Annotated in this window: 53 protein-coding genes and 1 tRNA gene (1 of these 54 running past the window's edge); 31 read left to right on the top strand and 23 right to left on the bottom strand. The window is 63.7% G+C overall.

Features of this window, described 5'->3' with window-relative positions; translation table 11 throughout:
• Positions 1-247: the 3' portion of a DUF4149 domain-containing protein gene (locus tag U5782_RS22805; RefSeq protein WP_322046266.1), read on the top strand. It extends 212 nt beyond the left edge of the window; the window shows 247 of its 459 coding nt (coding positions 213-459); its start codon lies off the left edge, out of view; its stop codon occupies positions 245-247.
• A gap of 79 nt (positions 248-326) precedes the next feature.
• Here the strand turns inward: U5782_RS22805 and yhbY are convergent, their stop codons facing one another.
• On the bottom strand, positions 327-866 hold the full coding sequence (gene yhbY, locus U5782_RS22800) for a ribosome assembly RNA-binding protein YhbY (protein WP_322046153.1): 540 nt from the start codon (positions 864-866) through the stop codon (positions 327-329).
• A gap of 260 nt (positions 867-1,126) precedes the next feature.
• On the opposite strand from yhbY, the gene U5782_RS22795 reads away from it, so the two are divergent.
• The 11 genes from U5782_RS22795 to phoR all read left to right on the top strand — a co-directional run bounded on the left by U5782_RS22795 (position 1,127) and on the right by phoR (position 13,888).
• Positions 1,127-1,789: an RlmE family RNA methyltransferase gene (locus U5782_RS22795; protein ID WP_322046152.1), complete on the top strand. Its 663-nt coding sequence runs from the start codon at positions 1,127-1,129 to the stop codon at positions 1,787-1,789.
• Positions 1,790-2,009: 220 nt separating this feature from the next.
• Positions 2,010-3,902 carry an ATP-dependent zinc metalloprotease FtsH gene (ftsH, locus tag U5782_RS22790; RefSeq protein ID WP_322046151.1) on the top strand — a complete coding sequence of 631 codons (1,893 nt, stop codon included), beginning with the start codon at positions 2,010-2,012 and terminating at the stop codon, positions 3,900-3,902.
• Positions 3,903-4,157: 255 nt separating this feature from the next.
• A complete protein-coding gene (folP, locus tag U5782_RS22785; protein ID WP_322046265.1) occupies positions 4,158-4,973 on the top strand; it encodes a dihydropteroate synthase in 816 nt (271 codons plus the stop codon).
• A 90-nt stretch (positions 4,974-5,063) separates the two neighbouring features.
• A complete protein-coding gene (gene glmM, locus U5782_RS22780; RefSeq protein ID WP_322046150.1) occupies positions 5,064-6,416 on the top strand; it encodes a phosphoglucosamine mutase in 1,353 nt (450 codons plus the stop codon).
• Between the two features lie 402 nt (positions 6,417-6,818).
• A complete protein-coding gene (gene pstS, locus U5782_RS22775) occupies positions 6,819-7,850 on the top strand; it encodes a phosphate ABC transporter substrate-binding protein PstS (protein WP_322046149.1) in 1,032 nt (343 codons plus the stop codon).
• Positions 7,851-8,137: 287 nt separating this feature from the next.
• Positions 8,138-9,121: a phosphate ABC transporter permease PstC gene (gene pstC, locus U5782_RS22770; RefSeq protein WP_322046148.1), complete on the top strand. Its 984-nt coding sequence runs from the start codon at positions 8,138-8,140 to the stop codon at positions 9,119-9,121.
• An 8-nt stretch (positions 9,122-9,129) separates the two neighbouring features.
• Positions 9,130-10,014: a phosphate ABC transporter permease PstA gene (gene pstA, locus U5782_RS22765; protein ID WP_415914383.1), complete on the top strand. Its 885-nt coding sequence runs from the start codon at positions 9,130-9,132 to the stop codon at positions 10,012-10,014.
• A 15-nt stretch (positions 10,015-10,029) separates the two neighbouring features.
• Positions 10,030-10,866 (top strand): phosphate ABC transporter ATP-binding protein PstB, encoded by an 837-nt coding sequence (gene pstB / locus U5782_RS22760; RefSeq protein WP_415914382.1) that lies wholly within the window; start codon positions 10,030-10,032, stop codon positions 10,864-10,866.
• Positions 10,867-10,907: 41 nt separating this feature from the next.
• Complete coding sequence (gene phoU, locus U5782_RS22755) at positions 10,908-11,612, top strand: phosphate signaling complex protein PhoU (RefSeq protein ID WP_027817259.1); 705 nt, start codon at positions 10,908-10,910, stop codon at positions 11,610-11,612.
• A 121-nt stretch (positions 11,613-11,733) separates the two neighbouring features.
• Positions 11,734-12,435, top strand: coding sequence for a phosphate regulon transcriptional regulator PhoB (phoB, locus tag U5782_RS22750; protein ID WP_027817258.1), 702 nt, complete (start codon positions 11,734-11,736; stop codon positions 12,433-12,435).
• A 139-nt stretch (positions 12,436-12,574) separates the two neighbouring features.
• Positions 12,575-13,888: a phosphate regulon sensor histidine kinase PhoR gene (gene phoR / locus U5782_RS22745; RefSeq protein WP_322046146.1), complete on the top strand. Its 1,314-nt coding sequence runs from the start codon at positions 12,575-12,577 to the stop codon at positions 13,886-13,888.
• Between the two features lie 132 nt (positions 13,889-14,020).
• Here the strand turns inward: phoR and ppk1 are convergent, their stop codons facing one another.
• Positions 14,021-16,084, bottom strand: a complete 2,064-nt coding sequence (ppk1, locus tag U5782_RS22740) for a polyphosphate kinase 1 (protein ID WP_322046145.1) — start codon at positions 16,082-16,084, stop codon at positions 14,021-14,023.
• Between the two features lie 238 nt (positions 16,085-16,322).
• Between ppk1 and ppx the strand changes: the two genes are divergently transcribed.
• Positions 16,323-17,912 (top strand): exopolyphosphatase, encoded by a 1,590-nt coding sequence (ppx, locus tag U5782_RS22735; protein WP_415914381.1) that lies wholly within the window; start codon positions 16,323-16,325, stop codon positions 17,910-17,912.
• 108 nt (positions 17,913-18,020) lie between these two features.
• Here the strand turns inward: ppx and U5782_RS22730 are convergent, their stop codons facing one another.
• Both U5782_RS22730 and sixA read right to left on the bottom strand, forming a co-directional pair.
• Positions 18,021-18,839: a GNAT family N-acetyltransferase gene (locus tag U5782_RS22730; RefSeq protein WP_322046143.1), complete on the bottom strand. Its 819-nt coding sequence runs from the start codon at positions 18,837-18,839 to the stop codon at positions 18,021-18,023.
• 246 nt (positions 18,840-19,085) lie between these two features.
• The gene (gene sixA, locus U5782_RS22725) at positions 19,086-19,550 is read right to left on the bottom strand and encodes a phosphohistidine phosphatase SixA (protein WP_322046142.1); all 465 of its coding nucleotides are present in this window, start codon (positions 19,548-19,550) and stop codon (positions 19,086-19,088) included.
• A gap of 277 nt (positions 19,551-19,827) precedes the next feature.
• Here sixA and U5782_RS22720 point away from each other — a divergent pair, with 277 nt between their 5' ends.
• From U5782_RS22720 to U5782_RS22710, 3 genes are read left to right on the top strand one after another with little or no spacing between them, the layout of a single operon-like run.
• Positions 19,828-20,301 carry a type VI secretion system tube protein Hcp gene (locus tag U5782_RS22720; RefSeq protein ID WP_322046141.1) on the top strand — a complete coding sequence of 158 codons (474 nt, stop codon included), beginning with the start codon at positions 19,828-19,830 and terminating at the stop codon, positions 20,299-20,301.
• Positions 20,302-20,952, top strand: coding sequence for a hypothetical protein (locus U5782_RS22715; RefSeq protein ID WP_322046140.1), 651 nt, complete (start codon positions 20,302-20,304; stop codon positions 20,950-20,952).
• Positions 20,949-21,521 carry a hypothetical protein gene (locus U5782_RS22710; protein ID WP_322046139.1) on the top strand — a complete coding sequence of 191 codons (573 nt, stop codon included), beginning with the start codon at positions 20,949-20,951 and terminating at the stop codon, positions 21,519-21,521. Before U5782_RS22715 ends, U5782_RS22710 begins: the two co-directional genes overlap by 4 nt.
• 180 nt (positions 21,522-21,701) lie before the next feature.
• On the opposite strand, the gene U5782_RS22705 is transcribed toward U5782_RS22710, so the two are convergent.
• Positions 21,702-21,778: transfer RNA gene (locus tag U5782_RS22705), tRNA-Pro, on the bottom strand.
• A gap of 258 nt (positions 21,779-22,036) precedes the next feature.
• On the opposite strand from U5782_RS22705, the gene imuA reads away from it, so the two are divergent.
• Genes imuA through U5782_RS22690 form a run of 3 tightly spaced genes read left to right on the top strand, consistent with a single transcriptional unit; the run spans position 22,037 to position 27,912 of the window.
• The gene (gene imuA / locus U5782_RS22700; RefSeq protein ID WP_322046138.1) at positions 22,037-22,861 is read left to right on the top strand and encodes a translesion DNA synthesis-associated protein ImuA; all 825 of its coding nucleotides are present in this window, start codon (positions 22,037-22,039) and stop codon (positions 22,859-22,861) included.
• Positions 22,782-24,392 (top strand): DNA polymerase Y family protein, encoded by a 1,611-nt coding sequence (locus U5782_RS22695; protein ID WP_322046137.1) that lies wholly within the window; start codon positions 22,782-22,784, stop codon positions 24,390-24,392. Before imuA ends, U5782_RS22695 begins: the two co-directional genes overlap by 80 nt.
• A gap of 46 nt (positions 24,393-24,438) precedes the next feature.
• Positions 24,439-27,912 (top strand): error-prone DNA polymerase, encoded by a 3,474-nt coding sequence (locus tag U5782_RS22690; protein ID WP_322046136.1) that lies wholly within the window; start codon positions 24,439-24,441, stop codon positions 27,910-27,912.
• Positions 27,913-27,967: 55 nt separating this feature from the next.
• Here the strand turns inward: U5782_RS22690 and U5782_RS22685 are convergent, their stop codons facing one another.
• Positions 27,968-28,885 (bottom strand): SDR family oxidoreductase, encoded by a 918-nt coding sequence (locus U5782_RS22685; RefSeq protein WP_322046135.1) that lies wholly within the window; start codon positions 28,883-28,885, stop codon positions 27,968-27,970.
• Positions 28,886-28,896: 11 nt separating this feature from the next.
• Entirely contained in the window at positions 28,897-29,103 is a 207-nt protein-coding gene (locus U5782_RS22680; protein WP_322046134.1) for a heavy-metal-associated domain-containing protein, read from the bottom strand.
• 131 nt (positions 29,104-29,234) lie between these two features.
• Here U5782_RS22680 and cueR point away from each other — a divergent pair, with 131 nt between their 5' ends.
• From cueR to U5782_RS22665, 3 genes are all read left to right on the top strand, one after another.
• Positions 29,235-29,651, top strand: coding sequence for a Cu(I)-responsive transcriptional regulator (gene cueR, locus U5782_RS22675; RefSeq protein WP_322046133.1), 417 nt, complete (start codon positions 29,235-29,237; stop codon positions 29,649-29,651).
• Positions 29,652-29,962: 311 nt separating this feature from the next.
• Complete coding sequence (locus U5782_RS22670) at positions 29,963-30,109, top strand: DUF3563 family protein (protein WP_322046132.1); 147 nt, start codon at positions 29,963-29,965, stop codon at positions 30,107-30,109.
• Between the two features lie 266 nt (positions 30,110-30,375).
• Complete coding sequence (locus U5782_RS22665; protein WP_322046131.1) at positions 30,376-30,720, top strand: hypothetical protein; 345 nt, start codon at positions 30,376-30,378, stop codon at positions 30,718-30,720.
• A 54-nt stretch (positions 30,721-30,774) separates the two neighbouring features.
• On the opposite strand, the gene U5782_RS22660 is transcribed toward U5782_RS22665, so the two are convergent.
• Positions 30,775-31,620, bottom strand: a complete 846-nt coding sequence (locus U5782_RS22660; RefSeq protein ID WP_322046130.1) for a 23S rRNA (adenine(2030)-N(6))-methyltransferase RlmJ — start codon at positions 31,618-31,620, stop codon at positions 30,775-30,777.
• A 164-nt stretch (positions 31,621-31,784) separates the two neighbouring features.
• Entirely contained in the window at positions 31,785-32,756 is a 972-nt protein-coding gene (locus tag U5782_RS22655) for an aldo/keto reductase (RefSeq protein WP_322046129.1), read from the bottom strand.
• A 273-nt stretch (positions 32,757-33,029) separates the two neighbouring features.
• On the opposite strand from U5782_RS22655, the gene U5782_RS22650 reads away from it, so the two are divergent.
• Positions 33,030-33,833 carry a 3-hydroxybutyrate dehydrogenase gene (locus U5782_RS22650; protein ID WP_322046128.1) on the top strand — a complete coding sequence of 268 codons (804 nt, stop codon included), beginning with the start codon at positions 33,030-33,032 and terminating at the stop codon, positions 33,831-33,833.
• 15 nt (positions 33,834-33,848) lie between these two features.
• Positions 33,849-35,171, top strand: a complete 1,323-nt coding sequence (locus U5782_RS22645) for a patatin-like phospholipase family protein (RefSeq protein ID WP_322046127.1) — start codon at positions 33,849-33,851, stop codon at positions 35,169-35,171.
• A gap of 97 nt (positions 35,172-35,268) precedes the next feature.
• On the opposite strand, the gene U5782_RS22640 is transcribed toward U5782_RS22645, so the two are convergent.
• A complete protein-coding gene (locus U5782_RS22640) occupies positions 35,269-36,468 on the bottom strand; it encodes an amino acid aminotransferase (protein ID WP_322046126.1) in 1,200 nt (399 codons plus the stop codon).
• A 423-nt stretch (positions 36,469-36,891) separates the two neighbouring features.
• Here U5782_RS22640 and uvrB point away from each other — a divergent pair, with 423 nt between their 5' ends.
• The 6 genes from uvrB (at position 36,892) to U5782_RS22610 (ending at position 43,240) form a co-directional block, all read left to right on the top strand.
• Entirely contained in the window at positions 36,892-38,973 is a 2,082-nt protein-coding gene (gene uvrB / locus U5782_RS22635) for an excinuclease ABC subunit UvrB (protein ID WP_322046125.1), read from the top strand.
• 307 nt (positions 38,974-39,280) lie between these two features.
• A complete protein-coding gene (locus U5782_RS22630; RefSeq protein WP_322046124.1) occupies positions 39,281-39,829 on the top strand; it encodes an iron transporter in 549 nt (182 codons plus the stop codon).
• Positions 39,830-39,972: 143 nt separating this feature from the next.
• The gene (locus U5782_RS22625) at positions 39,973-40,317 is read left to right on the top strand and encodes a cupredoxin domain-containing protein (RefSeq protein WP_415914391.1); all 345 of its coding nucleotides are present in this window, start codon (positions 39,973-39,975) and stop codon (positions 40,315-40,317) included.
• A gap of 82 nt (positions 40,318-40,399) precedes the next feature.
• The gene (locus U5782_RS22620; RefSeq protein ID WP_322046122.1) at positions 40,400-41,245 is read left to right on the top strand and encodes an FTR1 family iron permease; all 846 of its coding nucleotides are present in this window, start codon (positions 40,400-40,402) and stop codon (positions 41,243-41,245) included.
• Entirely contained in the window at positions 41,242-42,678 is a 1,437-nt protein-coding gene (locus tag U5782_RS22615; RefSeq protein WP_415914380.1) for a 4Fe-4S binding protein, read from the top strand. The genes U5782_RS22620 and U5782_RS22615 overlap by 4 nt, the downstream gene beginning before the upstream one ends.
• A 154-nt stretch (positions 42,679-42,832) precedes the next feature.
• On the top strand, positions 42,833-43,240 hold the full coding sequence (locus U5782_RS22610) for a GlcG/HbpS family heme-binding protein (RefSeq protein ID WP_322046121.1): 408 nt from the start codon (positions 42,833-42,835) through the stop codon (positions 43,238-43,240).
• A gap of 442 nt (positions 43,241-43,682) precedes the next feature.
• Here U5782_RS22610 and hemP read toward each other — a convergent pair whose 3' ends face one another.
• From hemP to U5782_RS22590, 4 genes are all read right to left on the bottom strand, one after another.
• Entirely contained in the window at positions 43,683-43,943 is a 261-nt protein-coding gene (hemP, locus tag U5782_RS22605; RefSeq protein ID WP_322046120.1) for a hemin uptake protein HemP, read from the bottom strand.
• A 182-nt stretch (positions 43,944-44,125) separates the two neighbouring features.
• A complete protein-coding gene (locus tag U5782_RS22600; RefSeq protein WP_322046119.1) occupies positions 44,126-44,611 on the bottom strand; it encodes an SRPBCC family protein in 486 nt (161 codons plus the stop codon).
• Between the two features lie 31 nt (positions 44,612-44,642).
• Complete coding sequence (locus U5782_RS22595) at positions 44,643-45,041, bottom strand: OsmC family protein (RefSeq protein WP_322046118.1); 399 nt, start codon at positions 45,039-45,041, stop codon at positions 44,643-44,645.
• Positions 45,042-45,176: 135 nt separating this feature from the next.
• Positions 45,177-46,058 (bottom strand): pirin family protein, encoded by an 882-nt coding sequence (locus U5782_RS22590; RefSeq protein WP_322046117.1) that lies wholly within the window; start codon positions 46,056-46,058, stop codon positions 45,177-45,179.
• 122 nt (positions 46,059-46,180) lie between these two features.
• On the opposite strand from U5782_RS22590, the gene U5782_RS22585 reads away from it, so the two are divergent.
• A complete protein-coding gene (locus U5782_RS22585; protein WP_322046116.1) occupies positions 46,181-47,224 on the top strand; it encodes a LysR family transcriptional regulator in 1,044 nt (347 codons plus the stop codon).
• 499 nt (positions 47,225-47,723) lie between these two features.
• Here U5782_RS22585 and U5782_RS22580 read toward each other — a convergent pair whose 3' ends face one another.
• The 9 genes from U5782_RS22580 to U5782_RS22540 form a co-directional block, all read right to left on the bottom strand.
• Positions 47,724-48,143: a biopolymer transporter ExbD gene (locus tag U5782_RS22580; RefSeq protein WP_322046115.1), complete on the bottom strand. Its 420-nt coding sequence runs from the start codon at positions 48,141-48,143 to the stop codon at positions 47,724-47,726.
• Between the two features lie 18 nt (positions 48,144-48,161).
• Positions 48,162-48,896, bottom strand: coding sequence for a MotA/TolQ/ExbB proton channel family protein (locus U5782_RS22575; protein WP_322046114.1), 735 nt, complete (start codon positions 48,894-48,896; stop codon positions 48,162-48,164).
• Positions 48,897-48,982: 86 nt separating this feature from the next.
• Entirely contained in the window at positions 48,983-49,714 is a 732-nt protein-coding gene (locus U5782_RS22570) for an energy transducer TonB (RefSeq protein WP_322046113.1), read from the bottom strand.
• A gap of 262 nt (positions 49,715-49,976) precedes the next feature.
• The gene (locus U5782_RS22565) at positions 49,977-50,237 is read right to left on the bottom strand and encodes a bacterioferritin-associated ferredoxin (RefSeq protein ID WP_322046112.1); all 261 of its coding nucleotides are present in this window, start codon (positions 50,235-50,237) and stop codon (positions 49,977-49,979) included.
• A gap of 242 nt (positions 50,238-50,479) precedes the next feature.
• Positions 50,480-51,352 (bottom strand): glutamate racemase, encoded by an 873-nt coding sequence (gene murI, locus U5782_RS22560; protein ID WP_322046111.1) that lies wholly within the window; start codon positions 51,350-51,352, stop codon positions 50,480-50,482.
• 102 nt (positions 51,353-51,454) lie between these two features.
• Positions 51,455-51,934 carry a bacterioferritin gene (bfr, locus tag U5782_RS22555; RefSeq protein ID WP_322046110.1) on the bottom strand — a complete coding sequence of 160 codons (480 nt, stop codon included), beginning with the start codon at positions 51,932-51,934 and terminating at the stop codon, positions 51,455-51,457.
• A gap of 253 nt (positions 51,935-52,187) precedes the next feature.
• Positions 52,188-53,711, bottom strand: coding sequence for a fumarate hydratase (locus U5782_RS22550; protein WP_322046109.1), 1,524 nt, complete (start codon positions 53,709-53,711; stop codon positions 52,188-52,190).
• A 67-nt stretch (positions 53,712-53,778) separates the two neighbouring features.
• A complete protein-coding gene (locus U5782_RS22545; RefSeq protein WP_322046108.1) occupies positions 53,779-54,387 on the bottom strand; it encodes a TIGR00645 family protein in 609 nt (202 codons plus the stop codon).
• 209 nt (positions 54,388-54,596) lie between these two features.
• On the bottom strand, positions 54,597-55,490 hold the full coding sequence (locus U5782_RS22540) for a DMT family transporter (RefSeq protein ID WP_322046107.1): 894 nt from the start codon (positions 55,488-55,490) through the stop codon (positions 54,597-54,599).
• Positions 55,491-55,949 lie beyond the last annotated feature (459 nt).

The following is a 55,949-nucleotide window of genomic DNA, read 5'->3' as shown; positions in this document are numbered from 1 at the left end:
GGTGGGGTATCGCCGCCTGCGCTGGCTGTTGGTGGGTATGCTGCTGTGCGTGGTGGTCGGCTATTACGCGTTGCAGCCGTTCATGAACGCGATGCGCATGAATGCGATGCAGGCGGGCGTGGATATCGCGCACTCGGCCTATGCGAGCCGCTTTGGCATGCTGCACGGCATCTCGAGCCTGTTCTATCTGGTCGAGAGCCTGCTGGGTGCGTGGCTGGTCTGGCTGCTGCCGTCGACGCGGCGCTAAGCCTGGCAGCCTGGCGTCAGGCGCGAGGCAAAAAAAAGCGCGGCACACGGGCCGCGCTTTGTTATTTCAAGGCTGCGATTTATTTCGAGCCTTGATGCACGCGCTTCGAGCTGGTCTGGCGCTTCTTGGCGCGCTTGATGTTGCCGCCTTGCGTGACGCGTTCGTTGCCCTTGACGGTGACCTTCGTCGCCTTCGGCTTGCGCATCGGGTTGTCGCTCGGCTTGACGACCTTCACGACGCGCGGGGCGCGCTTGCCGGCTTCGCGTGCGCTCGGCACGTCGCCAGCGGGGCGCGTCACGGTGCCACGGGCGCCGGCGCGGGCCGTGGTGGTCTTCGGCTTGGCTTCTTCGGGCTTGTAGATCACGAGCAGCTTGCCGATATGCTGAACCGGCGCCGCGTTCAGGCGGTCGCAGATTTCTTCGTAGATCGCGAGGCGCTCTTCGCGCTCGTCACCGAACACGCGCACCTTGATGAGTTGGTGCGCGCCAAGGTGGACCTTGATTTCCTTGATGACGGCGTCGGTCAATCCCTCGGAGCCGATGAGCACGACCGGTTTGAGGGCGTGAGCCTGGGAACGCAGTTCGGAGCGCAGTTCGGCAGTAAGAGTGAGGGCGGGCATGGGATGTGGCAGACTCGACTAAAATGACGGCGCTCGCCGGGCAACCTGACCGACCTCATGACGAGGGACAGGCGCGCAGGAAGGCGAAAGGCGCGTCGGAAACAACGGAAAACCGTGGAGAACGGCGTGGCGCGGGCTGGTGCCGGCAGGCGTGGCGGTAAGAACACGCCGACAAAACCGGACGGGCCGCGACGGCCGCACGAATTAAACGCGTATTATCCGCTAAAAGCGCGATATCACGCAGCAAGAGTTCATCTTTAATGGCAAAAAACCGCTTCAACACGTCGTGGCTGCACGACCATATCAACGATCCGTACGTGAAGCTGGCGCAGCGGGAGGGCTATCGCGCCCGCGCCGCGTACAAGCTCAAGGAAATCGACGAGCAGGACAAGCTGATCCGCCCCGGCATGGTCATCGTCGACCTGGGCGCGGCGCCCGGCAGCTGGAGCCAGTACGCGCGCAACAAGCTCGCGCAAAGCTCGAAGCGCGACGAACAGCGCCAGGGCGGCATCGACGGCACAATCATTGCGCTCGACATCCTGCCGATGGAGCCCATTTCCGACGTGCACTTCCTGCAAGGCGACTTCCGCGAAGACAGTGTGCTCGCGCAACTGGAAGAAGCGGTGGGTGGACGTCCGGTCGATCTTGTAATTTCGGATATGGCGCCCAATCTGTCGGGAGTGGCGCTGGCGGATGCCGCGCGTATCGAACACGTCTGCGATCTCGCGCTCGAGTTTTCGCAGAATCATCTGAAACCCGATGGCGCCCTTTTAGTAAAATGCTTTCACGGCAGTGGTTACAGCCAGATCGTCGAGAAATTCAAGCATCAGTTCAAGGTCGTGGCCGCGCGCAAGCCGAAGGCTTCGCGCGATAAATCGTCCGAAACGTTTATATTGGGTAAACATCTGAAGCGACCCCGTTAACCTCGGGCATTACGCAAGGATCGGTTCCAGCGCGTCAGGCGCCTTGGCAGGACTCGATAGATTGACCCGAATAAGCTTCGGGAGGTCGTCCAGACAAGGCGCGCCGGCTATTTATGCCTTAGCGAAACGTTATGGCGAGGCCCTGCGTACTGGATTAGAATGCTTTGGTGGTGTCGCAAGGCAAATGTAGGCGCCCGTCTATGAGTGAAGGAGTGGTGCTTTGAACAACAACATGTTTTCGAAAGCAGCAGTGTGGCTGGTGATCGCACTGGTGCTGTTTACGGTGTTCAAGCAGTTCGACAAGCCCCGTGTCCAGGAAGGCGTTTCCTATTCGCAGTTCATGGACGACGCGAAGAATGGCAAGGTCAAGAACGTCGTGGTGCAGGGGCGGAACCTCACGGTCACTCCGGCCGACGGCCAGAAGTACCAGATCGTCTCCCCGGGCGACATCTGGATGGTTGGCGACCTGATGAAATACAACGTGCAGGTGAGCGGCAAGGCTGACGAAGAGCCCAATGCCCTCGTCTCGGCGTTGTACTACCTCGGGCCAACGATCCTGATCATCGTGTTCTGGTTCTACATGATGAGGCAGATGCAGGGGGGCGGCAAAGGCGGGGCGTTTTCGTTCGGTAAATCGCGCGCCCGTCTGATCGACGAGAACAACAATGCGGTCAACTTCTCCGACGTCGCGGGCTGCGACGAAGCCAAGGAAGAAGTGTCCGAGCTCGTCGACTTCCTGCGCGATCCGCAAAAATTCCAGAAGCTGGGTGGGCGTATCCCGCGCGGCGTGCTGCTGGTCGGCCCTCCGGGTACCGGTAAGACGCTGCTGGCGCGCGCTATCGCCGGCGAAGCGAAGGTGCCGTTCTTCAGCATCTCGGGTTCGGACTTCGTCGAAATGTTCGTCGGCGTGGGCGCGGCCCGTGTGCGCGACATGTTCGAGCAGGCCAAGAAGCACGCGCCCTGCATCGTGTTCATCGACGAAATCGACGCGGTCGGTCGTCATCGCGGCGCCGGCATGGGCGGCGGCAACGACGAACGCGAACAGACGCTGAACCAGATGCTGGTCGAGATGGACGGCTTCGAGGCGAACTCGGGCGTGATCGTGATCGCGGCAACCAACCGTTCGGACGTGCTGGACAAGGCGCTGCTGCGTCCGGGCCGTTTCGACCGCCAGGTGTATGTCGGCCTGCCGGATATCCGCGGTCGCGAACAGATCATGAAGGTCCACCTGCGCAAGGTGCCGATCGCCAACGACGTCGACGCAGCGGTTATCGCACGCGGCACGCCGGGCTTCTCGGGTGCTGACCTCGCGAACCTCGTGAACGAAGCGGCTCTGTTCGCGGCACGTCGCGGCAAGCGCATCGTCGAGATGCAGGATTTCGAGGACGCCAAGGACAAGATCTTCATGGGTCCGGAGCGCAAGTCGGCCGTGATTCGCGAAGAAGCGAAGCGCGCCACGGCGTACCACGAGTCGGGCCATGCGGTCGTCGCCAAGCTGTTGCCGAAGGCCGATCCGGTGCACAAGGTCACGATCATTCCGCGCGGCCGCGCGCTGGGCGTGACGTGGCAATTGCCGGAGCACGACAACGAGACGTATTCGAAGGACTATCTGCTGGATCGTCTGGCCATTCTGTTCGGTGGCCGCGTAGCGGAAGAGCTGTTCATGAACCTGATCAGCACGGGCGCTTCGGACGACTTCAACAAGGCGACGCAGACGGCGCGCGCAATGGTCACCCGCTTCGGCATGACCGACGCGCTCGGACCGATGGTCTACGCCGACGACGAGAACGAGGGTGGTCCGTTCGGCAAGGGCTTCACGCGTGCGATCTCGGAAGCGACGCAGCAGAAGGTCGACGCGGAAATCCGCCGCGTGCTGGACGAGCAATACGGTCTGGCCAAGCGTCTGCTCGACGAAAACCGCGACAAGGTCGAAGCCATGACCGCGGCCCTGATGGAGTGGGAAACGATCGACGCCGATCAGATCAACGACATCATGGCTGGCCGTCCGCCGCGCTCGCCGAAGAGCACGCCGTCAGCAGGTGATGCGTCGTCCTCGGGCGGCAGCACGGGCACCGAAGTCAAGCCGGGCAGCAGCGCGACCGCGCCGGCCTGAGCCACTACGGTTCGCCTGATCGAGTAAAGTTGCGGGCCGGTGTGATCTTCACACCGGCCCGTTTGCATTTCTGGCCGCGGCCGTGATCCAGACTCGTCGCCGCGTGTTGCCGTGGCGCTAGTCCTGTCACGCCCGCGGCTGCATTTCGTTACACATCTGACGTTTCTTGACGTGTCCAATCTCACATCGCAGGGTAATCTGCCCGAACCGCTGATCTGCGGTCGTTTCACGCTGACCTTCGAGCGTCCGCTCGTCATGGGCATTCTCAACGCGACGCCGGATTCGTTTTCCGACGGCGGCCGCTATGTGGCCTTCGACGATGCGCTGCGCCGCGCCGAGCAGATGCTGCTCGATGGCGTCGACATCATCGACATCGGCGGCGAGTCGACGCGCCCGGGCGCGCCGCCCGTGCCACTCGATGAAGAGCTCGAACGGGTGATTCCGCTGGTCGAGCGGCTCAAGGGCGCGAACGTGCCCTTGTCGATCGACACCTACAAGCCGGAAGTCATGCGTCATGCGCTGGCAGCCGGTGCGGACCTGATCAACGACATCTGGGGTTTTCGCATGCCGGGCGCAGTCGACGCGGTGCGCGAGAGCCAGTGCGGCCTGTGCGTGATGCACATGCTGGGCGAGCCGCAAACGATGCAGATCGGCGAGCCCGATTACGTCGATGTCGTGCGCGAGGTGCGCGAGTTTCTGGAGGCGCGTTGCGCCGAACTCGAAGGTGCTGGCGTTGCGCGTGCGCGCATCAGCGTCGATCCGGGTTTTGGCTTCGGCAAGTCGGTGGTCGAGCATAATTACGCACTGCTCGCGCGGATGCCCGAAACGGCGCCGCAGGTGCCGGCGGGTGTTGCGCCGTATCCGATACTCGCGGGCATGTCCCGCAAGTCGATGCTCGGTGCGCTCGTGAACCGGCCGGCGCCCGAGCGCATCTCGGCCAGCGTGGCGGCGGCGGTGTGCGCAGCCCAGAAGGGCGCGGCGATCATCCGCGTGCACGATGTCGCGCCGACCGTGGATGCCCTGAAAGTCTGGGGCGCCATGCGTGAGGCCGAGCGCCATCAGGCAACTTGAGCAGGTAGCAGGACGTTGAAAGAACACGGCGCGACTGGGCATAAACAAGCCTTCGGGCGCCATACAACAGAGTCAATGAGAGGTTGAGGTATGGGACGTCGTTATTTCGGAACCGATGGGATTCGCGGCAAGGTCGGCGTGGCGCCGATCACGCCGGATTTCGTGCTGCGTCTTGGCTACGCGGCGGGCAAGGTGCTCGCGGGGGCCGCGCCGGCCTCGGGACCGCGCCCGGCTGTGCTGATCGGCAAGGACACGCGTATTTCGGGTTATATGCTCGAGGCGTCGCTGGAAGCCGGGCTGTCCGCCGCTGGCATCGACGTGATGCTCGCGGGGCCGATGACGACGCCCGGCGTCGCCTATCTCACGCGCGCGCTGCGTCTGGCTGCGGGCGTGGTGATCAGCGCCTCGCATAATCCGTACTACGACAACGGCATCAAGTTCTTCTCCGCCGACGGCAACAAACTGCCCGACGAGGTCGAAACGCAGATCGAGGCACAACTCGATTTGCCGCTCGACTGCGCGGCGTCCGAGCAACTGGGCCGCGCCCGCCGTCTCGACGACGCGCGCGGTCGCTATATCGAATTCTGCAAGAGCACCTTCCCGCAGGCATTCAGCCTTCGCGGCCTGAAGCTGGTCGTCGACTGCGCGAATGGCGCGGCCTATGACATCGCGCCGCACGTGTTCCACGAACTGGGCGCGGAGGTGATTCCCATCGGCGTGTCGCCGAACGGCTTCAACATCAATGATGGCGTCGGCGCGACCGCGCCCGATGCGCTGGTGCGCGCGGTGCGTGCGAACCATGCCGACCTCGGCATCGCGCTCGACGGCGACGCCGACCGCCTGCAGATCGTCGATGCTCAGGGCCGCCTCTACAACGGCGACGAACTGCTCTACGTGCTGGTGAGGGACCGCATCGCGACCGACGGCAAGGTCGAAGGCGCAGTCGGCACGCTGATGACCAACCTCGCGGTGGAGCAGGCGCTCGACGGCCTCGGCGTGCAGTTCGTGCGCGCCAACGTGGGCGATCGCTACGTGCTGGAGCAACTGCGCGAGCATGGCTGGCAGATCGGCGCGGAAGGCTCGGGCCACATCCTCTCGCTCGACCGTCATACGACCGGAGACGGCATCGTCTCGGCGCTGCTGGTGCTGGCGGCGATGAAGCGCAGCGGCCAGACCCTCGCGCAAATCCTCGACGGTGTGACGCTGTTCCCGCAGAAGCTCATCAATGTGCGTATCGCGCAGGGCGCCGACTGGAAGGGCAACGCGGCGATCCAGAAGTCGATTGCCGATGCCGAAGCCGAGCTCAAGGGCCGTGGTCGCGTGCTGATCCGCGCCTCGGGTACGGAGCCGGTGCTGCGCGTGATGGTCGAGGCGCGTGAAGAGCGCGACACGCTCCATTACGCCGAATCGATCGCCGAAACGGTCAAGCGCGCCATCGCCTGATTCTCCGGCCGACAGCCGTTGTCAAAACGCGGCGCGGCACCCTGCCTGCGACAAGGTGCCGCGCCTGCTTTTTCCTCTCCAACGTCCCTCCGACGTAACGGTACGTTTCGCGTTCGAGCAAACGTTCCAATTCCGGTTTCAGAAGCCTTTCAGGCTGTGAAGCCGGCCTTTGCGCATCGGACCCCGACGTGCCCCTTCATGCCCGGCCCACGGGCGGCCTCGCGCGCCAGCGCTGGGAGGCAGCGCGCGAACACGCGCCAAGTGTGCGCCATCTGCCTGATTCCTCCGCCTTTCAGCTGGTAATCGTAGTGTCACAGCTGCTTCATGAATCGTCACGTTACTGTCACAAAGACCCCCTAAGCTTCGCGGTGTCGTTCATCCGCTCACACACCTGGAGGTCTCATGAAATTGATGCAAACCGCGCTCGCTGGCGTTGCTGGCGCGCTCTTCGCGATCGCAGCCCACGCTGCTGACATCACTGGCGCGGGCAGCACCTTTGCAGCACCGATCTACACGAAATGGGCGGATGCCTATCAAAAGACGGGCGGCGGCAAGGTGAACTACCAAGGCATCGGCTCGTCGGGCGGTATCAAGCAGATCGTCGCCAAGACGGTTGATTTCGCAGGTTCGGACGCGCCCCTGAAGGACGACGAACTGGCCAAGGAAGGCCTGTTCCAGTTCCCGACGGTGGTCGGCGGCGTCGTGCCGGCAATCAACGTGCCGGGCATCAAGGCTGGCGAACTCACGCTGTCGGGCGAAGTGCTCGGCGACATCTACCTCGGCAAGATCAAGAAGTGGAATGATCCGGCCGTCGTCGCGCTGAACCCGAAGGTCAAGCTGCCGGATCTGGACATCGCCGTGGTTCGCCGCGCCGACGGTTCGGGCACCAGCTTCATCTGGACGAACTACCTCTCGAAGGTTAACGCCGAGTGGAAGAGCAAGGTTGGCGAAGGCTCGACCGTGAGCTGGCCGACGGGTACGGGCGGCAAGGGCAACGACGGCGTCGCCGCCTTCGTGCAGCGTCTGCCGGGCGCAATCGGCTATGTCGAGTGGGCGTACGCCAAGCAGAACCACATGGTCTACACCGCCATGAAGAACGAGTCGGGCGCGGTTGTCGAGCCGGGCACGGAAACGTTCAAGGCTGCTGCTGCTGGCGCAGACTGGAAGAAGTCGTTCTACCAGATCCTCACGAACGAGCCGGGCAAGGACGCATGGCCGGTCGTGGGCGCGACCTTCGTGCTGCTGCACACGGCGCAGGACAAGCCGGATCAAGGCAAGGAAACGCTCAAGTTCTTCGACTGGGCTTTCAAGAACGGCACGCCGGCTGCTGACAGCCTCGATTACATCTCGCTGCCGCAATCGGTCGTGAGCGAAATCAAGTCGCAATGGAAGGAAAAGGTCAAGGACGCTAGCGGCAAGACCATCGCCGAATAAGGCGGTTTGACCGTGTAGCGCAACGGGCCGCCGCGAAGAACCGCGTGCGGCCCGTGCTGCTTCCAGACCCTGTGTTATGCATTTGTAATACGTGTGCAATAAAGGCGTAATTCATGCGCCGCTTGCATGCGCGAATGACGCACCAATTCACCCGCTACGATGTACCGCCCTCGGGCCTTGCGCCGGTCGCCTGACCTGGCTGCATGAACCGGCCAGGGCGGCAGGCGGTATCAGAACCGCATCAACGTCGTGAGCCTCGTGCTCGCGGCAACTGGATACAGGTCATCATGTCCGACGTCCCGCTCGTCTCGAACCCGCCCGGCAGCCAGGCGCAGAAAGCGCCCAGCCCGGCAGGGGACATCATTTTCGGCGGCCTCGCGCGCGGCGCCGCCATCGTCACGCTGTTGCTGCTCGGCGGCATCATCGTGTCGCTGATCGTCGCTTCGATGCCGACGATCCAGAAGTTCGGCCTCTCGTTCCTCTGGACGGCCGACTGGGATCCCCCCAGCGAGAAGTTCGGCGCGCTCGTGCCCATCTACGGCACGATCGCCACGTCGATCATCGCGCTCGTCATCGCCGTGCCGGTGAGCTTCGGTATCGCGCTGTTCCTGACCGAACTCTCGCCCGCCTGGCTGCGCCGCCCGCTCGGCATCGCCATCGAACTGCTCGCCGCGATCCCGTCGATCGTCTACGGCATGTGGGGCCTGCTCGTGTTCGCGCCGATCTTCGCGCAATACTTCCAGCGCCCGCTCGGCCAGTTGCTCGGCAACGCACCGCTGATCGGCCCGCTGTTCCAGGGCCCGCCGATCGGTATCGGCATCCTGTGCGCCGGCGTCATTCTCGCGATCATGATCATTCCGTACATCGCCTCGGTGATGCGCGACGTGTTCGAAGTCACGCCCGTGCTGCTCAAAGAGTCGGCTTACGGCATCGGCTGCACGACCTGGGAAGTGATGTGGAAGATCGTGCTGCCCTTTACCAAGACCGGCGTGATCGGCGGCGTGATGCTCGGCCTCGGCCGTGCGCTCGGCGAAACGATGGCGGTGACGTTCGTGATCGGCAATACGAATCTGCTCGATAACGTCTCGCTCTTCTCGCCCGGCAACAGCATTACCTCGGCGCTCGCCAACGAGTTCGCCGAAGCGGAACCCGGCCTGCACACGTCGGCGCTGATGGAACTCGGCCTGATCCTGTTCGTGATTACCTTCATCGTGCTGGCGATCTCCAAGCTCATGCTGCTGCGCCTTGAAAAATCGGAGGGTGCGCGATGAGCGAGCCGATGATGAAAATTCCCGGAGCGATCTACGGCTCCGAGCTGGACAAGATGCGCGGCAAGCTGCAAAGCCGCCGCCGCGTGACCAACGCCATCGCACTGACGATGTCGCTCGCGGCGATGGCTTTCGGCATCCTGTGGCTCGTGTGGATTCTCTACACGACGCTCTCGCTGGGCATTGGCGGTCTGTCGGTCGAACTCTTCACGCAATCGACGCCGCCCCCGAACACCGACGGCGGCGGTCTCGCCAACGCGATCGTCGGCAGCTTGTTGCTGGTGGGTATCGCGACGCTGGTCGGCACGCCGATCGGCATTCTCGCGGGCGTCTATCTGGCCGAATACGGCCAGAAGGGCTGGCTCGCGAGCATCACGCGCTTCATCAACGACATTCTGTTGTCGGCGCCGTCGATCGTCGTGGGTCTGTTCGTCTATGCGCTCGTGGTGGCGAAGATGGGTCACTTCAGCGGCTGGGCCGGCGCAGTGTCGCTCGCGCTGCTGCAAATCCCCATCGTGATCCGCACGACCGAGAACATGCTGAAACTCGTGCCGAATGCACTGCGCGAAGCCGCCTTCGCACTCGGCACGCCGAAGTGGAAGATGGTGCTGTCGATCACGCTCAAGGCGTCGGTCGCGGGCATCGTCACGGGCGTGCTGCTCGCGATCGCCCGTATCGCTGGCGAAACCGCGCCGCTGCTCTTTACGGCGCTGTCGAACCAGTTCTTCTCGGCGGACATGAATCAACCGATGGCGAACCTGCCGGTCACGATCTACAAGTTTGCGATGAGCCCGTTCTCGCAGTGGCAGTCGCTCGCGTGGGCCGGCGTTTTCCTGATCACGTTGGGCGTGCTGGGTCTGAATATCCTCGCACGCTCCATCTTTTCGAAAAAGTAAGGGCGGAGTCATCCGATGAATATGGCAGAGAGTCACCTCAACACTACCGCGCCGACCGGCTTCGACCCCGCCCAGGGCAACCGTGGCGCCATGTCGTCGCGTCCGAAGATCGAAGTCAAGGACCTGAACTTCTTCTACGGCAAGTATCACGCGCTCAAGAACATCAACCTGCAGATCCCCGAAGGCAAGGTGACCGCGTTCATCGGCCCGTCGGGTTGCGGCAAGTCCACGCTGCTGCGCACCTTCAACAAGATGTACGCGCTCTATCCGGAGCAGCGTGCCGAGGGTGAGATCCTGATGGAAGGCGAGAACCTGCTGACCACCAAGCGCGATATTTCGCTGCTGCGCGCGCGTATCGGCATGGTGTTCCAGAAGCCGACCCCGTTCCCGATGTCGATCTACGACAACATCGCGTTCGGCGTGAAGATGTTCGAGAAGCTGTCGCGCCCGGAAATGGACGACCGCGTCGAATGGGCGCTCACCAAGGCCGCGCTCTGGAACGAAGTGAAGGACAAGCTCGGCCAGAGCGGCTACGGTCTGTCGGGCGGCCAGCAACAGCGTCTGTGTATCGCGCGCGGCATCGCGATCCGCCCCGAAGTGCTGCTGCTCGACGAGCCGTGCTCGGCGCTCGACCCGATTTCCACGGGCCGCATCGAAGAGCTGATCGCCGAACTCAAGAGCGACTACACGGTGGTGATCGTCACCCACAACATGCAACAGGCCGCGCGTTGCTCGGACTACACTGCGTACATGTATCTCGGCGAACTGATCGAGTTCGGCGACACCGAGAAGATCTTCATCAAGCCGGTCCGCAAGGAAACGGAAGACTACATTACGGGCCGCTTCGGCTGATCCGTTTGGTGACACATTAAGCGGAAGAAGGGAGAAACGACATGTCCGACAAGCACCTGTCCAGCCAGTTCGACGCCGACCTGAACCTCGTTTCGTCGAAGGTTCTGGAAATGGGCGGTCTGGTGGAATCGCAGATCATCACGGCGATGCAGGCCCTGAACGAGTTCGACGGCGAAGCCGCCGAGCGCGTGATCGCCGCCGAAGAGCGTCTGAACACGATGGAAGTCGAGATCGACGAAGAGTGCAGCAACATCATCGCGCGCCGCCAACCGGCTGCACGCGATCTGCGCCTCGTGCTGGCGATTTCGAAGACCATCACGAATCTGGAACGCGCCGGCGACGAAGCCGAAAAGATCGCCAAGCGCACCAAGCGCCTGATGGAAGACGGCAACTCGCGCGCGGTCAATATCGCCGAGATCAAGGTCTCGGGCGAGATGGCCGTGTCGATCCTGCGCCGTGCGCTCGACGCATTCGCGCGTCTCGATACCGTGGCCGCCGCGCAGATCGTGCGCGACGACAAGGCCATCGACGAGGAATTCCGCGCCTTCGTGCGCAAGCTGGTGAGCTACATGATGGAAGATCCGCGCACGATTTCCGCGGGCCTCGACTATCTGTTCATCGCCAAGGCGATCGAGCGCATCGGCGACCACGCGAAGAACATCGCCGAATTCATCATCTACATCGTCAAGGGCACCGACGTGCGGCACAAGTCGCGCGACGCGCTCGAACGCGAAGCGCTGAGCTAAGTTGCGTGCGGGGAGTGTGAAGCGCGCTTTCAGGGCGCGTTTTCACGTCGAGTTCTGAAATCGATTCCGCCCCGTCACTTTCGTAATCCGTATCAACTGGTCTTTTGGTCAAGAGGTGTCGATGCCTAGCAGCATTCTCGTCATCGAAGATGAGCCCGCTATTTCCGAGCTGATTTCGGTGAACCTCCAGCACGCAGGTCATTGCCCGATCCGCGCCTACAACGCAGAGCAGGCGCAGAATCTGATCAGCGATGTGCTGCCCGATCTCATCCTGCTCGACTGGATGCTGCCGGGCAAGTCGGGCGTGAATTTCGCGCGCGACCTGCGTAACAACGAGCGCACGAAGCATATCCCGATCATCATGCTGACCGCGCGCGGCGACGAGCAGGACAAGGTGCTCGGTCTCGAAATCGGCGCCGACGATTACGTCACCAAGCCGTTCTCGCCGAAAGAGCTGATGGCGCGCATCAAGGCGGTCCTGCGCCGCCGCGCTCCGCAGCTCACGGAAGACGTGGTCGCGATCAACGGCCTGAAGCTCGATCCGGCCACGCACCGGGTCGCGGCGCACGCGGAAGGCTCCGAGATCAAGCTCGATCTCGGCCCGACCGAGTTCCGTCTGCTGCACTTTTTCATGACGCACCCGGAGCGCGTGCATAGCCGCACGCAACTGCTCGATCAGGTGTGGGGCGATCACGTGTTCGTGGAAGAGCGCACCGTGGACGTGCATATCAAGCGTCTGCGCGCCGCCCTTAAGCCGGCAGGATGCGATGCTATGATCGAAACGGTGCGCGGCAGCGGCTACCGTCTCGCGAAGAGCGCCTGAAGTCGTCGATTGCCGTCGATTCAGACCGCATCAGGCTGATTAACCGCAGTCACACGCCGGTGCAGCGCGAAGCGCAGCGCCGGTGCTCCGAATCCGCAGCGCCCCGGTACGGATTGCCACTCTCTTCGATCGCAGGAACATGAACATCATCTGGGCGCGCGCCCTCGTCTCGATCGTGCTGCTCGCGCTCGTTTGCACGGGTATCGGCGCATTATTCGGCATCAAGTTCGCGCTGGCTTTCGCCGTGGTGGCGCTGGCCGGTCAAATGGTTTTCAGCACCTTCCACAAGCAGCGTCTCTGGCGCCTGCTCGACGCGCCCGTCTACGGCGAAGTGCCGAGCGCGCCCGGCGTGTGGGGGGAAATCTATTACCGTCTGCATAAGCTCGCGAAGCGCTGGCACGCCCAGGTGCGTCAGGTCGAGCAACAGCATTCGCGTTTCATCCAGGCCATCCAGGCATCGCCCAACGGCGTCGCCATGCTCGACGATCACGACCAGATCGAGTGGTGCAACGCCATTTCGGAAGTGCATTTCGGCCTCGATGCGAAGCGCGATCTGCGTCAGCACATCACCCATCTCGTGCGTCAGCCCGACTTCGTGCGTTATCTGAATTCGCATGACTACAAAGAGATGCTGATCATGCGCGGCATGGGGGCGAAGCGCCAGAACGTGCTGTCGGTGCAGGTGTTTCCGTATGGCGATAACCGCAAGCTCGTGCTCTCGCAGGACATCACCGAACTCGAGCGCACCGACGCCATGCGCCGCGACTTCGTCGCCAACGTCTCGCACGAACTGAAAACGCCGCTCACCGTGCTTTCGGGCTTTCTGGAGACGATGCGCGAATTGCCCCTCTCGGAGGAAGAGCGCATGCGCTACTTCGATCTGATGGAGCAGCAGGCCTCGCGTATGCGCCATATCGTCACCGACCTGCTGGTGCTGGCCAAGCTCGAAGGCGAGGTGCGTCTGCCGGGCGACCAGATCATCGACATGCGCGCCGTGCTCGGCCACGTGCGCGAGGATGCGGAAAGCCTCTCGGGCGGCCATCACCGTATCCTGGCCGAATTCGACGACGGTTTGAGCGTCACCGGTTCGGAAACCGAAGTGCTGAGCGCGCTCGGCAATCTCGCCACTAACGCCGTGCGCTACACGCCCGAGGATGGCAGCGTGCGACTGTCATGGCGTCTCGAAGGCGGCAGCGCGGTGTTCTCGGTGACGGATAGCGGCTACGGTATTCCCGCGAGCGACATTCCGCGCCTCACCGAGCGCTTCTATCGCGTCGATCGCAGTCGATCGCGCGATACGGGCGGCACGGGCCTGGGTCTCGCGATCGTCAAGCATGTGCTGCAACGCCACGATGCGGCGCTCGAAGTGAAGAGCGAGGAAGGGCGGGGCAGCACCTTCACGGTGCGTTTCCCGGCCGCGCGCACGACGCGCCGGCAACCGACTCCGGCTTGATAACGGCAGGGCGCATCGCGCGCCCTTGTCATTCGCCCAGGCTCGCTGAATAAAAAAGCCGCTTCGTCTTAATGACCGAAGCGGCTTTTTTGCATCCCGCGCCCTGTGCGGGCGCATCGCAGCGTTACAGCATCACGGACAGAACTTCGTCAGCAGGCTCATCTGCGCGTTGCGAATGGCCTTGCCCGCGCGGCGGCGCTTGTAGTGGCCGTCGCTTTGCATGAGCCATGCCGCTTGATTGTCGCCGAGGAAGCACGACAAGCCTTCGGCGATCACACGGCGTTTCAGACGGCGATCGTGGATCGGGAACGCGACTTCGACGCGGCGGAACAGATTGCGGTCCATCCAGTCGGCGCTCGACAGATAGACGTGCTCCGCGCCGCCCGCATAGAAGTAGTAGATGCGATGGTGCTCGAGGAAACGCCCGACGATCGAGCGCACCGTGATGTTGTCGGACAGACCCGGCACGCCCGGCTGCAGCGAGCACACGCCGCGGATGATCAGATCGATCTTCACGCCCGCCTGCGATGCTTCGTACAACTCGTCGATCACCGTGGGTTCGAGCAGCGCGTTCATCTTCGCGACGATGCGTGCCTTCTTGCCTTCGCGCGCGGCCTGCGCCTCGGCGCGAATGGCTTCGATGAGCTTCGGATGCAGCGTGAACGGCGATTGCCACAAGTCGTGCAACTGCAATTCGCCGCCGATGCCGGTGAGCTGCTGGAACACGTGGTGCACGTCCTCGCACATCTTCGGCTCCGACGTCATGAGGCCGAAGTCGGTGTAGAGACGCGCGGTGCGCGGATGATAGTTGCCGGTGCCCAGGTGCACGTAGCGGCGCAGTTGCATGCGGCCGTTCACGGGCACGCGGCGCACGATCAGCATCATCTTGGCGTGGCACTTGTGGCCCACGACGCCATAGACCACATGCGCGCCGACAGCTTCGAGCTGCGAGGCCCAGTTGATGTTGGTTTCTTCGTCGAAGCGCGCGAGCAGCTCCACCACGACCGTGACTTCCTTGCCGTTGCGCGCGGCCTGCATGAGCGCGTCCATCAGCGGCGAGTCGGTGCCGGTGCGATAGATGGTCTGCTTGATGGCAACCACGTTCGGATCGTTGGCGGCTTGCAGCAGCAGTTCCAGCACGGGCTGGAAGCTCTCGTACGGATGATGGAGCAGGATGTCGCCCTGATCGATCACGTCGAACATGTTGCCGCTCGCGGCGATGCGCTGCGGAATCGCGGGCACGTGCGGCACGAACTTCAGGTCGGGGCGGTCCACCATCTCGGGCAACTGCATGAGACGCACGAGATTGACGGGGCCGTCGACGTAGTAGCAGTCCTTCTCGTCGAGTCCGCTTTCGTCGAGCAGGCGCTTGACGAGATGCACCGGCGTTTCCGCCGACACTTCCAGACGCACCGCATTACCCAGATGGCGCGCGGGCAGCTCGCCCTGCAACGCCACACGCAGGTTGGTGATTTCGTCTTCGTCGACGAACAGTTCGCTGTTGCGCGTGATGCGGAACTGGTTGCAGCTGCGCACGACGAGGCTCGGGAACAGCTCGCCCACGAAGCGTTGCAGCAGCGAGCCGAGCAATACGAAACCATGCTGGAAGCCCGACAGTTCCTGCGGCATGCGCACGAGCCGCGGCAGCGCGCGCGGCGCCTGCACGATGCCCATCACGGCCTGACGTCCGAAGGCATCCTTACCTTCGAGCTCCACCACGAAGTTCAGGCTCTTGTTGAGCACGCGCGGGAACGGGTGGGCCGGATCGAGACCGATCGGCGTGAGCACCGGCAGCAGTTCGTCGAGGAAGTACTTGCGCGCCCAGGCGGTCTGCGCTTCGTTCCACGCATCGGTGCCGTGGAAGTAGATGCCTTCCTGTTCGAGCGCCGGCAGCACCGTGTCGTGCAGCATGCGGTACTGGCGATGCACGAGACGTTGCGCGCGCTCGACCACGAGGTCGTAGACGTGCTGCAGCGACATGCCGTCCGGCGATAGGACGCCCGGGTTGTCGCGCATCTGCTCGTGAAGCCCGGCCATGCGGACTTCGAAGAATTCGTCGAGGTTGCTGCTGGTGATGCAGATGAAGCGCAAGCGCTCCAGCAAGGGAACGGATGGGTCGGCGGCCTGTGCGAGCACACGCTCGTTGAATCCCAGAATGCCCAGTTCGCGGTTGAGAAGGGGATAGCGGATGGACATGGGTATTGAAAGCGGAATTTCAGGGGATGATTCGAACGGACGCTCGGAAATTCTCACAGTAATGTGACTTTATTGTGACATTGGGTGTGTCATAAATTTTACGCCCCATTTTCACGTTCTCGACACGCTCTGAAGTAATGATGCACCATGGGTCAAGGCGTCCTCAGGGGCGTTCCTTGCCGCGAGCTGACGATTAACCGGTGCGAGGAGCGACATGGGGAAGTCGGGTACGCTTAAAATGGCATATTTGGACAGCGCGGCCAGCGCTCAGAGAGCACGAATGGCCGCGTTCGCACGCATGGAGCCCGCCCCCTCGATGGTCACCAATCCGCAACTGCTTGCCGCCGTCGATCTCGGTTCGAACAGCTTTCGTCTGATCGTCGGCCGTGTCGAGGAAACCGACGCCGGCAGCCAGATCTATCCCGTCGATGCCCTGCGCGAACCCGTGCGACTTGCCGCGGGCCTCTCGAAGGACAAGATGCTCGACCGCGCCTCGCAGGTGCGCGGCTGGGATGCGCTCAAACGCTTCGGCGAGCGCCTGCGCGACTTCCACCCCGATCACGTGCGCGCCGTCGCCACCAACACGCTGCGTGTCGCCAAGAACGCACGCGAATTCCTCGTCGAAGCAGAAAAGGCGCTGGGCTTCCCGATCGAAGTGATCGCGGGCCGCGAAGAAGCGCGTCTGATCTACGCGGGCGCCGCGCACTCGGTGCCGGCGAGCGCCGGCAAGCGCTTCGTGGTGGACATCGGCGGTGGCTCGACCGAGTTCATCATCGGTTCGCACTACACGCCGATCCGCATGGAAAGCCTTTATATCGGCTGCGTGAGCCATAGCCGCCAGTTCTTCCCGGCCGGCAACGTCGACGAATACACCATGCGCCAGGCCGAACTGGCCGCTTCGCGCGAAATCCAGATCATCTCGGCTGATTACCGCAAGACCGGCTGGGACCAGGCGATCGGCTCATCGGGCACGGCGCGGGCGCTGGCCGAACTCGTCGAAGCAAACGGTTTCAACGATCCGGGCATCACGCACGGCATCTCGCGCGGCGGGCTCGAACGCCTCAAGCGCGCGCTCATCAAGGCGGAGAACGTCAATCGGCTGAAGCTCGTCGCGCTCAAGCCCGATCGCATTCCGGTGCTGGCGGGCGGCCTCTCGATCATGATCGCGGTGTTCGAGGAACTGGGCATCGACTACGTCGATACCACCGACGGCGCGCTGCGTCTGGGCGTGCTGTACGACCTGCTGGGCCGTTCGCAGCACGAGGACATGCGCACCGTGACCGTGGAGGGCTTCATGCGCCGCTACGGCGTGGACCGGGCGCAGGCGGGCCGTATCGGCGAGCTGGCGGTGAGCTTCTACGACCAGTTCGAGGAAGCCGACGAAGAGCGCCGCGAAGAGAACCGTATGTTCCTCGGCTGGGCGGCGTCGCTGCACGAGATCGGCCTGTCGATCTCGCACAGCGCGTATCACAAGCACTCGGCCTACATCGCCAGCAACGCCGACATGCCGGGTTTTTCGCGCACCGACCAGGCGCGTCTCGCCGCGCTGGTGCTCGGCCACGTGGGCAAGCTCGGCAAGCTCTCGCAGACGCGCGATGTGGAATGGCCGCTGCTGTTCTGCCTGCGCCTCGCCGCGCTGCTGAGCCGCCGCCGCGCCGATGTCGGACTGCCGAAGATCACGGTCGTGCAGGAGCACAACGGCTATGAAGTGCTGCTGCCCAACGAGTGGGTGCAGAACAATCCGCTCACCGACTACAACCTCGTCCAGGAAGCGGCCGAGTGGGGCAAGATCGGCATTCCTTATCGCGTGGTTTATACGGATGAATGATGCGGTCTGACTGACCCCGGCGCCTGGGTTGGTTTCAAGGCGCCGAAAACGACAATGCCCGGCCTGTGAGCCGGGCATTGTGTTTCTGGGCGCTGTGCGCGGCGCCGCTTAGCGCGCGTTGGCTTCGCCGAGGAAGTGACGCGCGTAACGCTCGTTGATGTCCGAGAGACGGAACAGCGTGAGGAAGTCGGCGGTATTGAAGTCCGGATCCCAGGCCGGTGCGCCACAAATCTTCGCGCCGAGGCGCAGATAACCCTTGATGAGCGGCGGCGGCACGGCGGAGGCGCCGGTGCGCAGTTCCTCGACCGGCAGCGGCGTGTGCGGGAAGGCGCGGTACTCCGGGTCCGTCAGCGCGTTCGCGTCGAGCGAGGCGTACAGATTGGCCGCGTAGTGACCACCGTCGGCCATCGCGACGCTCGCGCAGCCGAGCATCGTCTCGTAGCCGTTGTGCGTCATGTAGGCGCCCAGACCGCCCCACAGTGACATGATGACCGAGCCGCTACGGTAGTCGGGGTGCACGCACGAGCGGCCCACCTCGACCATCTTCGGGCGCAGGTGCGCGAGGCGCGAGACATCGAATTCGCTCTCGGCGTACAGACGGCCGATGCGCGTGGCCTGGTGCGGCGGCAGCACGCGATAGGTGCCGACGACCTTGAGCGTGTCGAGGTCGCGCACGAGCAGGTGATCGCAGTAGTGGTCGAAGGAGTCGACATCGAGGCCGGCCGGGCCGGACAGACGCGCGCCCATTTCCTCGGCGAACACGCGGTAGCGCAGGCGCTGCGCTTCGCGCAGCTCTTCGTCTGTGCGAGCCCAGGCCACTTGCAGGCGGTGCTGCGCGGTGACCGTCTCTTCGGCGCGCGGCAGATGCCGGTTCGACTCGAAGAGACTCGAGGCGAACGGCAGGGAGGGCGTCGGCAGATCTCGCATGGGGCGTCCTGGTCGGAAAGTAAGAGAACTTTTCCGGCAATGTAGTAAGACGCGGTTACGGTTCCATGAAAACGCAATGACGATTCAATGACGCGCTGTAAGGTGGATCGGCGCAGGCGTTGTGGGGCGCGGGTGAGGGCGGGGAGCGAGGCGCCGCGCGATGGGCGGCGCGGGGTGTTGGATTGGCGCGACGTGGGGGCTTGATCGCGCTTGAAATCGTCCTCGCGCCGTGTCGATCGGTGGCGCTCAGACGAGATCGGGCGTGATGGCGGCGAGCAGGACGGCTTCGCCGTCGCCGTTGCGCTCGCGGCTCTTGATCCAGAACAGGCCGGACTTCTTCACGGCCCAACTGCGGCGCTCGCCTTCGTTGCCGAGCAGATGCGCGAGCACCTCGCCGAGCGTGGGCTGATGGCCCACCACGACGACCGTCGAGGCGATGCCGTCCGGCCAGCCTGCGGCCTCCAGCACGGCCTCGACGCTGGCGTTGGGCGCGAGTTCGCGCACGACACGGTATTGGTCGGTGAGCGACTCGGCGGTCTGGATCGTTCGCGCGGCGGGGCTCGCGAGGATCACGGCGTCTTCAGGCAGGCGCGTGCGCAGCCAGCGCGCGACGCTTTGCGCCTGCTTGCGCCCGCGCGTGGTGAGCTGGCGGGCGAGATCGCTCGCGGCGACGTCTTCGGCTTCGGCGTGGCGCCAGAGGATGAGGTTCATGGGGGCGCTCCGGAAGGGGTGGGTGGCCTACGAATCTATTCTAAAGCGACGGAGCGGGTTGCCACGGTGCTACTCGGCGTCTCCCGCTATCGCGGTGCTCGATCTTTCCTCGGAACGCATGGTGTTTTCTCGCTTGAAACGGTGGGGACGCGAGGGAAGAGCTAATGCGTATCTGATTGATGCTGCTTCGGTGAATATCATGATTTGACGATTTTCGACAAAGTTACTTTGGGTGCGGAGTAGCCTGAAAATTCATTCATCCCCAGTGGAAATTGTCATGGCAGATATTTTTATCAAGATTGATGGAATTACTGGCGAATCGCAAGATGCCAAGCATCCTAACGAAATTGAAGTACTTAACTGGAATTGGTCTATCAAGCAGAAGTCCAGTATGCACTCCGGCGCTGGAGGCGGTGCGGCAAAGGCCACCGTATCGGATTTACGTTTTATTCATGCCATAGACCGTGCGAGTCCCAACCTCGCGGGGTATTGTTTCCGGGGGCAACATATTCGAAGAGCCCAATTAACCATGCGTAAGGCCGGAGGCACACCACTCGAATACCTAAGAATTACCATGTTTGACGTGGTTATTACACACGTAGAACCTGTCGCCGAGAGTGATACTGCGCTGGAGCACGTCGCATTGTCGTTCGCGCGGATGACGCACGAGTACATTTTACAAAGCCCGCTGGGTAGCAGTCAGGGTACAGTTTCGGCGGTCATCGACGTAAAAGAAAACCAGGCTGCCTGAATGTCGACGCCGCTAATCGATACAGGCGATGAGCCGTCTTTTGAGTGGGACGGCTCCCTGAAACCCAAAGGCGCTGGTCTGTTTGATCTTCGACCGCCGGGTGTGCCATTTGATGCAAAACCCATCTATGATACAGACTTGGACTGCATCATCGGATATCAAAAGGAAAACGCTGGAGTCTTTCGTATCTATGCGTTGGATGGAGGCATAGCGGTAAATGAAGTACCGCTTGAGACCCCGCTATTTGACCCGCTTGATGCAGTGTTCCTCGTTGGCGGTGTTTGGCGGGCGGGCCTCCGAGGGGTTGCGGAGTGGGGCGTAAAGGGTGTTGGTGCGTCTCTTGAGCGAACAGCGCTGTATAGCTTGCGCACGCGGTACTATGCGCTTATGCAGCGGCCATTGCGCTTTGCCGCTGAACCGCTCAGACACATGAAAGAGCCAGGGCGGTTCGTACCCGTTCATATTCTTCGGCTTGCTATCAAATATGGCAAGCGCACTCCTGATCCACGAGGAGCGTCGGGGATTTTTATGTATAAAATTCCAATTACTCGTCTAGGAGAAAGTAAAACTTCGAAGAAATATGTTTTAGAAGTTCTTGTTAGTGAAAGTGATTATATAATTTATCATTTTAAGTATGGTCCTGTAAAATGAAAAAAATCGCTGTTCGCGTTGGTGAGTACATTGAGTCCATCGTGGAAATCACATGGGATGGACAGGGGAATTCTGTAATGTGCGACGTTAGATACATTGCAGCGAACCCGCCAGGTGTGCCGACTCTCAGTGAGCAGCTTGATCAGAAATTCAATATCACGGAGCGAAACTATATTCTGACCGGCGGCTTTTTTTCGATGGCACTTGATCCGCAGGGACGGATTATGGATTGGTCTATTTATACCAATCCGAATCGATGGATTCGAGGAGAGCGTCGTTTTGAAGAAGGCATACCGGCGACCGTTCATATTGACGCGGAATTTGATGAGAATAGGCACGGTAGTATCGGGGAGCCGACAGAGTTTTATGAACCGGTTCGCGGTACATTTTATCTTTCGTGGGGCGAGGCTTCGACATGGTATGCGCTTGCTCCTGCCCTGGCGTTGGGCGTGACTGGAGACAACGGTCTGGCTCAGATTCGGTTAGATGGTCTGCATGTGCAAACGGTCGGACAAGAGCCTACAGGTTTCTGGGCGATGCTACGGCGACGCTTTGGTGGACACAATTGAGCGATATGACGATGATCGCCGGCATGCAAACATGCATCGCCCATTTTCTGTCGCGGGAAGCGACGAAGTCGCATTGCGAATCTGGCCGGAGGCGTTGATCGAGCTTGGCCGACATAGCCTCCACGCAGCCGCAAAAAACAAAAAGCCCAGCCGGTTAAGGCTGGGCTTTTTGCTTGATACTGGTCGGAGCGATAGGATTCGAACCTACGACCCTCTGATCCCAAATCAGATGCGCTACCAGGCTGCGCTACGCTCCGAAGAGTCGTGGATTGTAGCGGCTCTTTATATGCCGCGTCAAATGAGTTTGCGTTTGGCCTGCATACGCCCGTATCTCGACAGCCGCCTCACGCCAAACCCCCAGACCCGCCCCCCAAAAACCTCCTTCCAGGAACCGTCCTAAATACTGTATAAATATACAGGTTGGCGGCGTGCACCGATGCACCGTCCCAACCTCCTCGTCATGCCCCGTTCAGCGTTGGGTAGGGCGTTCTATTTCCTTTTTCCAGAGCGCGATCATGGCGGCAGCACTCCAGCTAGCGGCGACACACCTGCCGCCCCGGCTGCAAAGCCGGATCTGGCAAGGCAACCAGGTCGCCTGCACGAGCGGGCGCACGGTGCCGAGCGGCCATGCCGCGCTCGATGCGCTGCTGCCTGGCGCGGGCTGGCCCGCGGGCAGTCTGAGCGAGTTGCTCGTCGAGCAGGGCGGTATCGGCGAGATGCGGCTCGTCGCGCCCGCGCTGCGCACGCTCACTGCTCAGGAGAGGCGGCACGTGCTGCTCGTCGCGCCGCCGTGGCGACCCTATGCGTGCGCGCTCAAGGCGTGGGGCATCGCGCTCGAGCGTCTTGTCTGGGTGCGTGCTGATGACGATGAGGCGCCCTGGGCCGCCGAGCAGGCGCTCAAGCAGGACGGCATCGGCGCCGTGCTGCTGTGGCAGCCGAAGGCGCGCGCCGACGCCCTGCGGCGCTTGCAGGTCGCCGCGCAGGATTCGCAGGCGCTGGCCTTTCTGATGCGCCCGCCCGCGGCGCGCAGTCAGTCGTCGCCGGCGCCGCTGCGCATGGTCTGCACGCCGGTGCCGCCGCCCGAGGCGGATACGCGTCTGAATCGCCGTGAATGGATGCAGTTCACGGGGGTGCGCGTCGATATTTTCAAGCGTCGCGGGCCGCCGCCCGCCCAGCCACTCGTCGTCACTTTGCCGCTACAGGAGTCGGTGCTGCCCCAGCCGGGCGCCGCGCCGACCATGCCGTGGCCCGGGGTCAATCATGCTGTGGATCGCCGTCACCTTGCCGTTGTTGCCGCTGGAGGCCGTGAGGCCGCCGCTTCCGTCGATCGGGTCGTCTGAGGGCGAAGGTGAGGATCTAGCCGAGCGCTGCTATGCGCTTGCCGATCACGCACGCATCCTGATCGCCGATCGCGACGCGTTTCGCCTCGGCGTGCAGCCCGGCAGTACGCGCGCACATGCGCTCGCGCTGGCGCCGGGCCTCGTGCTGCTCGAGCCCGATGCGGCGCGCGAGACGCGTGCATTCGAGGCACTCGCGCTCGCCTTGCTCGCCTACACGCCGAAGGTCTCGCTCGCGCAATCGTCGCAATCCCATACGTTGCTGCTCGAAGTCGGCTCCGGGCTGCGGCTGTTCGGCGGCGTGCGCGCGCTGCTCGCGAGGGTCGAGGCCACGGTGGCCGATTGCGCTCACGCCGCGCGCATGGCCTGCGCGCCCACGGCGTGGGGCGCATGGACGCTCGCGCAGGCGCATGCGTGCGCCGGGGCCCATGCCGTGCGGCGTTTCCGGGTGCTCAAGGAGCGCACGCTCGCGCGCGTGCTCGATGCGTTGCCGGTCACGCTCGCGCCGTTCGCCGTGCAGCACGAACATGCGCTCACGCAGATCGGTTGCGCGACGCTCGGCGATTTGCGGCGCTTGCCACGCGACGGCATCGTGCGGCGTTTCGGCGATGGCGTGCTCGCCTGGCTTGCGCAGGCGCGCGGCGAGGCCCCCGATCCGCGTGCGTGGTTCACCGCGCCGCCGTCGTTCCATGCGTCGCTCGAATTGCAGGCGCGCGTGGAGAGCGCCGAAGCGCTGCTGTTCGCCGCGCGCCGCCTCGTGATGCAGCTGGCGGGCTGGCTCGCCGCGCAGCACGGCGCGCTCTCCGGCTTCGAGCTGCGTCTGGAGCACGAACTGGCGTCGCGCCACGCGCCGCGCACGTCGAGTCTGCGGCTGTCGTGGGCCGCGCCATCGCGCGACGCCGAGCATCTGCTGTGGCTGCTGCGCGAGAAGCTCAACCAGACCGAGCTGGCCGCGCCCGTGATTGGCATGGCTCTCGTGGCTGATCAGGTGAGCGAGTACGCGCCGCCCACCGACACGCTGTTCCCGTCGCCCGAGGCCTCGGATGCGTCGCTTGCGCAGCTGTTCGAGCGCATCGGCGCGCGTATCGGCGAACAGAACGTGTTGCAGTTATTTGTCGAGGACGATCATCGGCCCGAGCATGCGATGTCGGCGCGCACCTGGCGGGCGCCGACACGACGCCAGGCGCCACGCAAGCCGCGCAAGACCCACGGGCAGGCAGAAGCGCAAGAGGCGCGAGAGGCGGGCGCGCCGGTGCAAAGCGCCTTCGACCTGCCCGAGGTGCCGCTGCCGGCGCAGCCGCGTCCGGCGTGGCTGCTCGAAAAGCCGCTCAAGCTGACTACGCGCGACGACCGGCCGGTTTATCGACGTCCGCTCAAGACGCTCACGCGCACCGAACGCATCGAGGCGGGCTGGTGGGACGGCGAGGGCGCCGAGCGCGACTACTACGTCGCCGCCGACGATCAAGGGCGCATGTTCTGGCTCTACCGCGAGCGCATCGGCGGCCAGTGGTATCTGCAAGGGCTGTTCGGCTGATGCGGCGCGATCCGCGCGGCCAGTCTTCATTCGTCTTTAACGCATCATGTCGAACCACGGAGCGGGCGCATCGTTGCCCGCGCAACCTTCTTCTCCGGGGCAGTTACCCGCGCAGTTGCCAGACTATGCAGAGCTGCACTGCCTGAGCAACTTCACGTTCCTGCGCGGCGCGTCGCGCCCGAACGAACTGGTCGAGCAGGCGATCCGCCACGGCTACAGCGCGCTCGCTCTCACCGACGAGTGTTCGTTCGCGGGCGTCGTGCGGGCCTGGAGCGCGCTCAGGGACTACGACGAGGCGCGCAGGAAGGCTCACGAAGAGGCCAGGCGCGTGGCCGCCGATCAGCACCGCGCCACGCCCGCACCGTTCATACCCGCGCTGCAACTGCTGATCGGCAGCGAACTGAACCTCGTCGATGAAGACGGCGCGCCGTTCTGCACGCTCGTCGCGATCGCCATGAACCGCGAGGGCTACGGCAATCTCTGCGAGCTGATCACGCTGGCGCGCTCGCGGGCGAACAAAGGCGAGTACCGCGTGCATCCGTCCGATTTCACCGACCCCGAACCGGATTTCACGCATCTGCGCCATCTGCGCGACTGCGTGCTGCTGCTCGTGCCGCAGCGCACGGCCACGCTCGCCCAGGCGCTGCGCGCCGCGCACTGGCTCGCGGGTTTCGCAGCCGAGCGCGCGTGGCTCGCGCTCGAACTCTGGCAGACCGGCGGCGACGACACGCAGATCGAGGTGCTGCGCCACGTCTCGCAGGAAAGCGGTTTGCCGCTCGTCGCGGCGGGTGGCGTCCTGATGCACGCGCGCTCGCGCAAGCCCTTGCAGGACACGCTCAGCGCGGTGAGCATCGGCCGGCCGCTCACGTCGTGCGGGCGGGCGCTGGAGCCGAACGCGGAGCGTCATCTGCGCTCGCGCGTGCGGCTGAGCCATCTGTATCCGCGCGATACGCTCGATGCGACGCTCGACGTCGCGCGTCGCTGCACCTTCGACCTCGGCGAACTGGCGTACGAATATCCCGAGGAACTGGTGCCCGCGAGTGAGACACCCACCACCTGGCTGCGCAAGCTCGTGATGCAGGGCGCCGCCGAGCGCTGGCCCGACGGCATGAACGAGAAGCGCGAAAAGCAGATCGAGCAGGAGCTCGAACTGATTACCGAGCTGAAGTACGAGAAGTATTTCCTGACCGTGCACGACATCGTGCGCTTCGCGCGCGAGCAAAACATCCTCTGCCAGGGACGCGGCTCGGCGGCGAATTCGGTGGTCTGTTTCTGCCTGAAAATCACCGAGATCGACCCCGTGCGCATGAACATGCTGGTTGCGCGCTTTCTGTCCCGCGCGCGCAACGAGCCGCCCGACATCGATGTCGATTTCGAGCATCAGCGTCGCGAAGAGGTCATCCAGTACATCTATCGCAAGTACGGGACGCGCCGCGCGGCGCTCGCGGCGACGCTCATCACGTATCGTTCGCGCAGCGCGTTGCGCGACGTGGGCAAGGCGCTTGGGCTCGACAACATGCTGGTCGAGAAACTCTCGGGCGCGCATCAGTGGTGGGACGGCCCGGACTCGATCGCGCATCATCTACAGGAGGCAGGCTTCTCGCCGGACTCGCGCGTCACGCAGCAACTGATCCGCCTCACGCGCGAGCTGCGTGGTTTTCCGCGTCATCTCTCGCAGCACGTGGGCGGTTTCGTGATCGCGCGCGACAAGCTCTCGCGGCTCGTGCCGATCGAAAACGCGGCGATGAAGGACCGCTACGTGATCGAGTGGGACAAGGACGATATCGACGCGCTGCGGCTGCTGAAAGTGGACGTGCTTGCGCTCGGCATGCTCTCGGCGATCCGGCGCTCGCTCGAATTCGTCGCGCTGCGGCGCGGGCTGCCTCAGTTCGGCGTGCAGGACATTCCCGGCGAGGACCCGGCCGTCTACGCGATGTGCAGCCGTGCGGACACGGTCGGCGTGTTCCAGATCGAATCGCGCGCGCAGCAGAGCATGCTGCCGCGCTTGCGTCCACGCACCTATTACGACCTCGTGATCCAGGTGGCGATCGTGCGGCCCGGGCCGATCCAGGGCGACATGGTGCATCCCTATCTCAAGCGCCGGCATGGCGAGGAAGCGGTGGAGTACGCGAAGGACGAACTGCGCCCGGTGCTCGAACGCACGCTCGGCGTGCCGATCTTCCAGGAGCAGGTGATGCATCTCGCGATGGTTGCCGCCGACTACACCGGGGAGGAAGCCGACAAGCTGCGCCGCGCAATGGCCGCGTGGCGGCGCGACGGCAATCTGAAGCCGTATCAGGAGGACCTCACGCAACGCATGCTGCACAAGGGTTACTCGTTGGAATTCGCCGAGCGCATCTGCAAGCAGATCGAGGGCTTCGGCGATTACGGCTTTCCGGAAAGCCATGCGGCGAGCTTCGCGTTGCTCGTCTACACGAGCTCGTGGCTCAAGCGTTACGAGCCGGCCGCGTTTCTTGCGGGGCTCCTGAACAGTCAGCCGCTTGGCTTCTATTCGCCGTCGCAACTGGTGCAGGACGCGAAGCGTCACGGCGTGCCGGTGCGCGCACCCGATATCGCGTTGAGCGACTGGGCGTCCGTGCTGGAAATGCGCGGTCGCCCCGGCGTGCGTCTCGACGACACCACCGCGCGTACCCGCAGCGCCAGGGTGGCGCACTACCGGGCGCGGCTGGGCGCCGCATGGTCGGCCGCATTCGCACGTCCTGACAAGCCGCGTTTTCCTGCGCTCATGCGTCGTCACCGGCGCCTCGCCCGCTGGCGCGCCGCGCTGGCACCCGAGTATTACGGGCACGGCGGCCCGGCGGTGCGGCTGGGCTTCAGCCTCATCAAGGGATTTTCCGAGAGCGCTGCGCAGCGCGTGATGGTCGCGCGCGCGCAAGCGCCTTTCACCGATGTCGACGATCTCGCGCGCCGCGCCGCACTCACACGCCGCGAGCTGGAGGCGCTGGCGGCGGCCAATGCGCTCGAGAGCATCGCGGGGCACCGGCGCGAGGCCTGGTGGGCCGTGACCGCGCAGCATGCGGTGCCCGCGCTACTGCGCGATGCGCCGGTGGCCGAGGCGCGCATCGATCTGCCACAGGCCTCGGAGGGCGCGGAGATCGTCGCCGATTACGCGAGCCTGCGCCTCACGCTCAACCGCCATCCGCTCGAACTGCTGCGGCCGGGGCTCGCGAAGCAGCGTTTTCGCAGCGCGGCGCAACTGGCGCACTGCGCGCACGGCGCGCTTGCGCGCGTGTGCGGCATCGTCACGGTGCGGCAGCGGCCGGGCACGGCCAAGGGGACGATCTTCGTCTCGCTCGAAGATGAAACCGGCTCGGTCAACGTGATCGTGCATGCGGCGCTCGTGGAGACGCAGCGCAAGGAACTGCTCGGCGCGTCGCTGCTGGCGGTCGCGGGCGTGGTGCAGCGTCAGGGCGAGGTCGTGCATCTGGTCGCGCAGCGGCTGGAGGACCATAGCCGCCTGCTCGGGCGGCTCGCGACGCAGAGCCGCGATTTTCACTAGGAAGGGAGAGGGCGCGCGGCGTGGACAAGCCGCGCGCCAGAGCGACCAGAATGGATTACGACTGGGCGCGCTCGCGCCCGAAGGCATCGAGCACCGCGCGGATGCCCGCGTCGAACGGTGTGCGCCGGCCCATGCCCAGCGCTTCGAGCCGTCCCGAATCGAGATGGCAGTCGCGCGGACGCGGCGTGGCGTCGGCCGGTTCGGTCTGGGCGGCGAGATGCGCCTCGATGCCCAGCGCGTTTGCGATGCGTTGCGCGATCTCGTACTTGGTCATCGGCTCGTCGCCGGACCATTGCGCGATGCCGCGCACGGCGTCGCCATCGGCGCAACGCGTGAGCAATTCGCGGATCACGAACGCCACGTCGGGCGTGAAGGTGGGATAGCGCGTGGCCCACGCGTCCATCACGGCGGGCGCGCTGCCCGCCTGCGCCGAAGCGCGGACCGCCGGCACGAGGCTCGTCACCGCCGACTCCTGCCAGTTCACGATCGGGCCGTAGAGCAGCGGCAGGCGCAGCACCAGCGCATCGTCGGAGGCGTCGAGCAGAGCCTGCTCGCCTTCGAGCTTGCTGCGGCCGTAGGCGTTGAGCGGATTCGGCGCGGCGTCGGGCAGATAGGGCGGCGCGCTGCCGTCGAACACGTAGTCGGTTGAGATCGACAACACCCACGCGCCGCGGGGTTTTGCTGCGGCGGCGATGTGGCGCACGGCCTCGACATTGAGCGCGCGCGCTGTGGCGGGATCGTGCTCGCAGACATCGGGGCGGCGCTCGGCGGCGGCGATCACGATCGCGTCGGGGGCTTCGCGCGCGACGAAGTCTTCAACTGCGCGCGCGTCGCGCACGTCGAGCGCAACCTGCTGCGCACCCACGCGGCTGAACGCCGTCTGCACAACCTGCCAGCCGGTCTGCGCGGCCAGCTCGCGCACGAGCGCGCGGCCGAGCAGACCGGAGGCGCCTGCTATGGCGACCTTGAACATGGCGCGGCGCGTCAGGCGGCGGACGTGGCGGTGACGGTATAGCCCGCTTCGTCGATGGCGGCCTTGAGCACCTCGGCGCTCTGGCTCGACTCGACGCTCACGCGGCCCGCAGCCAGGTCGATCTGGACCTGGGCGGCGGCGTCCTGCTCATGGATCGCGCGCGTGACGGCGCCGACGCAGTGCTGGCAGCTCATGCCTTCGACGTTGAACTGGATCATGGTGATTTCCTTTGAAAAGAGGGCTAAGGATGCGTCGCCGATTATGCCAGTGGCGTTCGGACGAGGCGGCTGGACCTTCCCATCGTGGGAAGGTGTAGGATCAAAAAGTCAGCAAAGAGCAGGAGAGCAGCATGAACATCGGCGAAGCGGCGCGCGAATCGGGCGTCACGGCGAAAATGATCCGCTATTACGAGAGCGTGGATCTGATTGCGCCCAAGGCGCGCACGGATTCCGGCTACCGCGTCTTCGGCATGGAAGAGGTGCACGCGCTGCGCTTCATCCGCCAGGCGCGGCGCCTCGGGTTTCTCGTCGACGACATTCGGCGCTTGCTTGCGCTCTGGCACGACCGCTCGCGCGCCAGCGCCGAGGTCAAGGCCATCGCGCTCGAACATGTGACCGAACTCGACCAGCGCATTACCGAGCTCACGCAGATGCGCGACACGCTGCGCCACCTTGCGGCCCATTGTCACGGCGACGACCGGCCGGACTGCCCGATCATCGAGCGACTCGCGGACCCGGAACCGGTTGCGCAGGGCGTTAAAGCTTGACGTCGCGCAAGGGTTGACCAAAAGGTGCAACCCGCGTCGAAAATACATCGCAACTTTTTCGTTTTTTTGCACAATGTTGGTGCGATTTTGTGCGGCGATTGTCGCCGCCGCGCAAATCATGCCGAAAATCCGACGAAAAATCATGATGTTGCCCAATGTCAGCCGTGCACCATTCCAGATTGGAATGCACTGTATGCGAGCAATTCACTAGCAAAAACAGGTGCAACCGTTATAATGCGGGTTATCCCTTACGAGGGTAATCCCTGATGCAAATCCACCGGGGATACATCTGATCCTTGGAGAACACCATCATGTTTGCGTACCTTCTTGAAAAGCTGAGCACCTGGTTTGAAACTGCAGAACGTCGTCGTCGCGAAACGTACCTCGCGTCCTCGAGCGACATCGTGCAGCTCGAACAGCGCATCCGCTCGCTCGAATCGAACGGCTACTCGCTGTAAGTTGCAAGCAGTCCGCTGGCCCGCGCATCAGGGCCGCCGACTTGCCGCAAGCCCCGCATCTGGCGGGGCTTTGTCATTTCTGGGCCGGTTTGCGCGACGGTGAGCCGCTTGGGCCGCTTGATCTGCCTGAAAGTGCCGCGATGCCTTGCAGTCTGAACCTTGCCATTGCGGTAAGGTAAAGTCCTTTTTGCGATTAGCCGACAACACATAGGTCAGCGCCGATCTGGATGTTCACGGTCGGCGCACCATTCATCCGGGGGCTATGCATGGTGTCAGATCGAATTTCTCGTAAATCGCTGTGGGTCGCGCTGACGGCAAGCGCCGTGCTGGCGAGCGCAGGTGCGCATGCGGCAGGCAAGCCGTTGATTCTCGATACGGAAAGCGGGATCAACGATGGGCAATCGGGCACGGTGCTACAGACCGCGCCGCTCTCGCATCAGCCGATGGTGCAGATGCAGCAGTTGTCTACGTTGAATGGGACGGGCGCGGACGGCTCGCAGCCGATCATCGTCGCGCCTTATGTGGAAGTGCCGGGTGGGGGCGGGCGGCCGCCGCGACCGCGCACCACGCAACAGCAATATTCGCCCCAACAATACGCGCCGCAGCAATAGCGGCGTGGCCTGGTGAGGCTGGATGCGGCCTGATCCCCAGGCCGCCTGTGGGCGTCAGTCGCCGCGCGATTCGATCTTGAACTGCGCGCCGTCGTCCTGCCCCAGCGTCTTCACGAGCCAGGGCATGGCTTCCTTGAGCGACGCCGCGAGCGTATAGGGCGGATTCAGGATGAACATGCCGCTGCCGTAGAGCCCGAACCCGTCATGCGGCGGGCGGCTGACCGACAGCGAAACGTGCAGCCAGTTCTTTTCCTGCAGGCGCTTGAGCTGCTCCGGGAAACGCTGCGACTCGGGCCGCGTGACCTGCGGATACCAGACCGCATAGGTGCCGGTGGCAAAGCGCTCCAGGCTTTCCTCGACGCATTTGAGCGTGCGCGAATAGTCGCGCTTGTCTTCGTACGACGGGTCGATCAGCACGAGCGCACGGCGCGGCGGCGGCGGCAGCAGCGCCTTGATGCCGTCGAAGCCATCGCCCGGGTAGATCATCACGCGACGGCCCGCGTCGCGAAAGCGATGACGCAGCACGTCGATTTCCGTGGTGTGCAGTTCGAACAGGCGCATGCGGTCCTGCTCGCGCATCAGTCGCCAGGCCAGATACGGCGAGCCCGGATAGAAGCGCAGATCGCCATCCGGATTGAGCGCGGCCACTTCATCGACGTAATCCGAGAGCAGCGCGGGCAGGTCGGTGCGCCCCCACAGCTTGCCGATGCCGGTGTCGAACTCGGCGGTCTTCGTCGCATAGCCTTCGCGCAGCGCATAGGCGCCCGCGCCCGCATGGGTGTCGATATACCAGTACGCCTTGTCCTTCTTGCCAAGGTGATTCAGCAGTTGCACGGCGACGGCGTGCTTGAGGACATCGGCGTGATTGCCGGCGTGAAAGGCGTGACGGTAGCTCAGCATGATGGGGCCAAAGGCAAGCTCGGGTGACGCGGGTTGGGTGCAAACGCGCGTGGCCCGATGGCGGGTGAGACGGATCGGCGGCGCATTCCAGGTTCATGTGCGCCGCCGGCGAGGCCGCGTATTGTACAGGCGTCCGGACAACGGACGGCGTGCGGCAAGAGCGCTTACTCGTAGGCTTCGCCGACGATAGCCTCGATTTTCTCCTTCACCTCGGGCGTGATCTTTTCCGCCACCTCAAGCGCTTTCATGTTTTCGCCGATCTGCTCCACGCGCGAGGCACCGGTAATGACCGTGCTCACATTCGGATTCTTGAGAATCCAGGCGAGCGCCAACTGGCCAACCGTGCAGCCCAGTTCCTTCGCATAGTCGGCCAGCTTGCCGACGATCGCGTTTTTGTCCGCGTCCGTGACCTGCTTGCGCAGCCAGTCGTAGCCCTGCAATTGCGCGCGGCTGTCGGCGGGCACGCCGCCGCGATACTTGCCTGTCAGCAACCCCGAAGCGAGCGGGCTCCATGTCGTGAGTCCCAGACCGATGTCCTCATAGAGGCGGCGATACTCGTCCTCCACGCGGCGGCGGTGGAACAGGTTGTACTGCGGCTGTTCCATCACGGGCTTATGCAGATGGTGGCGTTCCGCGATTTCCCACGCGGCGCGAATCTCGTCCGCGCTCCATTCGGAGGTGCCCCAGTAGAGCGCCTTGCCGCGCGTGATCATGTCGCTCATCGCCCAGACGGTTTCCTCGACCGGCGTGTTCGGGTCGGGGCGATGGCAGAACACCAGATCGACGTAATCGAGTTGCAGACGCTTGAGAGAGTGGTCGATCGCGTCCAGCAGGTATTTGCGGTTGAGCGTGTGGTACTGGTTGGGCGCCTCGTTCAAACCCCAGAAGAACTTGGTGGACACCACGTAACTCACGCGCGGCCAGGCGAGTTCCTTGAGCGCCTGGCCCATGATTTCTTCGGACTGGCCACTTGCGTAGACTTCGGCGTTATCGAAAAAATTGACGCCCGCATCGCGCGCCGCGGCGAGCGATTCGCGGGCGAGATTGCGATCGACCTGATTGCCGTACGTGACCCACGAGCCGATGGACAGTTCGCTGACTTGCAGGCCGGAGCGGCCCAGTCGCCGATAGTTCATGAACGTCTCCTTTGCGTAGAGCAGGCAAGTTAGCACGATCCGCGTGCGGGCGCTGATGGCCCGCGCCGCGCTGCGTCAAGCATGCAGCAAATGCATGCGATGAATCGAGGGGCCTGCCAGCTTCACGCGCGTGACAGGCGGGTTCATGCACAATAGCGCGGTTGACCGCGGCGCAACATTCAACCGGATGGCATAGGCCATCCGGACGATTTGACGGCGTGTGCGCGTCGGGGTCTCATCCTGTCCACTGTATCCATTACCTGGAGGTGCTCGATGTCGTCTCTCTCTCTGAATACGAAGCTCGATGGCAAGGTCGCGGTCGTTACCGGTGCGGCTAGCGGCATCGGCAAGCAGATCGCGCTCACGCTTGCCCAGGCGGGCGCTGCGGTCGCCATCGCCGACCTGAACCAGAGCGGCGCCGACGCCGTGGCGGAAGAGATCAAGGGCGCGGGCGGCAAGGCTATTGGCATTGCCATGGACGTGACGAGCGAAGAGGCCGTCAACGACGGCATCGACAAGGTGGCCGCCACCTTCGGCTCGATCGACATCCTCGTTTCGAACGCCGGCATCCAGATCGTCAATCCAATCGAAAACTATTCGTTTGCCGACTGGAAGAAAATGCAGGCGATTCACGTCGATGGCGCGTTTCTCACGACCAAGGCCGCGCTCAAGTACATGTACAAGGACGATCGCGGTGGCGTGGTGATCTACATGGGCTCGGTGCATTCGCATGAGGCCTCGCCGCTGAAGTCGGCCTATGTGACGGCCAAGCACGGGCTGCTCGGCCTCGCGCGTGTGCTCGCCAAGGAAGGCGGCAAGCACAACGTGCGCTCGCATGTGGTCTGCCCGGGCTTCGTGCGCACGCCGCTGGTGGACAAGCAGATTCCGGAGCAGGCGAAGGAACTGGGCATTTCCGAAGAGGAAGTCGTCAAGAAGGTCATGCTCGGCGGTACGGTGGACGGCGTGTTCACCACCGTCGAAGACGTGGCGCAGACCGTGCTGTTCCTTTCGGCGTTCCCGAGCGCGGCCTTCACGGGCCAATCGTTCGTGGTGAGCCACGGCTGGTTCATGCAGTAACGCGGAGGGCCGGTCATGGCGCAGCGCAAGAAAGGGCAGTTAGAGGCGCACCTTCAATCGAGCGCGGTCGGCGATGAGGCCGGCGCGCTTACCGGGGCGGCCACGCAGTCCCCGCAGGCGAGCGAAGCCCAGGCGCTCCACGAAGCACAAACCCAGGCGCGCGAGTCCCGCTGTAGCAGCGAATCCGCGCAATGGGAAACCGTCGCGCTCACGCTGCAAGGCGGCGGCGCGCTGGGCGCCTATCAGGCGGGCGTCTACGAAGGCCTCTTCGAGGCCGGTATCGCGCCCAACTGGATTGCGGGCATTTCGATCGGTGCGCTCAATACGGCGCTGATTGCGGGCAACGCGCCCGAGCATCGCGTGGCTCGTCTGCGCGAGTTCTGGGAGACGATCTGCCAGCCGGCATGGAGTCCGCCGTTGCCGGCTTTTCTCGAACACGCGCTCTTCAACGCGGGCGACGCCGTGCGCAAGACCTTCACGGCGTTCCAGGCGGCGGGCGCCGTGGTCGAAGGGCAGAAGGGCTTCTTCACGCCGCGCTTTCCGCCGCCGCTGCCCCACGCCTCCGGCCAGCCCGGCAAGGCGAGCTACTACGACACCACGCCGTTGAAGGCCACGCTCGAGCGGCTCTGCGATTTCGATCGCATCAACTCGGGCGAGGTCCGCGTGTCGCTCGGCGCGGTGAACGTGGGCACGGGCAACTTCGTGTACTTCGACAACACCACCACGAAATTGCGCCCCGAGCATTTCATCGCCTCGGGTGCGCTGCCGCCGGGCTTCGCGGCGGTGGAGATCGATGGCGAGTACTACTGGGACGGCGGCCTGATGTCGAACACGCCGCTCTACGAAGTGATCCAGACCACGCCGCGGCGCGACACGCTCGCGTTCCAGGTCGATCTGTGGAGCGCGCGCGGGCCGGTGCCCGACAACATCACCGACGTCCAGGGCCGCATGAAGGACATCCAGTATTCGAGCCGCACGCGTCTCGTGACGGACATGCTCCAGCGTTCGCAGCGCTTCAGGCATGTGCTGCGCGAGGTGCTGGATCGCGTCGGGCCGGAACATCGGCATGACGCGTGGGTCGAGCTGGCGGACGAGCTCTCGTGCTCCAAGAAGTACAACGTGCTCCATCTGATCTATCGGCAGAAGGAGTACGAAGGCCACTTCAAGGACTTCCAGTTCGGCACCACGACGATGCGCGAACACTGGTCGAGCGGCCTCTCGGATATTCGCGCGACGCTTGCGCAGCCGGGCTGGCTCGACAAGCCCGACAACGACTCGGGCTTCGTCACGCACGATATCCATCGCGATACCCGCGGCCCCGGCGCTGGTCCCCGCTAGTTCTCACGCAGGCCCGCAGTAAAACAAAAGGCGTCCGTTCTTGCGAACGGACGCCTTTTTTATCGCAGCCCCAGCGTGTGAGGCTTACGCGCGATGCTTACTTCAGCACGGCCGAGACGGCGCTGGCGACCGCGTCGAGGTTGCGCGTGTTGAGCGCGGCCACGCAGATGCGGCCCGTGCTCACGGCGTAGATGCCGAACTCTTCGCGCAGACGATCGACTTGCGCCGCCGTCAGGCCCGAGTACGAGAACATGCCGCGTTGCACGTTGATGAAGTTGAAGTCGCGGTCGACGCCGGCAGCAGCGAGGCGCTCGACGAGGCCCGTGCGCATGGCACGGATGCGGTTGCGCATTTCGCCGAGTTCGGCTTCCCACATCGCGCGCAGATCGGCCGAACCGAGCACCGCTGCGACCACCGAGCCGCCGTGCGTCGGCGGGTTCGAGTAGTTCGTGCGGATCACGCGCTTGAGCTGCGAGAGCACGCGCGACGATTCTTCCTTGCTGCTGGTCAGGATCGACAGCGCGCCGACGCGCTCGCCGTACAGCGAGAACGACTTCGAGAACGACGACGACACGAACACGTTGAGTTCCGTCGCGGCGAAGAGGCGCACGACTTCGCCGTCTTCGGCGATGCCGTCACCGAAACCTTGGTAGGCGATGTCGAGGAACGGCACGAGTTCGCGCGCCTTCACGACTTCGATGACCTGCTTCCACTGGTCGATCGTGAGGTCGACGCCGGTCGGGTTGTGGCAGCACGCGTGCAGCACGATGACCGTGCCAGCGGCGTAGCCGTTGAGCGCCGAGAGCATGCCCTCGAAGTTCACGCCGTTGGTCTGCGCGTCGTAGTACGGGTAGGCGAGTACTTCGAAGCCTGCGCTTTCGAACAGCGCACGGTGGTTTTCCCAGCTCGGGTCGCTGATCGCGACCTTGGCGGCCGGGTTCACGCGCTTGAGGAAGTCAGCGCCGATCTTCAGTGCGCCCGTGCCGCCCAGCGCCTGCGCCGTGACGACGCGGCCAGCCGCGATCAGCGGCGAGTCGTCGCCGAGCAGCAGCTTTTGCACAGCGGCGTCATAGGCGGCGAGGCCTTCGATCGGCAGATAGCCGCGCGGCAGACCGGCTTCCACGCGGGCCTTTTCCGCATCGCGCACCGCGCGCAGCAGCGGAATCTTGCCTTCCTCGTTGGTGTACACGCCCACGCCGAGGTTCACCTTGGTCGCGCGCGCATCGGCGTTATAGGCTTCGTTCAGACCCAGGATCGGGTCGCGGGGGGCGAGTTCGACAGCGGAAAAGAGGGACATGATGGTTCGGCAAAAGTGAAGGGAGAAGCTCGGTGGTCCGCGCGCCGCGGGTGTAACGGAAGACTTCTGGTGCGCGCGCCATGTTGCCAGGGCGCGCGAGGCGGCCGGCCACGCAACGCGCTATTGTAGCGAATCCGCAGGCCGGTTTTTCGCCGACTGTGACGCCAGCGGGGCCTTTATTCCCCATCTCCCGGCCAGCGCCTGCCCACGGCCGCGCGCAAAAAACGCATAGCGCGCCTCTTGCAGCGATGCTCCCGGCGCCCCATCTGGTCTAAGCGCAGCCTCGCGAAAAACGGTTCCCGAACACACTCCGGTTCATCCCTTCGCGGACTGCGCGTCCCCGCCCATGCCCAAAAGCGCCTCGCTCCCGCCCGGTGGCGAAACGCTAGAATGTTTGTTTGCTCCGCGCACAGGATGTCACCCATGTCCGACCACACCGTCGCCGACGCCCCGGCGCTCGACGAGTCGAAGTTCGTCCAGTACGACGGCTCGCCGTTCCAGCTCTACCAGCCGTATCTGCCGGCCGGCGACCAGCCGACGGCGATCGAGACGCTCGTCGAAGGCGTGGAGGACGGCCTCTCGTTCCAGACGCTGCTGGGCGTGACGGGCTCGGGCAAGACCTACACGATGGCCAACACCATCGCACGGCTGGGCCGTCCGGCGATCGTGTTCGCGCCGAACAAGACGCTCGCCGCGCAGCTTTACGCCGAATTCCGCGAGTTCTTTCCGCGCAACGCGGTCGAGTACTTCGTCTCGTACTACGACTATTACCAGCCGGAAGCCTACGTGCCGCAGCGCGATCTCTTCATCGAGAAGGATTCGTCGATCAACGAGCACATCGAGCAGATGCGCCTGTCCGCCACCAAGAGCCTGCTGGAGCGCCGCGACGTGATCATCGTGGCAACGGTGTCGGCGATCTACGGTATCGGCAATCCGTCCGAGTACCACCAGATGATCCTGACGCTGCGTCAGGGCGACCGTCTCGGCCAGCGCGAGATCATCGCGCGACTGATCGCGATGCAGTACAACCGCAACGAACAGGACTTCCAGCGCGGCACCTTCCGCGTGCGCGGCGACACCATCGACATCTTCCCGGCCGAACACGCCGAAATGGCCGTGCGCGTGGAACTGTTCGACGACGAAGTGGAAACGCTGCAATTGTTCGATCCGCTCACGGGCCGCGTGCGCCAGAAGATTGCGCGCTTCACGGTCTATCCGTCCTCGCACTACGTGACGCCGCGCGAGACCGTGCTGCGCGCGGTCGAAACCATCAAGACCGAGTTGCGCGAGCGGCTGGAGTTTTTCTACGCCGACGGCAAGCTCGTGGAGGCGCAGCGGCTCGAACAGCGCACCCGCTTCGACCTGGAAATGCTCCAGGAACTGGGCTTCTGCAAGGGCATCGAGAATTACTCGCGACACTTCTCGGGCGCGATGCCGGGCGAGCCGCCGCCTACGCTCGTCGACTATCTGCCGCCCGACGCGATGATGTTCCTCGACGAATCGCACGTGCTGATCGGCCAGTTCAACGGCATGTACAACGGCGACCGCGCGCGCAAGGAGAACCTCGTCAACTACGGCTTCCGGCTGCCTTCGGCGCTCGACAACCGGCCGCTCAAGTTCAACGAGTTCGAACACAAGATGCGTCAGGTCGTGTTCGTCTCGGCCACGCCTGCCGACTACGAGAAGCGGGTGACGGGGCAGATCGCCGAGCAGGTGGTGCGCCCGACGGGTCTCGTCGATCCGGTGATCGAGGTGCGCCCGGCTTCCACCCAGGTGGACGACGTGCTCGGCGAGATCAACGAGCGCGTGGCCGTGGGCGAACGCGTGCTGGTCACGACGCTCACCAAGCGCATGGCCGAGCAACTCACCGAGTTCCTGGCCGACCACGGCGTGAAGGTGCGCTATCTGCATAGCGATATCGACACGGTCGAGCGCGTGGAAATCATCCGCGATCTGCGTCTGGGCACCTTCGACGTGCTGGTGGGCATCAACCTGCTGCGCGAAGGGCTGGATATTCCCGAGGTCTCGCTCGTGGCGATCCTCGACTCGGACAAGGAAGGCTTCCTGCGCGCCGAGCGCTCGCTGATCCAGACGATCGGGCGTGCGGCGCGTAACGTGAACGGCAAGGCGATTCTGTATGGCGACCGCATCACCGACTCGATGCGCAAAGCCATCGACGAGACCGAGCGCCGCCGCGCCAAGCAGATGGCCTTCAACGAAGCGAACGGCATCGTGCCGCGCGGCGTGGTCAAGCGCATCAAGGACATCATCGACGGCGTCTACAACGTCGACGATGCGCGCGCCGAGTTGCGCGAGGAGCAGGAACGCGCCAAGTTCGAGGACATGTCCGAGAAGCAGATCGCGAAGGAAATCAAGAAGCTCGAAAAGCAGATGATGGACTACGCGAAGAACCTCGAATTCGAGAAGGCCGCGCAGACGCGCGACCAGCTGGCGGTGTTGCGTCGGCGTGTGTTTGGCGCGAACGTGGGCGATCACCCGATCTGAAGCCGATCCCCGCGGGGCGATGAAGTACAGGGAAGGGCGCACGGTGAAACCTCACCTGCGCCCTTTTTATTGATCCCGGCTTTCTCTTAAGCGATCGCTGAAAATGAATCGACGGCTTCTCGTAAGCTTACGTTAACAAAACGCTGCTAAAACCCTGCTGCAAAGGGGTTTTCCTTACGCGGCAATTTGTTCACCATCGGCATCGGTGTTAAACTCCGCCATTATTGAGAATTGTTCGCATTAACGTTTGCATGGTGATGCGCTCGATAATTCGGTTGTACCTCTCATAAAAAAATCAGGAGTTTCGATGCGGATCCAATCTTTCGTGCGCGGCACTGCCGTCATCGCGGCTGCGGCCGCTGCGTTTTCGGTTCAGGCAGCCGAGTACCCGATCGGCAAGCAGCAGATCCAGGGCGGTATGGAAATCGGCGCGGTCTATCTGCAGCCGATCACCATGGAACCGGAAGGCATGATGCGCAAGGCATCGGATTCCGACATCCACCTGGAATCGGACATCCACGCGGTGAAGAACAACCCGGTCGGCTTCGCTGAAGGCGACTGGATGCCGTATCTGCAAGTGCACTACGAACTGAGCAAGCCGGGTTCGACCTGGTCGCACAAGGGCGATCTGATGGGCATGGTGGCGAACGATGGTCCGCACTATGGCGATAACGTCAAGCTCGACGGCCCGGGCAAGTATCACCTGAAGCTCGTGATCGAGCAGCCGATGCAGACCGGCCACATGGCGTTCGGCCGTCACGTCGACAAGGAAACCGGTGTGGGCCCGTGGTTCAAGCCCATCACGCTCGAATACGATTTCCCGTTCGCGGGCATCGGCAAGAAGGGCGGCTACTAAGCATGTCGCGCGAGCGGCTCGTGTGCGGCACGTCGAGTGCACAGCGCGTGGGCCGCTGGCTGGTTTAGCGTCGCAAGTCCCGCGCGCTGGATAGCGCACGGGGCGCGAAGGACACCAAGGAACAGGTAAGACTGATGACTGGAATGCGGAAGTTTGCGGCGCTCGCGCTCAGCGCGTCATTGGCAGCGTCGCTCGCGGGCGTGGCAACGCTCGCGCACGCCGAAGATCTGCCCACGTTCAAGCTCGAAATGAACGATGGCAAGCTCAATCCCGCACGCATCGAAGTGCCGGCGGGCAAGCGCGTCAAGATCGAAGTGCGCAACGTTGGCAAGGGTGCTGCGGAGTTCGAGAGCGTCCAGTTGCGCAAGGAAAAGGTCCTGGCGCCGGGCGCGGATTCGTTCGTGGTGATCGCACCGCTCGATCCGGGCGAGTACAAGTTTTTCGACGATTTCCATCAACAGGCGCAAGGCGTCATTGTTGCGAAATAAGTGTCACCGAATAAGCGTCACGACATAAGCGTCGCATAGTCAGAACGCGGCCAGCGAGGGTGCTGGCGGCAGGAGGTGTTGAATGGGTCAGGTATTGTTCATCGTCTGGCGGGAGAGCGTCGAAGCGCTGCTCGTCGTCGGCATTCTGTATGCATGGCTGAAGAACGGCGACGCCGACGCGCGGCGCGGTCTGCCGTATCTGTGGGCCGGCGTGGGCCTGGGCATTCTCTCGGCGGTCGCGCTGGGTGCGGCGCTGGTCGGCTTTACGGAAGTGCTGTCGGGCGACGCCCAGGATTACTTCCAGACCGGCATGGTGCTGGTGGCCTGCGTGTTGATCGTGCAGATGGTGCTGTGGATGAAGCAGCACGGCCGCACGCTCAAGCGCGAGATGGAAGAGTCGCTGGAAAAGACCACGCGCGACGCGAACTGGTGGGGCATCACGGTGCTGGTCGCGCTCGCCATCGCGCGCGAAGGCAGCGAAACGGTGATCTTCCTTTACGGCCTTGGTTTCGGCCAGTCGGGCCATGTGGATGCGAGCCAGTACGTGGCCGTGCTGCTCGGTCTGGGCCTCGCGTTCCTGACCTTCTACTTCCTGCAACTGGGCGGCAAGATTTTCTCGTGGCGCCTGTTCTTCCGCGTCACCGAGATCATGCTGCTGTTCCTCGGCGCGGGTCTGTTCCAGACCGGCGTGGACAAGCTCATCGACAAGGAAGTCCTGCCGACTATCGTCGATCAGGTCTGGAATTCGTCGATGATCCTCGATGATTCGAGCACCTTCGGTTCGCTGGTCGCGACGCTCACGGGCTACCGCGCGCATCCGGCGCTGATGAACCTGATCGCTTACGCGGTGTACTGGCTCGTCGTCATGTTCCTCGCGCGCCGCGCGAGCGGGCGCAACGCGGCCATGAGCAAAAGGAAAGCAGCATGAGTTGTGCATCGGCCCAGCCGCCCGGCATGCCGCGGCCTAAGGTCAGGTCTGGCAGGCTGACCCAGGCGGGCCAATGGATGCAACGTCACGCCGCGGTGATCCGCGGCGTGCAGTGGGTCGTGGTCGCCGTCTACGCGTTCCTGATCCTCGTGCCCGCCGTCTTGCCGTTGCCCGACGACACCTCGCACCTTTGGAACAATCTCACGCTCGCGGCGCAGTTCGTGTTCTGGGGCATCTGGTGGCCGTTCGTGCTGCTCTCGATGGTGATGCTCGGACGCGTGTGGTGCGGCGTGCTGTGTCCCGAAGGCGCGCTCACCGAGTTCGCCAGCAAGTTCGGCCGCGGCTGGGCGATTCCGCGCTGGATGCGCTGGGGCGGCTGGCCGTTCGTGGCCTTCGGCCTGACCACCATCTACGGCCAGATGGTGAGCGTCTACCAGTACCCCAAAGCGGTGCTGCTGGTGTTGGGCGGATCGACGCTCGGCGCGATGGTGATCGGCTTTCTGTACGGGCGCGAGAAACGTGTCTGGTGTAAATATCTCTGCCCCGTGAACGGGGTTTTTGCGCTTCTGGCGCGTCTTGCGCCGTTCCGCTTCAAGGTCGATGAAGACGCGTGGCGCAACTCGTACAAGCATGGCGAGCACGGCGGGCATCGCGTGATTCCCGTGAACTGCGCGCCGCTCGTGCCGCTGCGCAACATGAAGGGCGCTGCGCAATGCCATATGTGCGGACGTTGCAGCGGTCATCGCGACGCTATCGCGCTGTCGTGGCGCTCGCCGGCGGAAGAGGTGGTGGAACTGGGCGACAGCCAGGCTAGCGGCTGGGACACGGCGCTGATCCTGTACGGCCTGCTCGGTATCGCCATCGGCGCGTTCCACTGGACCGGCTCGCCCTGGTTCATCGGCATGAAGCAGTGGCTCGCGGGCTGGCTCATCGACCGCGACATCACCTGGCCGCTCGAGACCAACGCGCCGTGGTTCCTGCTCACGCATTATCCTGAGCAGAACGATGTGTTCTCGTGGCTCGACGGCACGATGATCGTCGGCTATATCGTCGCGACGGGTCTCGTTTACGGCACGGCGCTGTTCGCGATTCTCGCGGCGGCGACTACGGCGCTCGGGCGCTTCGACATGCGCCGCGTGCATCACTTCACGCAGTCGCTGATCCCGCTCGCGGGCGCGGGCGTGTTCCTCGGCCTCTCGGCCACGACGCTCTCGCTCCTGCGCGCGGAACACGTGCCGCTCGAATGGGCGACGGAAGTGCGCATCGGCATCCTCGTCATTACGAACCTGTGGAGCGCGTGGCTTGCGTGGCGCGTGACGGGCCGCTACAGCACGCGCTTCTGGCAGCGTGGCCTTGCGATGCTGGGCTTCGCGCTTGCGCTCGCCGTGGTCGATAGCGCCTGGTGGCTCATGTTCTGGGGCTGGACGCGTTAAGCGCATCAAGCGCTGTTTTCGCGCGGTGCTGATATAGGCGGTATACGCGGTATTGGCGCGTCGCGTCGCAAGTCTGGGTGCTACTCTCAAAAACCGGGTCGGCCTTTGCTCTGCAAGGGACCGCAGCCCGGTTTTTGACTTTTCGGAGAGACGCATGCGAACGCGAGTAGTACTGACCGATGAAGACGTGATCCGGGTAGCCGATGCAGCCGTTGCGCACGCCCGCGCGCATGAATGGAACGTGACGATCGCGATCGTCGACGATGGCGGCCATCTGCTGTATCTGCGCCGCCTCGACGGCGCGCCGCCCATCAGCGCCGAGATGGCCCCCGGCAAGGCGCGTACGGCCGCGCTCGGCCGTCGTGAGAGCAAGCTTTACGAAGAGGCGATCCGCCAGGGGCGCACGGCATTCCTGAGCGCGCCGCTTACGGCGATGCTGGAAGGCGGCGTGCCGATCGTCGTCAAGGGCGACGTGATTGGTGCGGTGGGGGTGTCGGGGGTGAAGTCCGAGCAGGACGCGGCGATTGCGCAAGCGGGCATCGCGGCGCTCGGTGCCGAATGAGGCTCGCGTGAGGCTCCAATGAGGCTCGAATGACCCACGGATTGGCTCGTGGATGGATGCGCGATGAGCCTTCCATTCACGAAAGGGTTTACGCGTAGGGGTAGGTCGTGGTTTAATCGCGCCTCGGTATCGCTGCTTCACACAAAACGCGAACCGCCGCTGCCTTCCCCATGCAGCACTGCCTGCAGGTCATGCCTGCTACGGCAAAAACAAAAGCCGCGGACTATGCCGCGGCTCTCGCCCAGGGCGGCTACGCTTCGCGCGCCGCTCCCGTAGATCCCGGTGAGAACAAAAAAATGGCTTGGCTTGCTATGACGGCCGGCTTGAAGCTTGAAGGATGTCTGCACGAAGGGGTCTAGTTCTCGCGTGCAAGCCGTCGTTGCTGGCTACTGCCCAACGCCTCTCGATGGAGGCGGTCCCCACAATACCCGGTACTAAAAACTCATTTGGTGAGAATCAGCTTGCCCAGCCGTGTGGCGCGCAGCTGATACGTCTCGCCGTTGTGCATGATGCTCACGTGGCTGCGGCCTTGCAGCAGGGCCGTGCTGTCCAGCGAGCGCTCGTTGCTTGCGGGCGTGCTGGCCGGTTCGGTGCTGGTGCGTGTGACGGCGGCGGTAGCGACAGCCTTCGGCGGGCGCGAGCTGGTCAACGCGGAGCCCGTGCGGCGCAGGCTAAGTGTTGCTGAGCGGTTGAGTTCGGTCATGAACGTGACGGTCTGTGTCTCGATTCGATGAATGAATTCTAAATGATAATTGTTCTTATTTTCAATTGCGATAATTTCATCGGAATCGCGCGGCGATAGCTTTATGCCCGATGAGGTCGCACGTCCCTGAAAAAACAACGCCCGGCGCGAGGCCGGGCGTTCTGACTGTCTGAGGGCCGTGCTTAGTGCAGCGGCGCTTCGGGCTCGCCCGGGCCTTGCACGTACTGTCGGATGAGGCGCACGGTGTCGATGTCCGACTCGCGGTAGGCCGACTTCACGATCTCCGAGGTCTGGCGTTCGTCTTCGGTATCGGCGGTGGGCAGCGTCGTGCGGTACTCGAAGCGCAGGAACAGCTGGGACGCGTCCGGTTGCTCGATCGTCATGGTGAGCGAGCCGCCCACGTATTCCGCGGTCGCGAGGATGTCGTAGCGCACGCTGTCGTTGGGGTTGAGCGTGACGCGGTCGCGCACCGTGGCGTGACCGTAGTGCAACTCGCGCTCGAGCGTGTCGCCTTCGCGCGTGAGGATCGTGCAGCTGTCGAGGCCCAGCACGAAAAGCTGCGGCTGTTCGGCGCGCAGCACGAGGCCTTCCCAGAGCTGCTCGCGCGTCATCGGCTGGACGAGCGGATTCGCCGGGTCGTTGATCTGGATGAGGTGTTCGAAATTCAAGGCAGCGGCTTCCTGTGTTGTCCGTCCGCGCTCACGCGGCGACGAGACCCGAACGAATGTGGATCGTGTTCGTAAGGACCTTGTGGACCGGGCAGGCATTCGCGATCTGCAAGAGACGCTCGCGTTGCTCGTCCGAAAGCGGACCTTCGAGCGCGATCTGCCGGTCGATCGTGGTGCCGTCGTTGCCGGTCTCCATCGTGAGCTTCACGCGCACGCCTTCGAGCGGCCACTCCTTGCGCTGCGCATACATCTTCAGCGTGATCGAGGTGCACGCACCCAGGCTCGAGAGCAGCAGCGAAAAGGGCGTCGGGCCCCGGTCGCCGCCGCCGAGCGAGGCCGGTTCGTCGGCGATCCATGTGTGGGTGCCGTCGTCGAACTGGACCTGATAGTTGGTCGAGCCAATGTGTGCGGTGACTGCGGTGTCGGCCATGCGCTCCTCGCGGACGGAACGGTTGAATGGGAACAAGCCGCGGCCGGAGCGAATTCCGGTGCGCGGCGTGCAAATCCTTATTGTGACAAAAAGCGGCGCGGGTTGCGGGGTCGTCTCGGCGCGCGCCCTGGCCGCCTAGTGAGAGATCCGTCCCATGCGTCCGGCCTGGTAGTCGAGCACGGCCTCGCGGATCTCCTGCTCGGTGTTCATTACGAACGGGCCGTAGCGCACGACCGGTTCGTTGAGCGGCAGGCCGCCGATCAGCAGCACTTCCACTGGCTCGGTCGCGTCGGCGGGCGCGGCGATCGTCACGGTCTCGCCGTTGCCGGCAAACGCCACCATCTGCTGCGCGCCAATCGCCTCGCCCTCGGCGCCGTACTGCGCCGTGCCCGCAAGCCCGTACGCGAACACATTCCACGCCTGCGGCACCGGCTGTTCCACCCGCGCGCCGGGCGCGAGCGTGAAGTGCAGATAGAGGATGGGCGTGCGCGTCTCGATGGCGGCCTTGGCGCCCAGCGACTCGCCGGCGATCACCTTGACGCTCGCCCGGCCATCCGCCGAACGTCCTTGCGGAATCTGCGCGTGCGGCATCTCCTGATAGCGCGGGGCGATCATCTTGTCCGTGGCCGGCAGGTTCACCCACAACTGCAAGCCGTGCATGAGGCCGCCCGTGCGCGTGAATTCGGGGTCGGGCATCTCGCTATGGATGACGCCGGCGCCGGCCGTCATCCACTGCACGTCGCCGGGGTTGAGCGTGCCCGAATGCCCCGCCGAATCCTTGTGGCCGAAGCGGCCCGCAAGCATGTACGTGACCGTCTCGAAGCCGCGATGCGGATGGTCGGGCGCGCCCTTGGCCGCGCCCGGCGCGTAATCGGTGGGGCCCATCTCGTCGAGCAGCAGGAACGGATCGAAATCCATCAACTGACGGGTAGGGAAGGGACGATGGACGACGAACCCACCGCCTTCGGTCGTGCGAACCGCGGGAAAGACGTGGGCGATCGAGCGGACGGCCGGCATGGATATCACCTCGAAAAAATGGGAATTGCGCGATATGCGAAACAAACCGCTATTATAGGTAGCCGATTTGGCCTGTTTGACCGCCTGATCGCAATGGATTGTCCCATCGCTGGAACGACGACATGAAAATCGATTCGCACAACCTCAACGACCTGATGTACTTTTCGCAGGTGGTCGAACACGGCGGATTCTCGGCGGCCGAGCGCGTGCTCGGCATTTCCAAGTCGCGGCTCTCGCGCCGCGTGAGCGAGCTGGAGGCGTCGCTCGGCGTGCGTCTGCTGCAGCGCTCCACGCGCAAGCTGGCGCTTACCGAGGCGGGCGAGCTGTTCTACCAGCACTGCCGCGCGATGCTCGCGGAAGCCCAGGCGGCGGTGAACGTTGTTCAGTCGCTGCGCTCCTCGCCGCGCGGCACGGTGCGGGTAAGCGTGCCGGTCACGCTCTCGCAGACCATCTTTTCGCAGATCATTCCCGAATTCATGCATCGCTTCCCCGAAGTGCGGGTGGTGATGCGCGTGACCAACCGCGTGATCGATCTGTTCGAGGATTCCGTCGATATCGCGCTGCGCGTGCGCTCGGAGCCGCCGCAGAACGCCAATATCGTCGTGCGGCCGCTCTGGCGCACGGAGCAGATGCTGGTGGGCGCGCCCAGCCTGCTCGCGCAGAATGCGCCGCCGCTCACGCCCGACGATCTTGCGCGCTTCGAAACGCTCGACACGCCCACGGGCGACGGCCGCCACGTCTTCCAGCTGATCGCGCCGGATGGCACACGCCATTCGCACGAACACGAGCCGCGCCTCATCAGCGCCGACCTCACGACGATCCGCGAAGCCGCGCTGCAAGGGCTTGGCATCGCCGCGATGCCCGAGATGATGTACGGCGCCGCGCTGCGCTCGGGCAAGCTCTCGCCGGTGATGCCGGGCTGGACCTTGCCGGTGCCGCAGCTCTACGCGGTTTTCCTCTCGCGTCAGGGCATGGTTCCGGCCGTGCGCGCGTTCGTCGATTACCTGGTGGAAGTGCTCGACGCGGACAAGAACCTGCACCAGGAATGTCCGCTCAGGAGCGACGTGGCTGCGTTGATGGCGAAGAATGGCGTCGAGGCGCAGCAGCCGGGCGCATCGATCGGTGCGCGGCGCGCGAAGCCGGCGAGCAATATCGAAACGGCTTGAGGCAGCGCGCCCCATTGCTTTGCGAACCTGCACACGCGTGCGCTTGTATGAAGGGTTGATGTGCGTTGGCCGCGTCTTTGCCTTTTGGCATTTAAGCGCCGCCGGCAATCGTTACTTTCAATGGCCAAAGTCTTGTAGCTGAGAGCAGAGAGGCATATATTGAAATCCCTCTCGCCAAGCACCGGTCTTGTGCGGGAATTGATGGCCGCTATCATAGTGAGCCTTCAGGGCTGAAAGCGCAGTCCGTGTCGATCACGGCGAGTCGCATGTGCCGATGTGAACCGAGCGATTGTCGGGGAGTGTCGCCACCGCCCGAATGCGCCAGCGTGCGCACGAAAAAAGGCCTTCATCTGGCGATGAAGGCCTTTTACTTTGTGTGCCGACTTTATTCGTCCTGCGAAACAATGCGCTGAAAAAGAAAACGCGCGGCGAAAGGGCCGCGCGTTTTTTCGTCCATCCGGTGCATCGAGAGCATGACGCTCCGTGCACCTTCAAACCATCACTTGTGCGCCGGATCGGTCACGAAGCCAAGCTTCGTGAGACCGCCGCTCTGCGCGGCCGACATCACCTGCGCCACCTTCTCGTACTGCACCTTGCGATCCGCGTTCAGATGCAGCTCCGGTTGCGGTTCCTGCTGCGCGGCCGTCGCGATCTTCGCCGTGAGCTGCTGGTCGTTCACGGCATCGCCGTCCCACAGCACCGTGCCATCCGCTTCGATCGAGATATTGATCTGCGCGGGCTTGGTGTCTTCCTTCTGGCTGCTCGCGTGCGGCAGGTCGATCTTCACGGCGTGACGGATCACGGGGATCGTCACCATGAAAACGATCAGGAGAACCAACATGACGTCGACGAGCGGCGTCATGTTGATTTCGTTCATGAGGCCATCGTCATCGTCGCTGGCAAAAGGGCTCATCGCCATGTTGCTTGCCTCCGCGGATTATTGGGTACGTGCGGCGACGCGCAGGTTGCCGTTGTTGCTGCCCTTGGCCGTCGACGACAGGCGTGCGCCGGTCACGAAGAAGGCGTGCAGACCGTGCGCGAAGCGGTTGAGCTTCGTGACGATCGCCTTGTTGGCGCGCGTGAGTGCGTTGTAGCCGAGCACCGCCGGAATCGCGACGAACAGGCCGAAGGCCGTCATGATCAGCGCTTCGCCGACCGGACCCGCGACTGCGTCGATCGAGGTCTGGCCCGATGCGCCGATCGAGAGCAGGGCGTGATAGATGCCCCACACCGTACCGAACAGGCCGACGAACGGCGCCGTGCTGCCGATCGAGGCGAGGATCGCGAGACCCGACTGCATCTTCGCGACGGACTCGTCCATCGTGTCCTTCAGGCAGCGCGTGACCCAGTCCGACACGTCCATGCGGTCGTGCAGATGCGGCTGCGTCTGATGATGGTGATCGGCGGCTTCCTGGCCCGAGAGGGCGAGGGCGAGGAACGGATTGTCGTCGCGCGTGCCGCTACCGAGCTTCTTCACGCCATCGGCGAGATCGTCCGAATGCCAGAACTGTTGTTCGGCATTCTTCGTCTGGCGCTTGAGGCGCGCAACGTTCCAGCCCTTAACGACGATCACGCACCACGACAGCACCGACATGATGAACAGTGCGAGCGCGATGCCGCGCGTCACGAAATCCCCTTGCGCCCAGACGTGGGCGATACCGTAGTTCTGCATGCTTTTTCCTTTAATTCAATTCATCAAAACAGTGTGATTCTCATTCAGGCTCACCGCCTTGCCAGTGCGCCCAAAACCTGTGCGACTCAATCGTGCAGGCTGAAATCGAACGGTTGCGTGTAAGCGGCGCGCACCGGCTGACCGTCCTCCAGGTACGGCTTGCAGGAACTGCTGCGCATCGCGTCCATCGCGGCGTCGTCGAGACGGCTGTAGCCGCTGGACTTTCTGAGCTCGATGTTTTCGATCTTGCCCGTGAGGCCCACCACGAAATGCACGAGCGCCGTGCCGGTCTCGCCGCGGCGCTTCGAGAGCGTCGGGTAATCCGGCTCGACGATGCGGCAGTCGAGGTGCGAAACGTTCTTCGGCGCGCTCAGCGCCATTACCGGTTTGGCCGGCGCGGGGGCTGCGGCTTGCGGCGGAGCGGGCGGGGTGGGCGCGGGCGGCGCCGGATCGGCGGGCGCGGGCGTCTCGATCGCATGCTGCGAGGGCGCGGCGGCCACGGGCAGCGGCGGCGTGGGCGTCGGCTTTTGTTTGGGCTGGGGTCTCGGCTTTTCGCGCTTGATCGGCACCGGCTTGGGCGGCGGCGGCGTGGGCGTGGACTGGATCGCAGCCGGCGCGGCGACCGGGTCCGGCTTGAGCAACTCGGCCGTAATGGCGTGCGATTCGAGGGCGATGGGCGCGGCGTCGCGCTTCGTGAGCACGACCGCGATGAGCGCGGCGTGCAGCGCGAGCACGATCGCGGTCGCCGTCACGACACGTCGATTCGTGCGGAAGGCGGGCAGCGTCAGCGCGTGGGCGGTGGTTTGGGAAGCCTGCATATTAGCGTGGCCGCCCTGCAAACGACGGCGCACAAGGCAGACAACGCGTCGCTACGGGCAGCTTTATGGGCGAAAGATCAACAGCGAAATGCACACGGTGGTCACGAATCCGATCAGCAGTTCCATCCCGTCCTCCAGAAAAGGGTGCGAGCGGTAGCTGGCTGGTCGTGAAACTGGCTTGCTGTCGGCGATAAAGCGCTCGGGTCTTCGAGCGTTTGGGCAGCGCGCGCATCAGCAGGGATGAAACGCGCGCCACGACAAATCAGGCAGCCTTGCGCTCGTAGAACGTCAGGGGTACCACATGCGGCACAGCCACAACCGGATGCGCGTGGTGATGCGTCACGCCACAGCGGGTTGCACACACTCCACTCTGCGCCATCACGTCGCGCACGGATTCCTCGCACTTGCCGCAGCAGGTCGCCACGCCGAGTTCGAATTGCAACTCGTCGAAAGAGTCCATGCCTTCCGCGATGGAGGCACGGATCGTCCGGTCGGAGACGGACTTGCACACGCAGACAATCATGATGGAGCGCAATAGAGAGAGTTAATGCGAATTATTATCATTATGTTTGGCCGGTTTGGCAAGCGTGCAGACAGAATTTTTGTAACAAAACCGGATGCTTAGCAGGGATTTTGCTCTGGATCAGAGCGGCGAGCGCCCAGCGAAACGGGCGTCAGATGGGGCGGGATACGGCGGGAGCGCCGAAAGACGGGCGTAAGAATGGGGTCGGAGTGAGCGGCCCGCGCGTTTTTTGGTTTACGCGTTCAGGCGGCGTTGCCTTCGAGTTCGCGGGTGCGGCGCGAGGGAATTTGCACGCATTCGACCGGCGCTTCGATGCCGAGCAGCGCTGCAGCGAGCGCGCGAAGGTGCGCGCCATCACTGGTCGAGCAGAAACGTGCGCGCGGGTTGGCGGCGGGTTCGGTGGATTCGCCATCCGCCGCCGTGGCGCGCAGACCATGCTGGTCGAGCACGCGTTCGAGCTGGCGGGCAATCGCGATACTGGTATCCACGAGCGTCATGCGTTCGCCGACGATCGAACGGATCGCGGTGTCCAGAAAAGGGTAGTGCGTGCAACCGAGCACCAGCGTATCCGCGCCGGCATCGAGCATGGGCTGCACGTAGCCGCGCAGCAGCGCGACGAGTTCAGGCGAGCCGATATCGCAGCGCTCAACCGCCTCCACGAGCCCGTGGCCGGGCTGGCACAGCACGCGCAGGTCATCGGCGTGGCGCGCGACGAGCGCCTGAAAACGGGCGCTGCGCAGCGTCACCTGGGTGGCGAGCACGCCCGCCACGCGCGACTTCGAAAGCTGCGCCGCCGGCTTCACGCCCGGCTCCACGCCCACGAGCGGAATCGACAGGCGCGCGCGCACGAACTCGATCGACTGCGCCGTCGCCGTATTGCAGGCCACCACGAGCGCCTTGGCGCCTTGCGCCACGAGCCACTCGCCGATCGCGAGCGTGCGGTCGGCGATGAAGTCGTCATCACGCTGGCCATACGGCGCATAGCGCGAATCGGCCACATAGACGAGCTGCTCGGCGGGCAATTGCGCGCGCACGGCGCGCAGCACCGAGAGGCCGCCCAGGCCGGAATCGAAGATGCCGATGGGCGCGGCGCAGTGGGGAGCCGGAAGGTTCACGTGAGTCGGGAAGCGGGAGAGAGGACTTCTATGCTGCTATTCAGGGCCGCACCCGCAGATGCGCGGGGCGCGGCCCGACCTGCGAGCAGGTTCAGACCGGAATCAGGATTCTACCGAACCCATCATGGTCTGCTGGTAATTCTGGATGCCAACCTTGTCGATGAGGTCGATTTGCGTTTCGAGCCAGTCGATGTGCTCTTCGGTGTCGTCGAGAATCTTCGTGAAGATTTCGCGCGAGATGAAATCACGCACCGACTCGCAATAAGCGATGGCTTCCTTGCAGGTGCCCTGCGAGATGTACTCGAGCTTCAGATCGCATTCGAGCACTTCCTTGGTTTCCTCGCCGATCAGCAGCTTGTGCAGATCTTGCAGATTGGGCAGACCGTCGAGCATGAAAATGCGTTCGATGAGCCAGTCGGCGTGGCGCATTTCGCCGATCGACTCGTCATATTCGTGCTTGCCGAGCTTTTCCAGGCCCCAGTGCTTGTACATGCGGGCATGCAGGAAGTACTGGTTAATCGCGGTCAGCTCGTTCTTGAGTTGTGCGTTCAGAAATTCGATGACTTTCTTGTCGCCTTGCATAATTTTTTCCTTGCTTGTGGGGGGCGGGCAGGTTTTAACACAGTTTCCAACAATAAACGCTCAAAACACAAAAGCCAAGACCGAATCTGCGTAGAAACCCGGCAAAATCAGCCATTTGCTGCGTTCTGAGAATTAATCTCAGTACGTTTCGCGTTACCCAAAGAAAAACCGGGGCGCGGGGCCCCGGTTTTTTATATCGGCGATACAACTACTGGCCGATTATCTCGCATCTCGCGAATATCACGCAGTTAGATCAAGCGGTTGCGACCGGAATCTTGCCGATCTTTGCCTGCCATTCGGCGGGGCCGGTCTTGTGGACCGAGGTGCCCGACGAATCGACCGCGACCGTCACCGGCATGTCCTGGACGTCGAACTCGTAGATGGCTTCCATGCCGAGGTCTTCGAACGCCACGACCTTCGAGCCGCGGATCGCCTTCGACACGAGGTAGGCAGCGCCGCCCACGGCCATCAGGTATGCAGCCTTGTGCTTCTGGATCGCCTCGATCGCAACCGGACCGCGCTCGGCCTTGCCCACCATCGAAATGAGGCCCGTTTGCGAGAGCATCAGTTCGGTGAACTTGTCCATGCGCGTGGCGGTGGTGGGGCCTGCCGGGCCGACCACTTCGTCGCGCACCGGATCGACCGGGCCAACGTAGTAAATCACGCGGTTCTTGAAGTCCACCGGCAGCTTCTCGCCCTTGGCGAGCATGTCGGCGATGCGCTTGTGCGCGGCGTCGCGGCCCGTGAGCATCTTGCCCGAGAGCAGCAGCGTCTGGCCCGGCTTCCACGAAGCGACTTCTTCCGGCGTGAGCGTGTTCAGATCGACGCGCTTGCTGGTTTCCGTGTTCGGTTCCCAGTTGACCTTCGGCCATGCGTCGAGCGAGGGCGCTTCGAGCTTCGCCGGGCCCGAGCCGTCCAGCACGAAGTGTGCGTGGCGCGTGGCGGCGCAGTTCGGGATCATCGCGACCGGCTTCGACGCGGCGTGCGTGGGAGCGGCGTGAATCTTCACGTCGAGCACGGTGGCGAGGCCGCCCAGACCCTGCGCGCCGATACCGAGCGCATTGACCTTCTCGTGCAGCTCGACGCGCATCTCTTCGATCCAGTCCTTCGGACCGCGCTTGATGATGTCCTGGATGTCGATGGATTCCATCAACGATTCCTTCGCCATCAGCATCGCCTTTTCAGCGGTGCCGCCGATGCCGATACCGAGCATGCCCGGCGGGCACCAGCCTGCGCCCATCGTCGGCACGGTCTTGAGCACCCAGTCGACGATCGAGTCGGACGGGTTCAGCATGACGAACTTCGACTTGTTTTCCGAGCCGCCGCCCTTGGCTGCGACCTGAACGTCGACCTTGTCGCCCGGCACGATCTCGTAGTGGATCACGGCCGGCGTGTTGTCCTTGGTGTTCTTGCGGCCGCCTTCGGGCGGCGAAACGATCGACGCGCGCAGGACGTTGTCCGGGTTCAGGTAACCGCGGCGCACGCCTTCGTTGATCATGTCGGTGACGCCCATCGTCGCGCCGTCCCAACGCACATCCATGCCGACCTTCACGAAGATCGTCACGATGCCCGTGTCCTGGCAGATCGGGCGGCGGCCTTCGGCGCACATGCGGCTGTTGGTCAGGATCTGCGCGATCGCGTCCTTCGCGGCCGGGCTTTCTTCCAGCTCATAGGCGCGGCCAAGCGCTTCGATGTAGTCCTGCGGATGGTAGTAGCTGATGTACTGGAGCGAATCCGCAACGCTCTGGATCAGGTCTTCCTGCTTGATGACGGTCATGGCTAGCTTCTATGGGGACGGGTTGATTCGAATCGTGGAATTTTTTTATTCTGACCAGGCGCCGGATTTACTCCGGCGTCGCCACGTCGCGCACGGGCACCGGATGGCGCGCGGCGAGATCGTGATAGTGCTCGGGATGCGTATGGGTGGTGAGGCGGTCGATCCAGGCCATCACCAGCGCGGAGAACAGGAACGCAACGTGAATGGCCACTTGCCAGATCACGGTGCGCTCGGAGACTGCGTCCGGGTTGATGAAGGTTTTCAGCAGATGAATCGACGAAATGCTGATCAGCGCCATCGCGAGCTTCACCTTCAGCACGCCGGCGTTCACGTGATCGAGCCATTCGGGCTCGTCGGGATGGCCTTCCAGGCCCATGCGCGAAACGAAAGTCTCGTAGCCGCCCACGATCACCATGATGAGCAGGTTCGAGATCATCACCACGTCGATCAGGCCCAGCACGGCGAGCATGATGCTCGTCTCGTCGAGCGACATCGCGTGGGTGACGAGGTGCCAGACTTCCTTGAGGAACAGCACGCAATAGACGGTTTGCCCGACGATCAGCCCCAGGTACAGCGGCACCTGGAGCCAGCGGCTCATGAAAATGATGCTGGGCAGCAGCCCCATGCGACGGCGGGGCGAGGCGGCAGACGGCGGCTGTGGGCGTGCGGCGGACATGGGCGTTTCACGTAGGGCGAAAATCGGGCGGGGTCCGAGTGGCGTCGCGCGCGCCGCGCCGAGTCTCCCAGGTTACAGAAGGCTCGCGCCGTTCGCGCCGCGGCGCCGCAGGGGCCGGGCGGGCGCTATTGTAACGCGTCGCCGCGACACTTCGCCGCGATACCGGCAGCGAGTCTTTCAGGGTCATTACGTCGCGGCCCTGATGGATGTCACGAAGCAACGGGTGGCAGCCGCTTCGTTTTGAGGCTCGCGAGCGCGATGCCCGCGATTACACAGGCAAGCGCGATGCCATGTGCCGGCGTGGGTCGTTCGCCGAGCACCGCGATGCCGTAGAGCGCTGCGGCCACCGGCAGCACGGCCGTGAAGACGCCGGCAATGCTGCCCGGCACGTGACGAATGCCCATCATCCACAGCACGAACGAGAACACGCTGGCCGAGAGTCCATACCAGAGCACGAGCCCCCAGACGCCAACGGGCACGCTCGCGTAGTCGAACGAGAACGCGCCAGGCAGGCCCACCGGCAGCATCAGCAGAAAACCGAACACATGCGTATAGGCGCAGATTTCGAGCGGCGCGAGCGTCTGGGTGAGACGTCGCGAGAGGATCACATAGAGCGATTCGCAGCACACCGCGCCCAGCACCATCAGATTGCCGGTGAACGAACCGGGGTTGGCCGGGCCCGCATCGGCGTGAGCGAGATTGATGACGGCGATGCCCGCGATGGCCAGCGCGATCGACGCGAACGCGCGCGCGTCGGGACGCTCGCGCAGGAAGACCCACGAGAACAGCGCGACCACGGCCGGAATCGTGCTCGTAATGACGCCCGCGGCCACGGCGCTCGTGCGATGCACACCGCCGAGCATCAGCAGCGTAAACCCGAATGTACCGAAGAGCGCCTGAAGGAAGAGATTGATCCACTCGCCGCGCTTTACCCGGCGCATGCGGGCGATGCGCAGCAGGGGCCAGAGCACCGCGAGCGCAATCACGAAGCGCAGCAGGGCGAATAGCTCAACGGGCAAAAACGCAACGATCGTTTTGCCGATGCCGACATTGCTGCCCACGAGCAGCATGGCGGCGACGAGAAAAAGTGAATGGCGGTTCAAGCTGGAATCCGGACGCTCAGATCAGTTAGCATTCTAAATGGCCGCTTAAGAGGTCGCCATAGCGGGACTATCGCGGAACGGCCCGCCGCGTAAGTAGCGGGTAAGTTGCTACGCTTAATCTTGAACGCATGGACACGCGCGCGGGTCCATGTGAACCGCAGCAAAGAAAGCGCCGCACGCGTACAAGCCAGGATCCAGGCAGTACGCGGCGGCATACAGGAGACGGCGCGCGCAGGCATCGACGATGCTGCGCGCGCCCACGAGTTTGACGTTTCATCTTCACCAAGGGGTTGTCGATGTCTGCGATTGAATCGGTTCTTCAGGAACATCGTGTGTTTGCGCCGTCCGCGCAAACGGTGGCAAACGCGACGGTGTCCGGCATGGACGCTTACAAGGCGCTCGTCGCCGAAGCCGAAGGCGACTACGAAGGCTTCTGGGCGCGTCTCGCACGCGAAACAC

Source organism: Paraburkholderia sp. J67, assembly GCF_905220265.1.
Taxonomy (GTDB): Bacteria; Pseudomonadota; Gammaproteobacteria; order Burkholderiales; family Burkholderiaceae; genus Paraburkholderia.
The sequence above is the reverse complement of the archived record's forward strand: the minus strand, read 5'-3'. Positions and strand labels throughout refer to the sequence as shown.

What these genes read in the sequence shown, in the direction of transcription:
- hemP (WP_322046120.1), bottom strand. Translation starts at nt 43,943, where the DNA reads ATGACCGAACTCAACCGCTCAGCAACACTTAGCCTGCGCCGCACGGGC.
- U5782_RS22590 (WP_322046117.1), bottom strand. Translation starts at nt 46,058, where the DNA reads ATGCCGGCCGTCCGCTCGATCGCCCACGTCTTTCCCGCGGTTCGCACG.
- cueR (WP_322046133.1), top strand. Translation starts at nt 29,235, where the DNA reads ATGAACATCGGCGAAGCGGCGCGCGAATCGGGCGTCACGGCGAAAATG.
- U5782_RS22595 (WP_322046118.1), bottom strand. Translation starts at nt 45,041, where the DNA reads ATGGCCGACACCGCAGTCACCGCACACATTGGCTCGACCAACTATCAG.
- U5782_RS22640 (WP_322046126.1), bottom strand. Translation starts at nt 36,468, where the DNA reads ATGTCCCTCTTTTCCGCTGTCGAACTCGCCCCCCGCGACCCGATCCTG.
- U5782_RS22795 (WP_322046152.1), top strand. Translation starts at nt 1,127, where the DNA reads ATGGCAAAAAACCGCTTCAACACGTCGTGGCTGCACGACCATATCAAC.
- U5782_RS22565 (WP_322046112.1), bottom strand. Translation starts at nt 50,237, where the DNA reads ATGATTGTCTGCGTGTGCAAGTCCGTCTCCGACCGGACGATCCGTGCC.
- U5782_RS22630 (WP_322046124.1), top strand. Translation starts at nt 39,281, where the DNA reads ATGCGGATCCAATCTTTCGTGCGCGGCACTGCCGTCATCGCGGCTGCG.
- U5782_RS22670 (WP_322046132.1), top strand. Translation starts at nt 29,963, where the DNA reads ATGTTTGCGTACCTTCTTGAAAAGCTGAGCACCTGGTTTGAAACTGCA.
- U5782_RS22615 (WP_415914380.1), top strand. Translation starts at nt 41,242, where the DNA reads ATGAGTTGTGCATCGGCCCAGCCGCCCGGCATGCCGCGGCCTAAGGTC.
- U5782_RS22655 (WP_322046129.1), bottom strand. Translation starts at nt 32,756, where the DNA reads ATGAACTATCGGCGACTGGGCCGCTCCGGCCTGCAAGTCAGCGAACTG.
- U5782_RS22550 (WP_322046109.1), bottom strand. Translation starts at nt 53,711, where the DNA reads ATGACCGTCATCAAGCAGGAAGACCTGATCCAGAGCGTTGCGGATTCG.
- glmM (WP_322046150.1), top strand. Translation starts at nt 5,064, where the DNA reads ATGGGACGTCGTTATTTCGGAACCGATGGGATTCGCGGCAAGGTCGGC.
- uvrB (WP_322046125.1), top strand. Translation starts at nt 36,892, where the DNA reads ATGTCCGACCACACCGTCGCCGACGCCCCGGCGCTCGACGAGTCGAAG.
- imuA (WP_322046138.1), top strand. Translation starts at nt 22,037, where the DNA reads ATGGCGGCAGCACTCCAGCTAGCGGCGACACACCTGCCGCCCCGGCTG.
- U5782_RS22625 (WP_415914391.1), top strand. Translation starts at nt 39,973, where the DNA reads ATGCGGAAGTTTGCGGCGCTCGCGCTCAGCGCGTCATTGGCAGCGTCG.
- U5782_RS22585 (WP_322046116.1), top strand. Translation starts at nt 46,181, where the DNA reads ATGAAAATCGATTCGCACAACCTCAACGACCTGATGTACTTTTCGCAG.
- U5782_RS22580 (WP_322046115.1), bottom strand. Translation starts at nt 48,143, where the DNA reads ATGGCGATGAGCCCTTTTGCCAGCGACGATGACGATGGCCTCATGAAC.
- U5782_RS22680 (WP_322046134.1), bottom strand. Translation starts at nt 29,103, where the DNA reads ATGATCCAGTTCAACGTCGAAGGCATGAGCTGCCAGCACTGCGTCGGC.
- yhbY (WP_322046153.1), bottom strand. Translation starts at nt 866, where the DNA reads ATGCCCGCCCTCACTCTTACTGCCGAACTGCGCTCCGAACTGCGTTCC.
- U5782_RS22690 (WP_322046136.1), top strand. Translation starts at nt 24,439, where the DNA reads ATGTCGAACCACGGAGCGGGCGCATCGTTGCCCGCGCAACCTTCTTCT.
- U5782_RS22715 (WP_322046140.1), top strand. Translation starts at nt 20,302, where the DNA reads ATGTCGACGCCGCTAATCGATACAGGCGATGAGCCGTCTTTTGAGTGG.
- U5782_RS22660 (WP_322046130.1), bottom strand. Translation starts at nt 31,620, where the DNA reads ATGCTGAGCTACCGTCACGCCTTTCACGCCGGCAATCACGCCGATGTC.
- U5782_RS22545 (WP_322046108.1), bottom strand. Translation starts at nt 54,387, where the DNA reads ATGTCCGCCGCACGCCCACAGCCGCCGTCTGCCGCCTCGCCCCGCCGT.
- phoU (WP_027817259.1), top strand. Translation starts at nt 10,908, where the DNA reads ATGTCCGACAAGCACCTGTCCAGCCAGTTCGACGCCGACCTGAACCTC.
- U5782_RS22695 (WP_322046137.1), top strand. Translation starts at nt 22,782, where the DNA reads ATGCTGTGGATCGCCGTCACCTTGCCGTTGTTGCCGCTGGAGGCCGTG.
- bfr (WP_322046110.1), bottom strand. Translation starts at nt 51,934, where the DNA reads ATGCAAGGCGACAAGAAAGTCATCGAATTTCTGAACGCACAACTCAAG.
- pstA (WP_415914383.1), top strand. Translation starts at nt 9,130, where the DNA reads ATGATGAAAATTCCCGGAGCGATCTACGGCTCCGAGCTGGACAAGATG.
- pstB (WP_415914382.1), top strand. Translation starts at nt 10,030, where the DNA reads ATGAATATGGCAGAGAGTCACCTCAACACTACCGCGCCGACCGGCTTC.
- U5782_RS22645 (WP_322046127.1), top strand. Translation starts at nt 33,849, where the DNA reads ATGGCGCAGCGCAAGAAAGGGCAGTTAGAGGCGCACCTTCAATCGAGC.
- folP (WP_322046265.1), top strand. Translation starts at nt 4,158, where the DNA reads ATGGGCATTCTCAACGCGACGCCGGATTCGTTTTCCGACGGCGGCCGC.
- U5782_RS22685 (WP_322046135.1), bottom strand. Translation starts at nt 28,885, where the DNA reads ATGTTCAAGGTCGCCATAGCAGGCGCCTCCGGTCTGCTCGGCCGCGCG.
- U5782_RS22665 (WP_322046131.1), top strand. Translation starts at nt 30,376, where the DNA reads ATGGTGTCAGATCGAATTTCTCGTAAATCGCTGTGGGTCGCGCTGACG.
- U5782_RS22610 (WP_322046121.1), top strand. Translation starts at nt 42,833, where the DNA reads ATGCGAACGCGAGTAGTACTGACCGATGAAGACGTGATCCGGGTAGCC.
- phoR (WP_322046146.1), top strand. Translation starts at nt 12,575, where the DNA reads ATGAACATCATCTGGGCGCGCGCCCTCGTCTCGATCGTGCTGCTCGCG.
- U5782_RS22730 (WP_322046143.1), bottom strand. Translation starts at nt 18,839, where the DNA reads ATGCGAGATCTGCCGACGCCCTCCCTGCCGTTCGCCTCGAGTCTCTTC.
- U5782_RS22575 (WP_322046114.1), bottom strand. Translation starts at nt 48,896, where the DNA reads ATGCAGAACTACGGTATCGCCCACGTCTGGGCGCAAGGGGATTTCGTG.
- U5782_RS22650 (WP_322046128.1), top strand. Translation starts at nt 33,030, where the DNA reads ATGTCGTCTCTCTCTCTGAATACGAAGCTCGATGGCAAGGTCGCGGTC.
- pstS (WP_322046149.1), top strand. Translation starts at nt 6,819, where the DNA reads ATGAAATTGATGCAAACCGCGCTCGCTGGCGTTGCTGGCGCGCTCTTC.
- U5782_RS22710 (WP_322046139.1), top strand. Translation starts at nt 20,949, where the DNA reads ATGAAAAAAATCGCTGTTCGCGTTGGTGAGTACATTGAGTCCATCGTG.
- U5782_RS22570 (WP_322046113.1), bottom strand. Translation starts at nt 49,714, where the DNA reads ATGCAGGCTTCCCAAACCACCGCCCACGCGCTGACGCTGCCCGCCTTC.
- U5782_RS22620 (WP_322046122.1), top strand. Translation starts at nt 40,400, where the DNA reads ATGGGTCAGGTATTGTTCATCGTCTGGCGGGAGAGCGTCGAAGCGCTG.
- ppk1 (WP_322046145.1), bottom strand. Translation starts at nt 16,084, where the DNA reads ATGTCCATCCGCTATCCCCTTCTCAACCGCGAACTGGGCATTCTGGGA.
- phoB (WP_027817258.1), top strand. Translation starts at nt 11,734, where the DNA reads ATGCCTAGCAGCATTCTCGTCATCGAAGATGAGCCCGCTATTTCCGAG.
- ppx (WP_415914381.1), top strand. Translation starts at nt 16,323, where the DNA reads ATGGCATATTTGGACAGCGCGGCCAGCGCTCAGAGAGCACGAATGGCC.
- pstC (WP_322046148.1), top strand. Translation starts at nt 8,138, where the DNA reads ATGTCCGACGTCCCGCTCGTCTCGAACCCGCCCGGCAGCCAGGCGCAG.
- U5782_RS22720 (WP_322046141.1), top strand. Translation starts at nt 19,828, where the DNA reads ATGGCAGATATTTTTATCAAGATTGATGGAATTACTGGCGAATCGCAA.
- sixA (WP_322046142.1), bottom strand. Translation starts at nt 19,550, where the DNA reads ATGAACCTCATCCTCTGGCGCCACGCCGAAGCCGAAGACGTCGCCGCG.